Origin of the sequence: Roseofilum sp. SBFL (assembly GCF_017746885.1) — a bacterium.
In the GTDB taxonomy this organism is placed as follows: domain Bacteria; phylum Cyanobacteriota; class Cyanobacteriia; order Cyanobacteriales; family Desertifilaceae; genus Roseofilum.
Genome location: NZ_JAGHZH010000108.1, coordinates 1 through 57,671, shown reverse-complemented (window position 1 = coordinate 57,671; position 57,671 = coordinate 1). Strand labels below are relative to the sequence as shown.

General features: G+C 45.2%; 53 protein-coding genes. 25 read left to right on the top strand and 28 right to left on the bottom strand.

Going from position 1 to position 57,671, the window contains the following annotated elements:
• The first annotated feature begins 250 nt into the window (after positions 1 to 250).
• The 8 genes from J7545_RS12210 to J7545_RS12175 all read left to right on the top strand — a co-directional run bounded on the left by J7545_RS12210 (position 251) and on the right by J7545_RS12175 (position 5,999).
• Entirely contained in the window at positions 251 to 529 is a 279-nt protein-coding gene (locus J7545_RS12210; protein ID WP_271940846.1) for a helix-turn-helix domain-containing protein, read from the top strand.
• Positions 530 to 850, top strand: coding sequence for a hypothetical protein (locus tag J7545_RS12205; RefSeq protein WP_318698141.1), 321 nt, complete (start codon positions 530 to 532; stop codon positions 848 to 850).
• Positions 850 to 2,124: a histidine--tRNA ligase gene (hisS, locus tag J7545_RS12200; protein WP_318719610.1), complete on the top strand. Its 1,275-nt coding sequence runs from the start codon at positions 850 to 852 to the stop codon at positions 2,122 to 2,124. The genes J7545_RS12205 and hisS overlap by 1 nt, the downstream gene beginning before the upstream one ends.
• A gap of 129 nt (positions 2,125 to 2,253) precedes the next feature.
• Positions 2,254 to 2,445 carry a hypothetical protein gene (locus J7545_RS12195; protein ID WP_318719609.1) on the top strand — a complete coding sequence of 64 codons (192 nt, stop codon included), beginning with the start codon at positions 2,254 to 2,256 and terminating at the stop codon, positions 2,443 to 2,445.
• A gap of 104 nt (positions 2,446 to 2,549) precedes the next feature.
• Positions 2,550 to 2,765 carry a hypothetical protein gene (locus J7545_RS12190; protein WP_318719608.1) on the top strand — a complete coding sequence of 72 codons (216 nt, stop codon included), beginning with the start codon at positions 2,550 to 2,552 and terminating at the stop codon, positions 2,763 to 2,765.
• Positions 2,766 to 2,818: 53 nt separating this feature from the next.
• A complete protein-coding gene (locus tag J7545_RS12185; protein WP_318719607.1) occupies positions 2,819 to 4,228 on the top strand; it encodes a hypothetical protein in 1,410 nt (469 codons plus the stop codon).
• Positions 4,229 to 4,252: 24 nt separating this feature from the next.
• Positions 4,253 to 5,059 carry a hypothetical protein gene (locus J7545_RS12180; RefSeq protein WP_318698145.1) on the top strand — a complete coding sequence of 269 codons (807 nt, stop codon included), beginning with the start codon at positions 4,253 to 4,255 and terminating at the stop codon, positions 5,057 to 5,059.
• 151 nt (positions 5,060 to 5,210) lie between these two features.
• Positions 5,211 to 5,999, top strand: a complete 789-nt coding sequence (locus J7545_RS12175; protein ID WP_318719606.1) for a radical SAM protein — start codon at positions 5,211 to 5,213, stop codon at positions 5,997 to 5,999.
• A 9-nt stretch (positions 6,000 to 6,008) separates the two neighbouring features.
• On the opposite strand, the gene J7545_RS12170 is transcribed toward J7545_RS12175, so the two are convergent.
• From J7545_RS12170 to J7545_RS12150, 5 genes are all read right to left on the bottom strand, one after another.
• Positions 6,009 to 9,983: a helicase-related protein gene (locus tag J7545_RS12170; protein WP_318698147.1), complete on the bottom strand. Its 3,975-nt coding sequence runs from the start codon at positions 9,981 to 9,983 to the stop codon at positions 6,009 to 6,011.
• A gap of 10 nt (positions 9,984 to 9,993) precedes the next feature.
• Positions 9,994 to 13,164, bottom strand: a complete 3,171-nt coding sequence (locus J7545_RS12165) for a hypothetical protein (protein WP_318698148.1) — start codon at positions 13,162 to 13,164, stop codon at positions 9,994 to 9,996.
• 241 nt (positions 13,165 to 13,405) lie between these two features.
• Positions 13,406 to 13,861, bottom strand: coding sequence for a lasso peptide biosynthesis B2 protein (locus J7545_RS12160; protein ID WP_318719604.1), 456 nt, complete (start codon positions 13,859 to 13,861; stop codon positions 13,406 to 13,408).
• A 23-nt stretch (positions 13,862 to 13,884) separates the two neighbouring features.
• Positions 13,885 to 14,241: a DUF86 domain-containing protein gene (locus J7545_RS12155; RefSeq protein ID WP_318698150.1), complete on the bottom strand. Its 357-nt coding sequence runs from the start codon at positions 14,239 to 14,241 to the stop codon at positions 13,885 to 13,887.
• On the bottom strand, positions 14,231 to 14,524 hold the full coding sequence (locus J7545_RS12150; RefSeq protein WP_318698151.1) for a nucleotidyltransferase family protein: 294 nt from the start codon (positions 14,522 to 14,524) through the stop codon (positions 14,231 to 14,233). The genes J7545_RS12155 and J7545_RS12150 overlap by 11 nt, the downstream gene beginning before the upstream one ends.
• 150 nt (positions 14,525 to 14,674) lie before the next feature.
• Here J7545_RS12150 and J7545_RS12145 point away from each other — a divergent pair, with 150 nt between their 5' ends.
• Positions 14,675 to 17,884 (top strand): efflux RND transporter permease subunit, encoded by a 3,210-nt coding sequence (locus J7545_RS12145; protein WP_318698152.1) that lies wholly within the window; start codon positions 14,675 to 14,677, stop codon positions 17,882 to 17,884.
• A 71-nt stretch (positions 17,885 to 17,955) separates the two neighbouring features.
• Here J7545_RS12145 and ureE read toward each other — a convergent pair whose 3' ends face one another.
• The 3 genes from ureE to J7545_RS12130 all read right to left on the bottom strand — a co-directional run bounded on the left by ureE (position 17,956) and on the right by J7545_RS12130 (position 20,133).
• Positions 17,956 to 18,399, bottom strand: coding sequence for an urease accessory protein UreE (gene ureE / locus J7545_RS12140; RefSeq protein ID WP_318698153.1), 444 nt, complete (start codon positions 18,397 to 18,399; stop codon positions 17,956 to 17,958).
• Positions 18,400 to 18,429: 30 nt separating this feature from the next.
• The gene (locus tag J7545_RS12135) at positions 18,430 to 19,515 is read right to left on the bottom strand and encodes a glycosyl transferase (RefSeq protein WP_318698154.1); all 1,086 of its coding nucleotides are present in this window, start codon (positions 19,513 to 19,515) and stop codon (positions 18,430 to 18,432) included.
• A 129-nt stretch (positions 19,516 to 19,644) separates the two neighbouring features.
• Complete coding sequence (locus tag J7545_RS12130) at positions 19,645 to 20,133, bottom strand: universal stress protein (RefSeq protein WP_318698155.1); 489 nt, start codon at positions 20,131 to 20,133, stop codon at positions 19,645 to 19,647.
• A gap of 139 nt (positions 20,134 to 20,272) precedes the next feature.
• On the opposite strand from J7545_RS12130, the gene J7545_RS12125 reads away from it, so the two are divergent.
• A complete protein-coding gene (locus J7545_RS12125; RefSeq protein ID WP_318698156.1) occupies positions 20,273 to 21,271 on the top strand; it encodes a GUN4 domain-containing protein in 999 nt (332 codons plus the stop codon).
• Positions 21,272 to 21,281: 10 nt separating this feature from the next.
• Positions 21,282 to 21,935 (top strand): Uma2 family endonuclease, encoded by a 654-nt coding sequence (locus J7545_RS12120; RefSeq protein WP_318698157.1) that lies wholly within the window; start codon positions 21,282 to 21,284, stop codon positions 21,933 to 21,935.
• 106 nt (positions 21,936 to 22,041) lie between these two features.
• Here the strand turns inward: J7545_RS12120 and rsgA are convergent, their stop codons facing one another.
• From rsgA to grpE, 5 genes are all read right to left on the bottom strand, one after another.
• Entirely contained in the window at positions 22,042 to 23,067 is a 1,026-nt protein-coding gene (gene rsgA, locus J7545_RS12115; RefSeq protein ID WP_318698158.1) for a small ribosomal subunit biogenesis GTPase RsgA, read from the bottom strand.
• On the bottom strand, positions 23,064 to 23,351 hold the full coding sequence (locus J7545_RS12110) for a sulfurtransferase TusA family protein (protein WP_318698159.1): 288 nt from the start codon (positions 23,349 to 23,351) through the stop codon (positions 23,064 to 23,066). The genes rsgA and J7545_RS12110 overlap by 4 nt, the downstream gene beginning before the upstream one ends.
• Entirely contained in the window at positions 23,348 to 24,478 is a 1,131-nt protein-coding gene (gene dnaJ / locus J7545_RS12105; protein WP_318698160.1) for a molecular chaperone DnaJ, read from the bottom strand. The genes J7545_RS12110 and dnaJ overlap by 4 nt, the downstream gene beginning before the upstream one ends.
• 137 nt (positions 24,479 to 24,615) lie before the next feature.
• On the bottom strand, positions 24,616 to 26,577 hold the full coding sequence (gene dnaK, locus J7545_RS12100; protein ID WP_318698161.1) for a molecular chaperone DnaK: 1,962 nt from the start codon (positions 26,575 to 26,577) through the stop codon (positions 24,616 to 24,618).
• Between the two features lie 135 nt (positions 26,578 to 26,712).
• On the bottom strand, positions 26,713 to 27,522 hold the full coding sequence (gene grpE, locus J7545_RS12095) for a nucleotide exchange factor GrpE (RefSeq protein ID WP_318698162.1): 810 nt from the start codon (positions 27,520 to 27,522) through the stop codon (positions 26,713 to 26,715).
• 324 nt (positions 27,523 to 27,846) lie between these two features.
• Here grpE and J7545_RS12090 point away from each other — a divergent pair, with 324 nt between their 5' ends.
• From J7545_RS12090 to J7545_RS12075, 4 genes are all read left to right on the top strand, one after another.
• The gene (locus J7545_RS12090; RefSeq protein WP_318698163.1) at positions 27,847 to 29,874 is read left to right on the top strand and encodes a GspE/PulE family protein; all 2,028 of its coding nucleotides are present in this window, start codon (positions 27,847 to 27,849) and stop codon (positions 29,872 to 29,874) included.
• A 70-nt stretch (positions 29,875 to 29,944) separates the two neighbouring features.
• Complete coding sequence (locus J7545_RS12085; RefSeq protein WP_318698164.1) at positions 29,945 to 31,024, top strand: type IV pilus twitching motility protein PilT; 1,080 nt, start codon at positions 29,945 to 29,947, stop codon at positions 31,022 to 31,024.
• 53 nt (positions 31,025 to 31,077) lie between these two features.
• Entirely contained in the window at positions 31,078 to 32,322 is a 1,245-nt protein-coding gene (locus J7545_RS12080) for a type II secretion system F family protein (protein WP_318698165.1), read from the top strand.
• 82 nt (positions 32,323 to 32,404) lie between these two features.
• Complete coding sequence (locus J7545_RS12075) at positions 32,405 to 32,998, top strand: hypothetical protein (RefSeq protein ID WP_318698166.1); 594 nt, start codon at positions 32,405 to 32,407, stop codon at positions 32,996 to 32,998.
• Between the two features lie 21 nt (positions 32,999 to 33,019).
• Here J7545_RS12075 and J7545_RS12070 read toward each other — a convergent pair whose 3' ends face one another.
• Entirely contained in the window at positions 33,020 to 33,484 is a 465-nt protein-coding gene (locus J7545_RS12070; RefSeq protein ID WP_318719602.1) for a nucleoside 2-deoxyribosyltransferase, read from the bottom strand.
• A gap of 297 nt (positions 33,485 to 33,781) precedes the next feature.
• On the opposite strand from J7545_RS12070, the gene J7545_RS12065 reads away from it, so the two are divergent.
• Both J7545_RS12065 and J7545_RS12060 read left to right on the top strand, forming a co-directional pair.
• Positions 33,782 to 35,191: a reverse transcriptase domain-containing protein gene (locus J7545_RS12065; RefSeq protein WP_318698167.1), complete on the top strand. Its 1,410-nt coding sequence runs from the start codon at positions 33,782 to 33,784 to the stop codon at positions 35,189 to 35,191.
• A 75-nt stretch (positions 35,192 to 35,266) separates the two neighbouring features.
• Positions 35,267 to 35,434 (top strand): PCP reductase family protein, encoded by a 168-nt coding sequence (locus J7545_RS12060; protein ID WP_318698168.1) that lies wholly within the window; start codon positions 35,267 to 35,269, stop codon positions 35,432 to 35,434.
• On the opposite strand, the gene J7545_RS12055 is transcribed toward J7545_RS12060, so the two are convergent.
• Together J7545_RS12055 and J7545_RS12050 are read right to left on the bottom strand one after the other, a co-directional pair.
• Positions 35,428 to 36,345 carry a DMT family transporter gene (locus J7545_RS12055; RefSeq protein WP_318698169.1) on the bottom strand — a complete coding sequence of 306 codons (918 nt, stop codon included), beginning with the start codon at positions 36,343 to 36,345 and terminating at the stop codon, positions 35,428 to 35,430. The two genes, J7545_RS12060 and J7545_RS12055, sit on opposite strands and share 7 nt — an antisense overlap.
• Complete coding sequence (locus J7545_RS12050) at positions 36,342 to 37,538, bottom strand: response regulator (protein ID WP_318698170.1); 1,197 nt, start codon at positions 37,536 to 37,538, stop codon at positions 36,342 to 36,344. Before J7545_RS12050 ends, J7545_RS12055 begins: the two co-directional genes overlap by 4 nt.
• A gap of 167 nt (positions 37,539 to 37,705) precedes the next feature.
• On the opposite strand from J7545_RS12050, the gene J7545_RS12045 reads away from it, so the two are divergent.
• The gene (locus J7545_RS12045; protein ID WP_318698171.1) at positions 37,706 to 38,581 is read left to right on the top strand and encodes a tetratricopeptide repeat protein; all 876 of its coding nucleotides are present in this window, start codon (positions 37,706 to 37,708) and stop codon (positions 38,579 to 38,581) included.
• Positions 38,582 to 38,696: 115 nt separating this feature from the next.
• Here J7545_RS12045 and J7545_RS12040 read toward each other — a convergent pair whose 3' ends face one another.
• Both J7545_RS12040 and J7545_RS12035 read right to left on the bottom strand, forming a co-directional pair.
• The gene (locus tag J7545_RS12040; RefSeq protein WP_318698172.1) at positions 38,697 to 39,905 is read right to left on the bottom strand and encodes a glycoside hydrolase family 10 protein; all 1,209 of its coding nucleotides are present in this window, start codon (positions 39,903 to 39,905) and stop codon (positions 38,697 to 38,699) included.
• 35 nt (positions 39,906 to 39,940) lie between these two features.
• Entirely contained in the window at positions 39,941 to 40,339 is a 399-nt protein-coding gene (locus J7545_RS12035; RefSeq protein ID WP_271940715.1) for a response regulator, read from the bottom strand.
• Positions 40,340 to 40,773: 434 nt separating this feature from the next.
• Here J7545_RS12035 and J7545_RS12030 point away from each other — a divergent pair, with 434 nt between their 5' ends.
• Positions 40,774 to 43,329: a DNA topoisomerase (ATP-hydrolyzing) gene (locus J7545_RS12030; RefSeq protein WP_318698173.1), complete on the top strand. Its 2,556-nt coding sequence runs from the start codon at positions 40,774 to 40,776 to the stop codon at positions 43,327 to 43,329.
• 5 nt (positions 43,330 to 43,334) lie between these two features.
• Here the strand turns inward: J7545_RS12030 and J7545_RS12025 are convergent, their stop codons facing one another.
• Both J7545_RS12025 and J7545_RS12020 read right to left on the bottom strand, forming a co-directional pair.
• Complete coding sequence (locus J7545_RS12025) at positions 43,335 to 44,135, bottom strand: ATP-grasp domain-containing protein (RefSeq protein WP_318698174.1); 801 nt, start codon at positions 44,133 to 44,135, stop codon at positions 43,335 to 43,337.
• Positions 44,136 to 44,183: 48 nt separating this feature from the next.
• Positions 44,184 to 44,876, bottom strand: coding sequence for an ankyrin repeat domain-containing protein (locus J7545_RS12020; protein ID WP_318698175.1), 693 nt, complete (start codon positions 44,874 to 44,876; stop codon positions 44,184 to 44,186).
• Positions 44,877 to 45,476: 600 nt separating this feature from the next.
• Between J7545_RS12020 and J7545_RS12015 the strand changes: the two genes are divergently transcribed.
• Both J7545_RS12015 and J7545_RS12010 read left to right on the top strand, forming a co-directional pair.
• The gene (locus J7545_RS12015; protein WP_318698176.1) at positions 45,477 to 46,742 is read left to right on the top strand and encodes an ABC transporter ATP-binding protein; all 1,266 of its coding nucleotides are present in this window, start codon (positions 45,477 to 45,479) and stop codon (positions 46,740 to 46,742) included.
• Positions 46,743 to 46,830: 88 nt separating this feature from the next.
• Positions 46,831 to 46,992, top strand: coding sequence for a chlorophyll a/b-binding protein (locus tag J7545_RS12010; RefSeq protein WP_318698177.1), 162 nt, complete (start codon positions 46,831 to 46,833; stop codon positions 46,990 to 46,992).
• Positions 46,993 to 47,154: 162 nt separating this feature from the next.
• Here J7545_RS12010 and rpoD read toward each other — a convergent pair whose 3' ends face one another.
• The 3 genes from rpoD to hisH all read right to left on the bottom strand — a co-directional run bounded on the left by rpoD (position 47,155) and on the right by hisH (position 49,915).
• Positions 47,155 to 48,276, bottom strand: coding sequence for an RNA polymerase sigma factor RpoD (rpoD, locus tag J7545_RS12005; RefSeq protein WP_271940737.1), 1,122 nt, complete (start codon positions 48,274 to 48,276; stop codon positions 47,155 to 47,157).
• 578 nt (positions 48,277 to 48,854) lie between these two features.
• The gene (locus J7545_RS12000; protein ID WP_318698178.1) at positions 48,855 to 49,109 is read right to left on the bottom strand and encodes a hypothetical protein; all 255 of its coding nucleotides are present in this window, start codon (positions 49,107 to 49,109) and stop codon (positions 48,855 to 48,857) included.
• Positions 49,110 to 49,273: 164 nt separating this feature from the next.
• Positions 49,274 to 49,915 carry an imidazole glycerol phosphate synthase subunit HisH gene (gene hisH, locus J7545_RS11995; protein WP_318698179.1) on the bottom strand — a complete coding sequence of 214 codons (642 nt, stop codon included), beginning with the start codon at positions 49,913 to 49,915 and terminating at the stop codon, positions 49,274 to 49,276.
• Positions 49,916 to 50,107: 192 nt separating this feature from the next.
• Here hisH and J7545_RS11990 point away from each other — a divergent pair, with 192 nt between their 5' ends.
• Complete coding sequence (locus J7545_RS11990; RefSeq protein WP_318698180.1) at positions 50,108 to 50,509, top strand: gamma-glutamylcyclotransferase; 402 nt, start codon at positions 50,108 to 50,110, stop codon at positions 50,507 to 50,509.
• On the opposite strand, the gene J7545_RS11985 is transcribed toward J7545_RS11990, so the two are convergent.
• From J7545_RS11985 to J7545_RS11965, 5 genes are all read right to left on the bottom strand, one after another.
• Positions 50,506 to 51,087: a hypothetical protein gene (locus J7545_RS11985; RefSeq protein ID WP_318698181.1), complete on the bottom strand. Its 582-nt coding sequence runs from the start codon at positions 51,085 to 51,087 to the stop codon at positions 50,506 to 50,508. The two genes, J7545_RS11990 and J7545_RS11985, sit on opposite strands and share 4 nt — an antisense overlap.
• Positions 51,088 to 51,238: 151 nt before the next feature.
• Positions 51,239 to 51,895: a sigma-70 family RNA polymerase sigma factor gene (locus tag J7545_RS11980; protein WP_318698182.1), complete on the bottom strand. Its 657-nt coding sequence runs from the start codon at positions 51,893 to 51,895 to the stop codon at positions 51,239 to 51,241.
• A gap of 122 nt (positions 51,896 to 52,017) precedes the next feature.
• Positions 52,018 to 52,560, bottom strand: coding sequence for a late competence development ComFB family protein (locus J7545_RS11975; protein ID WP_318698183.1), 543 nt, complete (start codon positions 52,558 to 52,560; stop codon positions 52,018 to 52,020).
• Positions 52,561 to 52,703: 143 nt separating this feature from the next.
• Positions 52,704 to 53,561 carry a M23 family metallopeptidase gene (locus tag J7545_RS11970; RefSeq protein WP_318698184.1) on the bottom strand — a complete coding sequence of 286 codons (858 nt, stop codon included), beginning with the start codon at positions 53,559 to 53,561 and terminating at the stop codon, positions 52,704 to 52,706.
• Positions 53,562 to 53,605: 44 nt separating this feature from the next.
• Positions 53,606 to 53,818, bottom strand: coding sequence for an Hfq-related RNA-binding protein (locus tag J7545_RS11965; RefSeq protein ID WP_318698185.1), 213 nt, complete (start codon positions 53,816 to 53,818; stop codon positions 53,606 to 53,608).
• A 195-nt stretch (positions 53,819 to 54,013) separates the two neighbouring features.
• Between J7545_RS11965 and dapF the strand changes: the two genes are divergently transcribed.
• Genes dapF through J7545_RS11950 form a run of 3 tightly spaced genes read left to right on the top strand, consistent with a single transcriptional unit; the run spans position 54,014 to position 57,280 of the window.
• On the top strand, positions 54,014 to 54,850 hold the full coding sequence (gene dapF, locus J7545_RS11960; protein WP_318698186.1) for a diaminopimelate epimerase: 837 nt from the start codon (positions 54,014 to 54,016) through the stop codon (positions 54,848 to 54,850).
• 12 nt (positions 54,851 to 54,862) lie between these two features.
• The gene (locus J7545_RS11955) at positions 54,863 to 56,020 is read left to right on the top strand and encodes a hypothetical protein (protein WP_318698187.1); all 1,158 of its coding nucleotides are present in this window, start codon (positions 54,863 to 54,865) and stop codon (positions 56,018 to 56,020) included.
• Positions 56,021 to 56,077: 57 nt separating this feature from the next.
• On the top strand, positions 56,078 to 57,280 hold the full coding sequence (locus J7545_RS11950; RefSeq protein ID WP_318698188.1) for a pentapeptide repeat-containing protein: 1,203 nt from the start codon (positions 56,078 to 56,080) through the stop codon (positions 57,278 to 57,280).
• The last annotated feature ends 391 nt before the right edge of the window (positions 57,281 to 57,671 follow it).

The window sequence follows — 57,671 nt, the reverse complement described above, 5'->3', positions numbered from 1 at the left end:
CCTAGAACCCTCAGTGTACTACTATTCCCGGTTATTATCACCAGGAGGATTTTTGCTCTAGCGGGGATCGTAAGCTAGTTCTAGCGATCGGACTGATGGAGATTTTTCTGTTGCTAGGCAAACGATCGAAAATGGCTTGGCTTAATCACCAATCAAGACCACAATAAATGGCAAAGATAGAATTAAGTTATAGTTTAAGTAGATATACTAAAGCCAATATGCTTTCCCTTAGTAGAGATCCATAATCACTATGACTGTTAGCGAACCAATGAAGTCCATATCCCTCTCCGACCGTGAAATTCAGGTAGTAGAACTGGTGGCAATGGGATTAGCCAACCAGGATATTGCCGAAAAACTCGAAATCAGTAAGCGCACGGTAGATAATCATATTAGCAATATCCTCAAAAAGACCAAGACCGATAATCGGGTGGAATTAGTTCGATGGGCAATGAAATGGGGTAAAGTATGTATAGATGAGGTCAATTGTTGCATTTTACCCGCCGATCCGACACAATCCGAAGACGTATAAATGTCATCTTTACCTATGAAATCCCAATCTGCATCTATCCTGGATTCGGCTGTAAATCAGAAACGCAGAATCCTGAGTTGGCCTAAGTTGCCCCTAGCGGTATACCGTGAAATTGCAGCCCATTTACGTCAAATTGATCGTGTGAATACGGGGCTGTATTCCCAATCTAGCTCGGAGTTTAATTATTATTTAAGCCAGGTTGGGAGTATGTGGCTCGAATACCCGGAAGATATTGGGGCTGAGGATTTGGCCCGTATAGATCAAATTTTGGCGTACTATAGCGATCGCTATGGTGTCTGGAAATCAATTGACGAAAACTAATGGCACAACTGCAAGGTATACGAGGAACCCGCGATATTCTGCCGGATGAGGTAGCCAGATGGCAGTGGGTGGAAGCAATCGCCCGGAAAGTTCTGGCTCAGGCTAGATACCAGGAGATTCGCACGCCCATTTTTGAGCAAACGGAATTGTTTGCCAGGGGAATTGGGGAAGCGACGGACGTGGTGGGAAAGGAGATGTATACCTTTACGGATCGCGGCGATCGCTCAATTACCCTGAGACCCGAAAATACGGCGGGAGTCGTGAGATCCTATATTGAGCATAGTCTCAGCTCGAAAGGCCTTCAGCGTCTTTGGTATATCGGGCCCATGTTCCGGTATGAACGGCCACAGGCTGGACGACAAAGGCAGTTTCATCAATTGGGTTTGGAGGCTATTGGCAGTGCCGATCCGAGGGCAGATGCTGAGGTAATTGCCCTTGCCACCCAAATCCTTAAATCTTTGGGTCTAAAGTCCCTGAAATTAGACCTCAATTCTGTCGGCAACCGGGAAGACCGTGTTCAATATCGTCAAGCCCTTGTTGACTATCTTACTCCCTATAAAGAAGAGCTGGATGCCGATTCCCAAGATCGCTTAACCCGCAACCCTCTGCGGGTTTTAGATAGTAAGGACAAGCGCACCCAAGAAATTGTCCAAAATGCGCCCAGTTTATTGGAGTATTTAGGGGACTTTTCCCGCACCCATTTTGAACAGGTGCAAACCCTACTGGCTGATTTGGGCATTGACTATGAAATTAATCCTCGTCTCGTCCGAGGACTTGATTACTATACCCATACCGCCTTTGAGATTCAATCCGACGATTTAGGTGCCCAAGCCACCGTTTGTGGGGGCGGACGCTATGACGGATTAGTCGCAGAATTAGGCGGCAAAGAGACCCCAGCAGTCGGTTGGGCGATGGGATTAGAGCGATTAATGATCTTGGTGGAAAAACTGGCTCAGGTTCCAGACTCTACTCTAGATTTTTACCTGATTTCCAAGGGAGAATTAGCCCAGCGCCAATCCTTGAAGCTGGCTCAGGGGTTGCGCGAAGCTGGATTTTCTGTGGAACTAGACCTGAGTGGCGCAGCGTTGAAAAAACAAATGGCTCGTGGCGATAAAAGTGGCGCGATCGCCTGTCTGATTTTAGGCGATCGAGAAGCCGAACAACAAGAAGTGCAACTCAAGTGGATGTCCGCCAAAGAACAACAAACCCTGGAACAAAGCGATCTGTTAAGCAATACGCCTTATTTACGTCAACAACTCGATAAGCATTGTTAGGGGCGATCGGAACCCGATTAAACCCGTTGTCGTCGTTTTTTTTGAGGATCTCAGGATTAAACTCACTAATCCTGAGAATACTTTTATATACTGTAAGCATCGCCTGTTCAGTCAACTGAAAGAGGTACAATGGAGAATCTAAATTCAATAGCAAAAGAAGAACAGCACATCAGCAATGTAAGCTCAGGTTCTGAATGGAATCGAGAAGAGAAAATAATCAAAAATCAAAAAGCGATGGAGATCCTCAAAACTATGATAGCTTGGAATCGTCGCAAGGAAACAACTGAGAAAGATTTAGAATTTTGGCGATTTGTTTATTAAACCATCAATAATCATCGTCCTGTTGGACAAAAGCTATTTTCTGAGAATAATGGAAATTAGATGATAGTTTTTATAAATAGTTCTATCTTAGGTATGCTTTAGATGTGTTATACAGAGCAGTAAAAATTGGGTCAGAGGCTCAGTCTCAAAGAGGGCCGACAGCGCCTCGTGAAGCCCTAGATATCGATCGAATTATTGCCGCTCACTACAAAATATTAAAAGAAGAATATCCTAGGCATTATATGGTAATTGCCACTAAAAATATCAAATATTTGAGTCGTTTTTCTGAAGCAAGAGATTGGAGAGCAATAAAATCATAATACATGGTTTGATTGCCATTTGAAACAACTATATTTTTGAATTATTGATTACTATGTCTGTGATTCCTCCGTACCTGATCGTCTTTACCATTGCCTTAGTGATCCTTCCTTCTCTGGGTGCAATTCTCTTAAGGATGGCACTCCATCTCCATCTTACCGTTCTTTCCCAAAAAGTTCGGCGACTGATTCACTGGCAACCTCTCAACCGTAAACCGGAAATTATTGAATATGTAGAACAACGGTATGCAGAATCGATTACTCGGTTAGAACAAGTCAACACTGGAGCGCTGATTGACCAAGTCTATAGTCAAGAGCAAGTTCTGTTTTTATCCTGCGATCAAATTGAATATTTAGGGCGAATTTTACCCAACTTGTTATTATCTGTTGGGTTACTAGGAACATTTATTGGTATTACCTTAAATCTGACCGCTTTAAGTGAAACCATCAGTAATACCACAGCCATTGATATTAACAGCTTACTGGAAGCTCTGCAACAACCCTTACAAGGCATGGGAATTGCCTTTTTTACTAGCCTAGTCTCCATTTTGTTTAGCGCCGTCTTAACCGTCGTCAATGGACTGTTTAATACCGCGATCGCCAAAACCAAATTTGTTGATTCCCTTGAAGACTATCTCGATAATGTTTATCTGCAAACCTTAGAAAATAATACCCGATTTGACCGCATTATTCAAGGAATGAATCACTCTTTTGAAGGATTTCTCAACCGATTTGGTCAAATGGTGAGTGCTTCTGTAGAATTAGCCCTCAAAGAAAAAATGGAAGAGTTAGCGATTGAAAATCATCGTGCCACAGAACTGGCAGAAAAAGTTTATAGTCGCTTAACGGAATCCACGTTAACCATTAGTCAAAGTACCGAAGAATTTAAGCAATCGGCCGATCGCTTCTTAATCGTCGCTCAACGATTAGAAAACAGTCCGTTTCCTCAAAGTCTCACCGCAGCTACGAACACGTTAGGAGCGCTTCAGCACAGTTTTGATCAATCCATTAACAGTTTAACGACTTCTGTACAAACCATTGAAATTGCTGCTTTAGAATTACAAAGTTATAGCAAACGATTAGCAAAATTTGGCGATCAAATGAGCCAAAGCTATTCTACGTCCCTAAAAGTACTGGAAAGCCAACAACAGAGTCAGCAATCTATTCAGAATATGATGGCTCGATTGCAAACCGGAACTCAGGGATTTGAAATGGCGGTAAAAGCAGTGGATCAACTGCAACGACGCACAATTGCGAAAGCGGAAGATTTAGATGAGTTGCAAGCGGAACTTAAACAAGTGGTCATCGCTTTAAATCAAGTGACTCGCGTTATTCAACAAGGATTGGAAAGTTTTGGCACTCAGGTGACGACTTCAGCACAAATTCAAGATAATATTCAACAAATGAAAGAAACGCAGACCGAGCTGCTGAGACTGCGCCGCGCTTTAGAAAGTAAATCGAATTAAAATTACCCATTACCCATTACTAGCATGAGTCGTCGTAAATCTCGTTCTCTAACCAATCAAGAAGATCTGAAAATTTGGACAGCGTTTACAGATTTAATGTCCAATGCGTTTATGATTTTAACGTTATTTTTGCTCTTGGCGTTAATTAAATCCTTCTTTCTGAAGTCAGTTTCTGATGCCAATGTTACCCGTTCCCAAGAATTAGAGTCCCAATTAGCCAATTTGCAATTAGAGTTAGATAGCCGAACCAGTGCGGTACAAGGGTTAGAAGGTCAAGTTGCGAACCTGCAAGATCAATTGCAACGACGGGAAAATGTGGTGCAGAAATTGCAAGGGGAAATTGAACGGTTAAAATCGCCTCCGGTGATTGTTTTACGAGAGTCGCAATCGAGAAGTTTTCCGTCGGGTAGTGCAGAACTTGCACCAGATTTCCAACAGTACATTTTAGAGGATTTGGTGACACAAATTGAAAGTTTTGCCCAAAATTATCAGGGCTATGTGGTGGAGGTGATTGGTCATACGGATGGTCAAGAAAATAGTGGCAGTGCGAGTAATTTAGACCGAGTTTTAGAGGATGTGGTGGAAGGAAGTGCGTCGGTTTCTCGGTTGAATCCGGGATCGAATGCTGATTTAGGGTTGATGCGTGCGCTTGCGGTGGTGAAGGTGTTGGAAAGTAATCCCCGTTTGCAGTCGATGGGGTTACAGTTTAAGGCGTATTCTGCGGCTCAATTATATGGAGTTTCGGGCAATTTTTCGCCGACGAATGGTGGGGATAATCCCAGTCGCAGACGGATTGAGATTCGGTTTACTCCTCCTGCGGTGGAGCGATGATGGGGGGATAGGGATGCTCCCTTCTCCCTTCGACTCCGCTCAGGGAGCGGGAAGGAGCGAGGAAGTTTTCATCCTCCACTGGGCTTTTTTCAGGTTTCCGTCACAATAGAGGGGGAAGCATGTTTGTTGAGAACAGATGGAGATCAAGGAAATGGTAATGACAACGACGGAATTTAAGAGTGTGTATGGACCGGTGGTTTCTTGGCGTTATGGGCGATCGCTAGGCATAGACCCGATTGGTCAAACTTCGGTTTGTTCATTTAATTGCGTCTATTGTCAGTTGGGAGAGATTGAGGTGGTGACGCAAAAGCGAGATATTTATGTGCCTACAGAAATGATTTTGGGGGATTTACAGGGGTTTGCACCTTGGGATGTGGATGTTGTGACGCTCAGTGGCAGTGGTGAACCGACATTAGCGTTAAATTTAGGGGAAATTTTGCAAGGGATTCAGGAAATGACCCAAAGACCGACGCTGGTGTTAACTAATGGTACGCTGTTGGACGATCGCCAGGTACAAGCAGATTTACGATATTGCGATCGCCTTTCCCTTAAACTAGATGCTGTTACTGCTAAACCCCTCAACCGCGTCAATCGTCCCGTAGACAGCTTGAATTTAGAGCAAATGTGGCAAGGAATGCTCGACTTTCGCCAACACTATGCCGGAGAAATTGGTGTACAAACCATGATTTTGACTCCTTGGGATGCAGAAACTCGCCATCAGTATATCGAGATGATGAAAGCCTTATCCCCAGTAGAAATTCAACTCAATACTCCGTCTCGTCCAAAACCCGTCAAACGGCAATTAGATGGCCGTGGGAATCATTATGATGAGAGGTCTTATGAGGTGAAACGGTTCAAATGTGTGGAGCCGGAAGTCTTGCAAGCGTTTGCGAACGAAATCGAGCAAGAGACGAACATTCCCGTCCGCTATCGAGGGTAATCTCAAGGGTCAATGTTCCTGAGTGTTGCCGTATTCGGGGTTTAAGTCATCTTCGAGTAACAAAATGTTCAGAAGATTTAACTCACTCGATGCCATGAAATAGCGATCGCTAAACACCATTTCTAAAGGCTCAAAAACTTTCTCTCCTGCTACGGCAACCCAAGGAAACTCTTGATACTTAGCGATAACCGGTATTACCAAGCCTTGAGGAGTTAAGGATCGACCCAAGGCTTTCCTCCAACTTTCTGGATCTTGTAGCTCCTGTTTTCTATAGTCTTCTTCTAAGTGTTCATGCCAAAAATGAGGATAGTCTAGAGGCAACCCAATTCTAAAACTTTGTGTTTTCAAATCTTGAAAAACTGAATATTCACAATCTGCTGTTTCCCGACTTAAAAACTGATACAATTCTTTAGCGGGATGTTTGAGCTTGGGAGGAATTTTATTTCGATAATCGAAGAGGTATTTCAATCGTTTTAACAACTGTTGTCTCTGTTCTTCTAACTCAGGATTCCAAATCTGAAAATTAAACCGTTCCATAGCTTGGCGATCTCTCCACTCTTCTATCCAGAATGGGCCAATTGCAGTCAAGTTTTCTGAAATTATCCATTTGTCATGGTTGAAATTCAGTAATAATTGATTCTCTGGAGCAGAAATAACTTTGATAAAATTGTCAAGGTTCTGATAGTGAGTATAGGATGTTTTTTCAAGGCCTTTTGAAAATCCTTTTAACTTGAAATCAGAAAATATTTTATTCGTTATCTCCAGAGCTTTTTTTGCCACGCCTTTACCTTGAATATTTTTGACACGAGAATCATAAATGAATACAGGAGCTTCATCAACAAAATTCCACAGTTCTTCAGCCATTAAACTCAGCAATTCTTCATCCCCGATTGCTCCAACAGGTACAAATGCAATTCTCTGTTTCCTCAGCCCTGCATCTCCTTTAATGCGAGTGTGAAGTGTTGAACGGAGCATCATTAATAATGTTAATAAATCACTGGTTTGACGTAACCAGACTCTCTTGGAGTCAACCTCTTCATCAATGACGATATAGTCATTAATAAGCATCACCAATTGTCGTGCAGTATTATCTCCTGAAACTTGCTCTTGAGTCTCTGGATCGGTGTACATTCCACGACCCCGATAAATCAGTTGGGCAATCTCCATTAAACTGGCCTCAATATTAAAGCGGGGAATTGCAGCAATAATCCAATCGGTTCTTGGAAAAGAGACCCCTCGCGCTCCAGAAGAAGTCATCAAAAAGATGCGAATGCGATCGCGATTTTCTTCTTGGATTAACTTTAAACGCCGATCAGGTGGCACACTTTGATCTAAGACGGCAACTTCTTTCTCTTGAAGGAGTGCAGATTCACCAACTGTTAGCTGCTCCTCTAATTTACGGAGAAACACTTTATCTTGAGCAAAGAAAATGATTTGCTGTGCTTGTGCTTTCAAAGCTCGATTGATTTCATCGGTTACCTGGTTTAAAAAATGTTCCTTATGTTGCTCTCGAATGGCTTGTCTGATAGTTTGCTTATTCCCATCCGGTTTTGTTTGGAGAATAACCTTAGAAAGATGAATCCGATAGTCTATCTTCAGCTCAGTGGCTGGATAACTATTGGTCATCACATGCAGCATCGGATATGTCTTTAATCCGATTTTAGTCTGGGTAGCGGTGACTCGAAATGCAGATTCATTGTGACTTTCGCTGATTAAAACCTTATCCGGAGCATACAGTTTTGATAAGGATGTATTGCGCTTATCTATATCTGGATTGAGAAAGCGATTGAGAACAACTTCATTAGAGAGGGAAGCATCAGCAACAATCAAAATAACTTTAAAAGGGGATTGCTTCCCCTCAAAAGGACGGATAAATTGCTGTTCTAACCATTGTCCTAACTCGCGAACAAAAGGCGCTCCTGCACCATCTCCCGCTAACTCATCAACCATAACGACGATAGTTGGAATCTGTTGAGAAAATTTCAGACGTTCGTTTTGTCCCGGCTTGGTATCGGCTTTTTTAGCAAATAAGTTACTCAGAGCATGGACTGTGGTTTTGCTATTCTGTTTTCGATAACCTTGAGTGGCAGCAGTGAGGACGAAACGATTAAATTTAGGATTGACTTCTTGCAGCTTTCGTGCTGACTGAGCTAAAGTTTTCAACACACCAGGACGGGAGCGCAGTTTGTTTTGATCTTCCCGTTCGGAAAGACTGGCTTTATAGTATTTAGAATGCACGAAATTACTATCAATTTCGTGTTCTTGTTCGGGGTTAATAAAGAGGATATTGCACTGGGGTTGGTTGAAGTGTTCTAGACCATCAATAACTACGGCACTATCAATAGCTTGTTTTTTACCTTCTTCAGGTTGGACTTTATTGGCATACCATTTGGGAGCTAAAGAAATCAAATGAGAATTGGTAGTCAAGGTAGCAATTCCGGTGAGTTTACCTTCTTTTTTCGCCAGTTTAGTTGTGACCTCCCGATTAATAACGACTCGCGGACTAATATATAAAAAGAGAAATCCTTCAGATTGTTGGTTGAGAAAATCAATGACGGCCGTGGTTTTACCAATTCCAGGATTGCCTTCTAAGGCGATCGCATTAATCCGACCTCTTTGGGCACATTTGAGACCCGCAACAACTGCCGCAGCATGGACGTGACGTAAGGGAACCTGTGGACTTGATGAGCTATATCGATCAAGAATTTGACTAAATTGGGCTTTTGGATTCTCCCCTAAACAAGAACAGAGCGCTGGGGTTTCTTCAATAGCAGCGATCGCCTCTTCCCGTGAAAGAGGTTGCATCGGATGATAAAATCTCTCCACCTGTTCCTGAAAGGTGAAACTGATATCCTCTCCCACCTCTGGCTGATTTTTCAAGGCTTTCACTTGATCCTTGAATTCCTTTGGCAAAGACTTGAGTAATTTATTGAACACCAACTGAATTTCGGTATCAAGTTTTTCATTCGGTTGAGTGGGCTGGTTTCGATAAGCCTCCCCTAGGGATTTCATCAGAGTTACCCTAGGATCGATCGCTCCATTCTGTGTATCTGCCCTAAAAAGAGCTGCCAAACTTTCAAATCCATTCGGCGTAATGGCGATCGCCCGTCCCAAACAAGAGCCTCCATCCAACCGCTTGTGAGTGTAGAGTAAACGAATTAGGCGATCGATATAAGATGAAGCCTGACAGAGTTTATACAACGGCTTATCCTGACTACTAAACGCGAATAAATGATTCGCCAACCTAGGAGAAAATGACAATCCCTCTCCCTCTACCTCTGCTCGTACCCTGGAAAACACACCACGAGACTCCATCAAGCGAGCATACCGACTAATCTCGTCTAAATGAGCTGGTTCTTGCCTAAAATCCGCTAATTTTCCTGGGGTATTATACGAGAATTCCAAACAAACGATCGTATTTCCAACCTTCTGTTTTTCAGCTTCCTCTTTTTGACTCGGTTGCTCACTTTTCCATCTTCTTGGTATTTCCGTCTTCTCCCTAGATAACCATAAGAAAAAATCAGCCCTAGCAGGCTGTCCCTTATTCACTAAAGCTAAATCTGGTTGCCCGGGTAACCCAAAAGCCTTTTGAAAAGTCTGAGCAGTCTCTGTTCTTTCTTCATCAGGTAGTGAGGGTTGTCCAGGAAGCACCAGAGGACACCAAATCGCATCTAGTTTAGGGCGATCGACCGAAGAATATTTCAGACACTCTCGCATCGCCGTCCAGCCCAAACCATATCCCAACAGCCACAAATGTCGCATCATCGTACCCACCCATTCTTTCGCTTCTGGGTCAGTCAGAGACAATTTTTTTTCTAATTGCTGACTAACTTGACCCACTCTGATTGTTTTCCAAGGAGTCAAACTTTGATGTTCTCGATCGAGTAGCTTTTGCTCAATCAGGTAAAGTAATACGCCCCGTTTAACCGCAATTTCAAAACCTTGACCCCATAAAGAAGCTTGTTCTAAAAAAGAAACTGCCATTTATGTCCTCCTATGCAAAATGCGGACTATGCAAAACACTAGAAACTCGACTCAGTAAAGCCCGATAACTCAGAAAAACCTTTCCCTTGCGACGGCTATGTAAAATTTCCACCTCTCCTGCGGTTTCTGTTGTCGTCGGCGAGATCCAACTAAAGGGATCTAACACAGGCATTAATTGCCCCTTTTGTACTCCTCGTTCTGCTTCTATAAAGTGCAATCCTCGCAGCATACTCATTAAACCAGGATGAATCGGCGATCGCCCTTCCGGATTAATCAAATGTTGACGAGCGCGTTCTGTCCAGTCAATATTACTTACTCGTTGGTCAGACACTAGAAAATAGACACAAAACCCTGATTGCGGACGCTTTTCCGGTTGAATCGCATAGAGTGTCGCAAAAGTATAAACAGGAATAATTTCCCGCCCGCGAACTTCCTCACCCAGTCTAGAAAAAGTTCCATGATGTCCCGCTCGTAAAATTTCAAAGGCAGCTTCATTTGGCTCTCTCTTATGTAATCGAGTTGCAGGGAAAATATCTCGCACCATTGGGTAAATCGTCAGATTGGGAAAGGACTCAAACAGAGACTCCAGAAATCTTACAGGATTTAATGAAAGATTATAATCAGCCGCTCGATTAATCCGTCGACCTCGATAGGCATGGGATAACAAAATAATATGTTTACATCCTTTATCCTTGAGGTTATTAATCTCTTCTTGAACCAGTCGCTGAGTGTAAGATACTCCTCCAGAGTTCAGATCGATAATATCTGACTTCATTCTAGCGTGCTGCAACTTATAACCTTCAAACGGTTGATTGATTTTTGTGGCATAATAGCTTTGACTGAGTAATAGCTCACTTTTGTCAAAATTTCCCACGTCATCACAGGGGCGAGTAGCATAGGAAATTAAACCAATGTTGGGAACATTATCTACTGTAGGGGTAGAAATCGCCACCGGAAACGCACTAATCAATGCCTGAAACGATCCCATTTTTTTAGAATTCTTTTGATCCTGATTCGCATTTTTGAGTACCATGCCCTGCATCCGAATTGGAATATCTTCTGCTAAAGCCGATTCAATCGCTTGAGCAGCTCCATAAACATAGTATTCTCCATTTTGAGAGCGTTTATTTTCATCATTTCTCTGTCTTCCAGACTCTTGCAGTCGTAACATTAAGACTGTAAATTCTGATGGATCTATTTCCTTAATTCTCCGAATAATGCGCCATAAATAAGTGTAAATCAGAACAGAAAATCCAGCGATCGCCCCTGCATGATACTGTTTACTCTTTTCAAGAGGTTGTTGGGATTGATCTTGTTGGGTTTGTTTCTTAGGAGTTCGAGTTAGGTATTTGATATCATATTCCACTTGTATCAAAGCAGGCATAGATAACTCTTGAGCATTCCTAGTCGAATCAGACTGCCTGTAAACCCAGTTTCCATTTTCTTTCTTACCATCATAAGGAACCCAGCGCACTTGCAGGATTTTGGGTGTGAATAATCGTTGGGCTTGGATTGAATTTGACTCCCCTTGAGCGACTAAATTATACTCGGATAATTGAGTATTTACTTTTACCGAAAATAGGAGATTGGGCGTTTCTGGGCGATCGCAAATTTCTATCTGCTTAAACCAGTCTTTCTCGTTAGCGAAGAGATTAGCAGCTCCAGATTCGGCGACCTCTAAGCGATCCCAATTAATAATATCTTGCTTAACACAAATAAATTGTTGATCTAAATTCCGTTTAACTTGATGAATAATCTGAGAGCGTTTTTGACGTAAAATCCCAATGAGAATTTCAGCAAGTTCACTTATGGACTTATCCTGACTCAATAATTTTTTTAAAAGTTCTTGAATAAACTCTTTACCTTGAGATTTCAACTTATTGAGAATTTGAGCCATGGATTCATTGACTGAGGTCTTATTCTCTCCAGGAAGCACTACAGCTAGAAAGATCAGTTCAGCTAAACGAAAGCGAATAATATGAGCTGGAGTAGGTGAGTTCTTATCCTCATTCAACAAAGCATCTTTGATTTTATCCAAACGAGCAGCAAAAGCCGATTTACCCGCGTCAGGATTTTGTCCATTAACTCGAAACCGATAGCTGACCTCCCGCACTATATTCTTGTCCACTTTTTGTTCAAAAATTTGAGCCTTCGCTTCTGGCCAAACGGGTAAACAGGAGTAAAAAATCGCCTTCCTGAGTTCTTCTTCTAAGTTGAATTCTGCATCACTGCCAAAATGGACAGTTAAATCGACACTATACCCTCTGTTTTGAGCTGATTCAAACAGCTCTAAAACTCGATGTATATATTCGCTCAAATTTCTCTTGTTAGAATTAGTAGAGTTACTGATCGTGGATGCGATCGCCTCCATAATCCTGAACGTAATCTTCAGACGCACTCGTGCTAATGCCTTATCTTCCAAAAAATCTAAAAATCCCTGGACTTGACTATTCTCTCCCTGCTTTTCGGCCTGTAAACTCTGCAATGCTACATTAATATCGTCTTCATCCGTATCCTGTTGTTCTAAATACTCACCAACCGCTTGCAGCATTCGTTCCCAGCACGCTCCTGTCTGCACTCGTTCAATAGCAGAAATCACCCTAGCATGGGGAACCGAGTTAGGTCGATCTTCTATCGATTCAAACCCTAACGGAATCAGAGTTGCTGTGTGAGGTCGATCATTTTTGAAAGAAGTGCCAATATTCTTGGATAGTGTTCTCAGTTTTTCCTCTGGTTGATCCAGAAGCAGTGAAGATAAATTTCTATCTTCGGGTAAAGCTGCATCAATCGAGCGATCGATCTCCTCTATAAGTTTGACCAAAACATCACGTAACCTAGAATTATTCCCTTCAGTTAAATGTCCCCCAAGATAAGCACGAGTTCCATACCGTACATCGGTTAAATCTTTGATAAATCCTCCACCATGTTGCGGATTAAAAGATTTTTTGAATTGAGGATGATTAAACAACCTAAGAAGAATCGCTGAAGTGCAGAGTCTCAGGCGCTGGTTTTGGGCATCAAAAATTAATGCAGCTCTATCATTGAAATGGTCACTTGATGGGTTTTCTCGATCATTGCTGGGTGAAATTACTCGCGTCAGTAGCTCCACTAAAGTCACCAAGTCAATAGAAGGTCTGGGTGAAGTGGCTTGAACTTCAGCCCCTCTTTCTCTTGAGTTCATATTTATACTCTCCTCTTATACCAGTCTTACGACTGCTTCACCAGTTTAAGTGAGATCGCTTAAACCCGTGGATTCCCCATAGCACCAACTTAAATATACCTGATGCAATCGACAAAACTCAAATAATAATCAATTTCTTCATAGTTATCCTTTGTTTTCCCATGATCAATAGTGGCGATCAATAGTGGTAAATTCCAAGAGACATGGCATAACTTGCCAAAGCCAGATCTCCAGGTCTACCCTAGGGAAGAACTATGACTCCATAGCGATCGCGCACATCTTGAGTATCATTGATTGCCCAACCTTGCCATTCCACCCAAGCATGGGCGGCGAATTCTCCCTGTTGCTGCTGTACTCCAATGCGTAATTGGCTCTCAATTCCCTGGTGACGTAATAAACTCCAGAGGACGAGGGACTGTTGTAAGCATTTTGCCCAAGGTTGGTAATACTTAGCGGCTAATCGTATAGCCTGATTCACTTGTCGCACGCGATAGACTAGATTATCCTCAATTTCCACATTCTCTGTTAATGGGAAGAATTGGGATAAACGAGCTTGAGTAGACTTAAACCCCCACCATTTCAGGGAAAGGGTAACCACAGGTAACCAAAACAGAGCCTGCAATAAGAGCGATTTTACCACGCCATCTAGACTCCAGAAACTGGACAATTTACGCATCCCTAGCTTCAATCGGTTCATCTTTCTAGCACCTAACCTCAAATCTATTCTTCTCCTATCTCTTGCTGCAATAGCGTCTCTAGCATGGCAACTACAGCAGGTAAATCTTCATAGATAGTTCTCCACATCCGGTCAAGATTAACTTGAAAGTATTCGTGAACCATCACATTTCTCATATCACGCATCGAACGCCAAGGGATTTGCAGATAGCGAGATTGAATGGAGTCTGGCACATTAACAGCAGCCTCGCCAACAATCATAAAGTTATAAAGAATCCCGTGTAAAACCAAATCCTCCATCTGTTCAAACTGCTCATAACTTATCCCCGCAGTTGCTTGTTGAATGCGAGCGATCGCATCTAGAATATCTTGTATCCTTAATCGCCATGGTCTAGAAGGCACGAATCATCCCCTTCAGAACCGGTTCTCGTAAATGTTCTCGCAAGGAATCTGCTGTTCCCAAGTCTATATCACAACCAAATAGATCTTCTAGATAGTGTTGTACTTCAAATAATTGAAATAATCCCCCTGGCTTCGTAAACTCTACGAGAAAATCAATATCGCTATCAGGTCGTGCTTCGTCTCTAGCGACTGAGCCAAATAAATCCAGAGACTTGACTCCCAATGCCTCTAGTTCTTGCCGATGACTGGTTAAGGTTGTCAGTACCTGTTCTTTTGATGTCATAGTGCTGTAACGCTCTCAGCTAAATATGTATACTTTTTTATAATCTATCACCGAGCAACGGCGATCGCCTCTAAATCTCTGACGATTCCCCCATTATAAGCAAAACCGATACAATCAAGAGAAACTCATTACTCCATCACTCGCCTTGTTATGAGCCAAACTCCCAGCAGTTTAAGCGCGATCGCCATTCGTCGGCATATCGGAACCCTGATGTTAACCATTGCGGTTATCGTCGTCGGTTTTTTTGCCCTCAGTCAGCTCCCCGTTGACCTCCTCCCCGCCATTACCTATCCCCGCATTGGGGTACGCGTTGATACTCCTGGTCTGGCTCCTCAAGTGGCAGTAGACGAAGTAACCCGCCCCCTAGAAGAAGGATTAGCTGCCACTGAAGGGGTGGTGCAAGTGTTTTCAGAAACCCGTGAAGGTCGGGTTTCCCTCAATCTCTATTTTAATCCTGGTAGTGATATTGACCAAGCTCTCAATGATGCTACGGCGACTCTGAATCGCACGATTAACCAACTGCCAGACGACTTGGAGCCACCGCGAATTTTTAAGTTTGACCCGTCCCAACTACCGGTGTATGAATTTGCGCTGACTTCTGATCGATTACAAGGGGTGGATTTACGGGTATTTGGCGATCGGGAATTGGCGCGGGAACTGACCGTAGTCCCTGGAGTTGCTGGGGTAGATGTCTCTGGAGGACTGCAAGAGGAAGTGCAGGTGAATCTGGACTTGAAACGGATGACGAGTTTGGGCATAACCATTAATGATGTGTTGGATAATTTGCGCGATCGTAACTTAGACAGTTCTGGAGGACGACTACGAAATATCCCCACCGAGAGCCTCACCCGTACCATCGGTCGTTTTGCAAACGCCCAAGATATCCTCAATCTCTCCTTTGAACTGAACGATTCTCCCTCATCTCGCCAAGTCTATTTACGGGACTTTGCCCAAGTCATCGATGGCACAGAACGACAGCAAGTATTGGTTTCCCTGAATGGGATTCCAGCCGTTAAAGTGAGCGTACAAAAACAGCCAGAAGCCAATACGGTACAAGTCGTTGACGCAGTGAAAGCCAGGATTGAGGAACTGCGCTCTGGGGGCATTATTCCTGATGATATGATTTTGACCTCGACGTTGGATGAATCCCGATTTATTCGCCAATCGATTCGCAATGTCGTTATCGCCGGATTAACCGGATCGGGTCTAGCGGCGATCGCCGTTCTCCTATTCCTAGGTTCCCTACGGCAAACCCTGATCGTCATCCTTGCCATTCCCTTGGCAACCCTCACTGCCATTATCCTCATGTTCGCCTTTGGTCTCTCCCTCAACGTCTTCAGTTTGGGAGGACTCGCTTTAGGGGTGGGTATTGTCGTGGATAACTCCATCGTGATGCTAGAAAACATGGTCAGCCAACATCAGGCTCTTCGACTGCGCTCAGAGCGTCCCCTGAGCGCAGTCGAAGGAGACACCTTAGAGATCCCCCCCTCTCCCTATCTGGAAGCGCAAAAAGCTGCCTCACAACTCGAATCTGCGCTCTTAGCCTCCACTTCAACTAACCTGGTTGCCGTCTTACCCTTTGTACTCATTGGGGGATTCTTCTCATTGCTCTTCAATGAACTGATCCTCACCATTAGCTTTTCCGTTGCCGCGTCCCTGATTGTGTCCTTAACTGTTGTTCCCATGCTCACATCCCGGTTATTGCGCGTGCGACGCTCCAGTGGCTTAGACAAAAGGGGCCCCTTACGCTGGTTTAACCAGCAGTTCCTGTTGATTACAGGGGGCTATGGACGGATATTAAGAGGGGTGATTCGAGTGCGAATTCTGGCGATCGCGTTAGCGGTATTGATTCTCGGTTATGGTAGCGTTCGCCTCGCTGCCGACATTCCCCAAGAAATTCTGCCCAGAATCAACACCGGACAAGCGCGTTTATTTGCCCAATTTCCCCCTGGAAGCAACCTAGAAACCAACCAGAAAGTGATGGAAGCAGTCGATCGCATTCTAGTCGAACAACCGGAAACCGAATATGCCTTTACCACCACTGGCGGATTTCTGTTTGCCAATCTCACCATTGAAAATTTACTGCGATCGAGTAGTACCATTACCCTCAAACCGGGCAGTAATGTCCAGGCGTTTGTCGAAAACGTTCAACGCGAACTCAATCAACTGAATCTCGTCAATATTCGCCTGCGCTTATTTCCAGATGCAGTGCGGGGGTTAATTTTAAATAATTCCCCCGTTCGCGGCGATATTGATGTGGCGATCGCGACATCTCTTGGTCCTGATGGGATTGAAGACCCAGATATTCTCGCTCAAGCCGGTCGCCAAGTCCTGAAAGCCTTAGACGAAAACGTGACCTTAGCCCGATTTCGACCCGATGCTGATCCCTCGCAACTAGAAGTCCAAATTCGTCCCGACTGGGAAAGAATGGCCGATTTTGGGGTCACTGCACAAGAGTTAGGGACAACGTTGGAAACGGCTATCTCAGGAACTGTTCCCACCCGGCTACAACGGGGTAATCGTTTGGTGGATATCCGCGTACAGCTCAACCGAGATGCATTACAGAGAATTGATGAACTCCGGCAAATGCCCCTGTTTTCACAAAACAATAGTCCCATTCGTCTACAAGATATAGCGAGTCTGGATAAGGGAACAGCACCGGCAGAAATTCAGCGCGTGAATGGGCGATCTGTCTTTTTTCTAGTAGGAAACTTGAATCAGGGTGCGAGTTTAAGTGACGCTCTAGGGGAAGTTGACGCAGCTTTAGAGAATCTAGAACTCCCTCCAGGAGCGCGAGTGTTGCCGTCGGTTGCCGCCGAATCGAATCAACAACTGCAAGAGGCGATCGCTATTTTGGGCAGTTTAGCGGCGTTCCTGGTGTTTGTGGTGATGGCAGTTCAGTATAATTCTTTGATCGATCCATTGGTGATTATGCTCGCGGTTCCCCTGGCTCTCGCGGGAGGAATTTTAGGATTGTACCTGACGGAAACGGCGATCGGGGCTACCGTATTAGTCGGTGGCGTTTTATTGGTTGGAATTGTGGTCAATAATGCCATTATTATGGTGGAACTGGCCAATCAAATTCGCGCCGAATCCGGATTAGATTATCGCAGCGCCATTTTAAGAGCCGCTCCCCAACGATTACGGCCGATTTTAATGACGACCATTACCACAGTTTTAGGTTTATTTCCCTTGGCTGTAGGTTCAGGAGAAGGAGGCGAATTTTTACAGCCATTAGGCGTAGTCGTCTTTTCCGGCTTATCTTTGGCAACCCTGTTAACCTTATTTATGATTCCCTGTTTCTATGTGCTGTTGCACGAAGATATTGGCGAGAAATTGCTCAGATTGCCGAAAAAATAGATTATAAGGAGGTAAGTATCAAGATCCGATCTGAATGATTCCCTACTGTCAAGAATTACATTAACTATTCCCTAATGCGCAGCACTGTATGCTCCGGGTTCGGGTTGAAAAGGAGCAATTTTTTCCCTTACATTTACTCCTAATTGCTCTAACATCGTTCGGAGTACCGGATCAACTTCTAAATGTAAGTAGTCTGGAGTAATTTCTACAGGAATATGACGATTTCCGAGATGATAGGCTGCTCGCAGGAGATCGATCGCCGTTTCCGAGGTCACTTCTAATACGGGTTCCGGTTTAGCAATCACTTGCACCAGGGTATCAGCGATCGCCGTTTGCAAAAGGTCACCATCTTGGAGAACTGTTCCCCTCGGTAATCGTAACTCAACCGTCACCCCGTCAGGAGTTTCTGTCTGATAGCGACTGCGCGTACGCTCCCAAGCAGTTAAGGGAAGGATCGAGGTGATTTGGGAATTGTCCAATTGCAAACAGCGCTGGGTCAGGGTAATTGAGGTCATGGAATGGGGGAAGTGGGGGACGCGGGAATGTTAATGATTGATTCCAAAATAGTCGATCGCGGCTTCGGCGATCGCCTCGCTGCCGGTTTTATCCAAAACTACATCCGTTCTGGGAGGCGTAGGCACTTGGTGTAAAAAGCTCCAATCTCCGCTAAAGAAAGCTTCTGGATCGATAATCTGATGTCTGCCGTAATCTTGCAATCCTGCCATTAAAACCGGGGTTTCGGCAAAGCCTTCTCGGGTTAAAGAAGCAATGGGAGTTCCTAAGCGCAAGGCCTCCGCAAATGTACTATATCCCGGTTTAGAGATCAGGCGATCGCAAAGGGGCATAAAATCGACTGGCCGATATTCATATCCCCTCGCTTTAATCAAATTGGGTAGATCGGGAGCTTGGGCATCGAAGGTGATAAACTGCCAGTCAGGAAACTCCTTGAGGGTATCATAGGGAATCGCTTGCAGGCTTAACCCGCCAAACGTTAATAATACGGTGCGTTCTTTGGGAGCAGAAATTTGGAACTGTTGGCGCAATTGCTCCACAGTCGATCGAGGAATCCCCCCGGTTAACCCTACATCGACCACTTCCGGAAATGCACTCATAGGTTCATGAATCGGTAGCCGAAACAGGCGATCGCACTGGCGATAACTATTGCTAATCCAATCGGCGATCTCAAGAAATTCACCTCCCCAAGGGCGATAAATAAAATCCCAACCAAAATTACCCATCATCCAACAAGGAATTCCGGCACTATGGGCAATATCTACGGCTAAATGGGGCAAATCAGCTAATACTAAATCAACCCGATTTTGGCGAATAAAATTCACTTCTCCGGCAATAATTGAGCGTTCATTTTGGCGAATCTGTTTCAGTTTTTCTAGAGTTGGTTCTTTATCCATGGTCAGGCTATCGGACTGAATTACCCCCACATCAAATCCCCTGGGACGGTGAATAAAGTCAACCGAAATATAGGATTCGAGCAACCATCGGGGAACGGTAGTCACTAAAATGAGGAGAATTTCAGGATTGCGTTGGGCGATCGCGGCGGCAACTGAGGCCATCCTCACGGCATGACCAAAACCATGATTGGTGATTGCCAGATATAAAGTAGGTCGAGACATAGAATCAATGAACAATGAACAATGAAATAATTAACAATGATTGCTTGTTTTATCCTAAGATTCTCAGGGCAAGTTTAGAGGGTTTTGAGTTAACTTACCCTGAGCGAGTGTGACTCAAGAATAGGGGTTTCAGGTTGGCTCGGATAGCAGGGGTTTGTCTTGGACAATCAACACGGAACAGGAAGCACGATGAACGACATAATTACTGACACTACCGAGTAGTACCTCAGCAACTTCATGTCTTCCCCTACGTCCCACGACAATTAAATCTGCACCCCAGCTTTTGGCTAGATCGCAGATCCAACGTCCGGTATCACCCATTTTCCATTCCCATTCACAGGAAACACCAGCTTCTTGAGCGCGATCGCAATAGCAACTGAGCCATTGACGAGTCTGTTCCGTTTCCTCTGCCATCTGTTCTTGCACCGCTTGGGAAAAGTTAGTTAAGGTATGGCCATAGGGACCAACATAGGTAAACAGACTACTTTCTTCCAAGCCTAGACGGTGAAAGAGCATCATTTGAGAAGAAAACTGTTGCGCTAGAGCTAACCCTTTCTCAAAAACGGTTTCTGCTTGAAGGGAGCGATCGAGGGCAACTAAAATCTTTTGATAAACCATTTTTCAATAAGCAGTTTAAAACCTTCATTTAGATCATGGCACTGTTTCAGGTACAATACCAAACGTAAGCTACAAGAATTAACAGCTCACCTCTAGAAGCAGTGGAAAGGAAGCAAGCAAAGAATTGAAGGAATTACCCATGGCTAACTCGCAACTCCGTCTGATGATCCTGGCCTTTCCCCTGACGAGTTATCTTCTGATAGGACGGATCTTATTAACGCTGATCGATCTGAGTTCTCACCTGGGTGCGAAATTGTGGAATTGGGCGATCGCCGATCGGCAACAGTACCCCTACTCTCTCAAAGATGACCGAGGATTGATTTTAGGGTTTCCCCTGGTATTTCCCTTACTCTCTCTTCTAGCGCTCAGTTCCCTGTTATGGTGTACAGTTTTGATGCTGTTGAAGGTGGGTAAGCGTGATCGTCTCTTGGAGCAGGTGCAAAAGTTGCTTGGGGATGAATCTCTGTTTGTAATTGCACTTCCGGCTGAGTGTTATTACTGGCTTGAAGGATTGGTGACGGGAGTGTTTGAGGCGATCGAGGAGTTTAGGACTCCGGGAATATCAGCCAAGTTCTCGGAAGTGATGCCTGTGGAAAGTGTTGCCTCTGAACCTGCTGCTGTGGAAGCCGTTGAAGAGCAAACACCAGAACCCCAAGCTCCTGTCTTATCTCCTGCTGCTCCCGTTTATCCAACTAACCCGAATGTTCCCTTACGTTCAGAAAGTGGTATAGATTATACTCGACTTCAAGATTTACTCTCGGATCGTAAATGGAAAGAAAGTAATCAAGAAACCCTGGATCTGATTTTGCGGGCAACTCGACGAGAAAGTGATGGTTGGTTAGATGCCCTGAATTTAGATGAGCTGCCTTGTACAGAATTAGACACGATAAATGAACTTTGGATTGCCTATAGTAAAGGCAAATTTGGCTTAAGTGTGCAATCTCGGCTCTATGAACAGGTAGGAGGAGATTATGGTCAGTTTTGCGATCGCATTGGGTGGCGTAAAGAGAGTCAATGGACAAAGCCGACTGAGTTAAACTATACGGATAATGCGCCTCCAGGTCATTTACCTTATCTGGGATCGGCGATCGGTTATTCCCTACTCAGTCATAAACTCAAAACCTGTGGTATTCAATAAAGTCAGCGCTATGGTTATTGCAGCACCAGAACCTCAAGCAACCGTACAACCCAAGGGCGAACAACGGGTCGTTTTTCGTGGTATCACCTGGGAGAACTATGTACACATCCTCGATCAACTGCCTCAATCCAGAGGTTCTCGTCTAATCTATGATGATGGAGTTCTAGAGATCACTATGCCCTTAGAAGACCATGAATTTGCCCGGTGTTTAATTGAATATTTTATCCGTGGTTTAGCTGAACTTATGGATATTCCTATTAAGAGCATGGGATCGACAACTATGAATTATCCCCTGTTAAGAAAAGGAGCAGAACCGGATAGTGCCTATTATTTTCAAAATCAGCCGTTGGTGAAAGGACGCAATGTGAATTTTGCCCAAGATCCGCCCCCAGATTTGGTGGTTGAGGTAGATATTACCCACACGGATATTGCTAAGAATGAATTTTATGCTCGTTTGGGTGTGCCGGAGTTTTGGCGTTTTGATGGGCAGGTGTGGCGGATTTATACTCTGAAGTCTGGGGTATATGTGGAAGTGGAGCAAAGTCCCACGTTTCCCGAAGTACCGCAGGAGTGGTTATATCAGTTTTTAGCCACAGCAAAAGAAGATGAGATCGGGGCAATGCGAGAGTTGAGGGGACGCTGGCAGGAAGCAACCAACTCCTAGAGAACACGATATAGCAGAGAAAGGGAGAGTTTAGGCTATTTTCTATTCCCCATTCCCCATTCCCTATTCCCCATTCCCTATTCCCCATTCCCCATTCCCCATTCCCTTATATTTCAGCATCCCTGTACCATTCTTCCAATTGTTGTTGTTGGGTACGACGGGAGGGACGGCGATATTTTTTGGTATTCAGTTTAGGCTCGTAAGTATTTTGACCTTTGCGCTTCAAGGTAGATTCAGGATCGGCTTGGCGATCTCGGTGTTCTTGACAGGCGATCGCCTCTTGCAAAAACATGAGATAATGTTCGTAGCGCTCCCAGTCTCCTCGAATTGCACAATCCGGTTCTTCCCGATGCAAACAGTCACTAAATTGGCAATGATCGACCTTCATGAGCGCCCGCACTTCTGGAAAATAATCTCCTAATGCTTCTGGAGGATAGTCTACATCCGGTTGATTAAATCCGGGGGTATCCGCCAAAAGTCCGCCACTAGGTAACTTAAATAACTCCACATGACGAGTAGTGTGTCGTCCCTTTTGCAGCTTTCCAGACACTTTCCCTACCCGCAAATGGGCATCGGGAATCAAAGTATTAATTAAACTCGATTTTCCCACTCCAGAAGGGCCTGCAACAATCGTGACTCGTTGCGCTAGCTGTTGCTCGAGTTCGGCTAATCCATGCCCACTCACCACACTAATGAACAGAGGCACATAACCCCATTGTTCTAAGCGGTGACACCACTTTTCTTTCCACTCAGTAGAAACTAAGTCACTTTTGTTTAAACAGAGACATAAACTCAAGGGCGTTGATTCGCCTTTGACGAGAAACCGGCTGAGTTGATAGGGGTCGAGATTGGGTTGATCGACGGAAAAAACCAATAATAGTTGATCCGCATTGGCTACAGGAGGCCGGGATAATTCGGTAGTTCGAGGATAGACTTGGGCGATCGCCCCCCGCAAACCCAACCAATCTGGATCTTCCACCCCCACGCGATCGCCCACCATCACCCGTTGACCAATCTTTTTCAGGCGCGATCGGCGAGTACACAACAAAGGAGTCTCTTCTTGCTCATCAAGCTGAACTTGATAAAAATTGGCTTGAACCGCCAACACCGTACCCACCCAAACCTGATTCATTGTGGAGGCAGATTTTCCGGATCTGAGCGCCGAACTTGCAGCCGAAAAAACGATTCCTCTTCATCCTGGTTAGACTCTTGTAGACCTTCAATCGGATAACCCGCCATTTTCAGGCTATCCGGAACCTGCTCAATGGGTTCACCTGCATCTAACCACACTTCCAATAGGGAACCGGGAGCCATTTTTTCCAGTTGTAGCTTCGTGCGGACAAAATTGAGGGGACAAGGTGTCCCCCGCAAATCCAGTTGGACATCCGGAGTACCTAAATTAGTCTGGAGACTCATTTATTAAAAATCCCTCCGAACAACCCACCTCCCTTATCTTGGCGATCGCCTCTTAAGCGTTCCAACTCCTTCAAATGCTCCTTCTCATCTGCACTTAACTGTTTAGGATTAGGAATATCCACCACCACCGTAATCAAATGATCTCCACGGCTTACTGGATTTCCCAACCGAGGAACTCCTCGATTTTCCAGCGTCAACACCGTATTCGGTTGTGTTCCTGCCGGAATAGTCAATTCTTCCGTACCATCAACCGTTGTCACCTGCACGCGAGAACCCAGAATCGCCTGTAAATAACTCACCTTCATTTCCGAAAGCACATTAATACCATCCCGTCGGAAATCCGCATCCTCATTCACAAACAAATAAACATACAAATCACCAGGAGGACCCCCCTGTTGTCCCGAATCTCCCTCATTAGACACCCGCAGTCGAGTCCCATTATCCACCCCAGCAGGAACATTAATCTTCAACTTCTTCGTAACCTGCTTATTCCCGCTACCACCACAGTCATTACACTTATCCTGAATCACCTGTCCTTGACCATTACAAGCCGGACAAACGGATACCTGAGTAAAGCTACCGAAAGGCGTGCGAGTTGCTCGGCGGATTTGACCCGAACCTCCGCAGGTTTGGCAAGTTACCGGTTTAGTCCCCGGTTTAGCTCCGGAACCATTACAGGTTTTACAGGTTTCTAAATGATTAATCCGAATCTCTTTCTCACCACCAAAAATGGCTTCTTTGAAGTCTAACTTCAAATCCAATCGTAAATCATCACCTCGGACTGGGCCTCGTCGTCTTGCCCCTTGGGTTCCCACTCCACCACCAGCAAAGCCACTGAAGAAGCTCTCAAAGATATCTGCAAAACCACCCATATCACCAAAGTCCCCAAAACCAGGGCCTCCGGCTCCACCACTCACTCCTGCTTCACCAAAGCGGTCATATCGAGCTTTCATCTCTGGCTCAGAGAGGACTTCATACGCTCGGTTAATTTCTTTGAACTTGTCTTCAGCTCCGGCTTCTTTGTTAACATCCGGGTGATATTTTCGCGCCAACCTGCGGTAGGCTCGCTTGATCTCTTCTTTGTCTGCTTCGCGGGAAACACCGAGAATTTCATAATAGTCGGCCATAGGGCGCTCTGTCTTTCGGGGATCTCTCAACAAGTGGGCATACTGCACACTATTATAGCGGTCTCTTGGGGTGGAGACCGCTTAGTTGTCTCCGAATTTTTCTGAATTTTAAGGAGGAGGTAGAAAAATTGGAGGCTTTACTCAATTTCTTCATAATCGGCCGAAACGGTTTCGTCTTCCTCATCAAAGCTAAAATCGTCTTCTTCTTGCTCCGATTCTACCGGACTTTGCATGGTTTCTGCTGCCGAATCAATCACTGTTTCCCCTTGGGTGAAGTCCTCAACAGCACCTGAACCTGCATATACGGATGAGCCAATAGTAAATAGGATTTGTTGTAGGGCATTCATTTGCTCTTTAACTGCTTCCACTGAGCTATCTGGAGCTTCTAAACTCGCCCGCAGTTGCTCAATCCGGCCTTGAGCTTCGACTTGCAGATCTTCAGGAATTACGTCTCTATTTTGTTCTAAGGTGGAATAGTAACTCTGGAATAAACCCTCAGCTTGGTTTTTGAGTTCGGCTAATTGGCGGCGCACCCGGTCAGATTCGGAATAGACTTCCGCTTCCATGCGCATTTTTTCTATTTCGGTCTGACTTAAACCACCCGTATTAGTAATTTCGATACTTTGTTCCCGTCCAGTTCCTTTGTCTCTTGCTGATACTTTGAGGATACCGTTGGCATCAATTTCAAAGGAGACTTCAATTTGAGGTACACCTCGCGGTGCGGGAGGAATACCTGTCAGTTGGAATTTCCCCAGGCTTTTATTATCAGCTACCATGGCTCGTTCTCCTTGTAGCACATGGATTTCTACTGAGGTTTGGCCATCGGTGGCGGTAGAGAAAATTTGGGTTTTACTGGTGGGAATGGTGGTATTGCGCTCAATAATTTTGGTGAATACTTCACCCAGGGTCTCAATGCCTAGAGATAGGGGCGTAACATCTAGGAGCAGGAGGTCTTTAATTTCTCCTCCCATAACTCCGCCTTGGATGGCAGCACCCAGAGCTACGGCTTCATCGGGGTTAACGGAGCGGTCTGGTTTTTTGCCACCAAAGTATTGACAAAGGGCTTCTTGAACGGCAGGGATGCGAGTGGAACCGCCGACTAAGATGATGCGATCGATATCTTCTTTAGTTTTATCGCCATCTTTAAGGGCTTGCTCTACTGGTTCTAAGGTTCCCCGAATCATGTCTTGGGCTAACTCTTCAAATTTAGAGCGGGTTAACTCCATTTCTAGATGTTTGGGGCCAGTTTCATCAGCAGTGATAAAAGGCAAGTTGATGGAGGTTGCCGTCATATTTGAGAGTTCGATTTTGGCTTTTTCAGCGGCTTCTCGCAACCGTTGGAGGGCCATTTTATCTACCGATAGATCGATCCCTTCTTGGTCTTTGAATTCTTCGATCATCCAGGTGACGATGCAGTTATCGAAGTCGTCGCCGCCTAAATGGTTATTTCCAGAGGTGGCGACGACTTCAAAGATTCCATCACCGAGTTGGAGAATGGAGACATCGAAGGTTCCGCCACCGAGATCAAAGACAAGGATAAGTTGTTCTTGGTCTTGTTTTTCAAGACCGTAGGAGAGGGCAGCAGCGGTGGGTTCATTGATAATGCGTTGGACTTCTAAACCAGCGATGTTCCCTGCGTCTTTGGTGGCTTGCCGTTGCGCATCGGTAAAGTAGGCCGGAACGGTAATTACGGCTTCGGTAACGGGTTCTCCCAGGTAGTTTTCCGCGTCCTGTTTGAGTTTTTGTAGGATCATGGCGGAAATTTCTTGGGGGGTGTAGTTACGCCCTCGCACTTGCACATCGACCGTGCTATCCCGACCTTGGATACATTTGTAGGGGACACGGGAGCGTTCCATTTCGGTGTCGTCCCAGCGCCTACCGATAAACCGTTTGATGCTATAGATACTGTTTTCGGCGTTGGTGACAGCTTGGCGTTTGGCCAGTTGACCGATCAGGCGGTCGCCAGCTTTGCCAAAGCCGACCATACTGGGGGTAGTTCTGCCCCCTTCTGCATTGGAGATCACAACAGGTTGACCTCCCTCTAATACCGATACACAACTATTGGTTGTGCCTAAATCAATCCCAATAACTTTTCCCATGTTCAGCTGCCTTGAAGTTAAGAATGGAAATAATTGGTGATTGGTTAGGGATCGCGCAATCAAGTTTGATTTTGACTTGAAGTCGATCGGATTTCCCCTTCCTTTACCAATTACCGTTAATTTTAGATTGCCCTTTTAGCTCTCACTCTCTTCAACTTCCGGTTCGTTCGTTTGTTCGGTTGCGTCCTCGACTGGGAGTGCCGGTTCATCTTCTGGTGCAGCCGCTACCTTAACCATGGCATGGCGTAATACTCGGTCATTGAGGAGATAGCCTCGCATCAATTCTTCAGTCACTGTGCCTTCAGCATATTCTGAGGTTGCCTCTCTCATCACTGCTTCATGGAGATTGGGGTCAAATTCTTTCCCTTCTGCTCGCATGGGAGAAACGCCGATGCGTTTGAGACAGTCTACTAATTGTTTGTAGACACTTTGATAACTTTTGTGGATCGTCATTTCCCCATCATTTTGGGGTTTAATTTGCGATCGCGCCCGCTCAAAGTTGTCCACTACTGGTAGCAATTCTTGTAGGGTCTTACACTTGGTCTGATCTTCTAATTCCCCCTTTTCTTTTTGTGTCCGTTTGCGGAAGTTATCAAAGTCAGCTCCTAAACGTTGGTATTGAGCTTTAACTTCCTCGTAACTCTGTTTTATACTGTCTAATTCCAATTCCTTACTGGCTAGGACTTCGGCTAGCAATGCTGCTTGTGCAACATCCGCTTGATGGGCTGCTGGATCGGTTGTCTCTGAGGAGGGTTCTGAAGATGGATCTATTCCTTCAGAAGCACTATCTTCCTGAACTTGGGCCGGTTCTGCTCCATTGTCCACGTCCGGACTAGGGGTTTCTGGCTCTTGTGCAGAAACACTAGCTGGATTTTCTGCCTGATTCAAGAGGTCTTCGGGGTTGGGATTCTGAGAAGTTTCTACTGGCTTGGACTCATCGATCATTGGGGTTAACCTAATCTGACTCGCTACATCATGCAATCATCACTCCGGGAAAGATGCTGAATCTTCATCCATCACGGAGCTTAGTTTTTTAGCTTATCCTGTCTTTTGACGGTTTGACGGGACGATGGAAGAAATATTTGGCTTAAGTTTTGTTCCAGAAGCGGATCTCAAGCTGGTCGTTTCCTTTCACCATTGGGTAACATGCATAATAGTAGCATGGAAGGATTAGCTGCAAGCACCCTCTATGCTATTCCTCAGAAATCCGTAGTTTCTTGATGAGGCTATCTTAAATTAATTCATATTTAGAGGAGATCTCCACCCCCCATGACCAAATCCCCCATCTCGTCACGCCGACAGCAATCTAAAGCCTTAATGGCTGTTGCGAATAATCTCTCTCCCTTTGGCAATAAACTGGTACAGTCTGGCTTTATTGAGAAGCAGGACATGGAAAAGGCTCTGGTGGAAAGCCGGAAAAGTAAGCGATCGCTGACCGATCTAGTAGAACAACTCACGGGTAAGCAACTTTCCCCAGATCTAATTCGTCAGTACAAAAAGCAACAGCTTTTTGAACTTAAAATTCTATACGGTGTTGATTCCCTCGATCCGGAAATTAATGAAATTGATACGAATCAGGTCAATGAACTCATTGATACCTTAATTCCATTAGATCTGTGTCGCCGTTATCAATTAGTTCCCCTCTCTAAAAATAATGCTAATCCGCCTGCCGTATTGGTGGCTTTAGTCGATCCAGATAACTTAGCCGCTCAGGATGACCTGAATCGAGTGTTGCGTCCCCAAGGACTCACCATGAATCGCATGGTGATTACCCCAGAAGATTTTCAAGCGATTATCTCCAAATATCTAGACGAACAAGTTAAAAAAGCACCCGATCCCAAAAAAGTAGATTCTAAACAGTTAGAAATTGATATTAGTCAATTTGGGGATGGCGATCTCGAAGAAGGAGAGGATGATGAAGTCTCTGATGCTGACCTAAATAAAGCACTCGGAGATGCCGAAAGTGCCCCCGTGATTAAGGCGGTTAACCAGATTCTGGCAAAAGCTCTATCGGATGGAGTCTCCGATATTCATGTGGAACCCCAAGAAAATGACCTCCGGGTTCGCTTTCGTAAAGATGGGGTCTTGCAACAGCCCTTTCCTCCCTTTCCGAAAAAGATTGTCCCAGCTATTACATCCCGATTCAAAATTATTGCCGATCTCGATATTGCTGAACGACGTAAACCCCAAGATGGTCGGATTCGGCGGATCTTCCAAGGTCGTAAGGTAGACTTTCGGGTGAATACCCTGCCAGCCCGTTATGGTGAAAAAATTGTACTGCGGATCTTGGATAACTCCTCGACGCAGTTGGGTTTGGATAAATTAATTACCAGTCCAGAAACCTTGGAAATGGTGCGTGATATGGCTTCTCGCCCCTTTGGACTTATTTTGGTGACTGGGCCGACAGGGTCAGGTAAATCAACAACGTTGTATTCGATTTTAGCTGAACGCAACGATCCCGGAATTAATATTTCCACGGCTGAAGACCCGATTGAATATGCCCTGCCAGGAATTAACCAGGTACAGGTGATTCGAGAAAAGAACATGGACTTTTCCGCCATTCTGCGAGCGTTCTTGCGGCAAGATCCGGATGTGATTCTGGTGGGGGAAACGCGGGATAAGGAAACGGCAAAAACAGCAATTGAAGCCGCTCTGACCGGACACTTGGTATTGACGACCTTGCATACCAATGATGCATCCGGTGCGATAGCCCGTTTAGATGAAATGGGTGTAGAACCGTTTATGGTCTCTGGGGCACTCCTAGGAGTCGTTGCCCAACGCCTGATGCGACGAGTCTGTAGTGAATGTCGTATTCCCTATACCCCAAGTCCAGAGGAACTCTCTCGCTTTGGTTTATCAGCAGCTAAAGAAGGAAATTTAACCCTCTATAAAGCCAACACCATCGCTCCCGATGAACGGGCGGCCTTGAAAGAGCAAGGAGAACTTTGTCCTAAATGTAACGGTGTGGGCTATAAAGGACGCTGTGGGGTCTATGAACTCCTGCGGGTAACCGAAAATCTACAACTGTTGATTAACCAAGGCGCACCCACGGAACGCATTAAAGAAGCAGCCGTTGAAGAAGGTATGGTCACCCTGTTAGCCTACAGCTTAAACCTGGTACGTGAAGGATCGACTACTCTGGAAGAAGTAGAGCGGGTAACCTTTACCGATAGTGGTTTAGAGGCAGAACTCAAGGCCAAACGAAAAGCCGGGCTAACCTGTCGAGTCTGTGGAGCTGGACTTCAACAAGAATGGATCGACTGCCCCTATTGTATGACCCCGCGTTTTAGTGATTAATCTTACCCTTTTCTAGCCAGAGAATTCTGGCTTGATGTTAACTATTACCAAAAATTGAGGAGAAAAACTGATGAGTTATATGATTGAAGATGTGATGGAATCCTTGGTTGAACAAGGAGGATCGGATATGCACATTCAAGCGGGTGCGCCGATCTATTTTCGCATTAGTGGTAAATTAACTCCCCAGCCTCAGTTTGGGGAAATGCTTGATGGGCCAGACTGTCAGCGGTTGATCTTTTCGATGCTCAACAATAACCAGCGTAAAGATTTAGAACAAACCTGGGAGTTAGACTGTGCCTATGGGGTCAAAGGACTCTCTCGGTTCCGGGTGAATGTGTATCGCGAACGGGGCTGTTATGCGGCTTGCTTGCGGGCGTTAGCGTCCAAAATTCCTAATTTTGAGAAGTTGGGTGTTCCGGAAATCATGCGGGAAATGTCAGAACGACCTCGGGGTATGGTTTTGGTGACGGGACAAACTGGATCGGGTAAAACAACAACCATGGCGGCGATTTTGGACTTGATTAATCGCACCCGTGCTGAACATATTCTGACGGTAGAAGATCCGATTGAGTATGTCTTTCCTAACATTAAAAGCTTGTTTCACCAACGGCAACGGGGAGAAGATACGAAGAGTTTCTCCAACGCACTCAAAGCTGCTTTGCGGGAAGATCCAGATATCATTCTGGTGGGAGAAATGCGGGACTTAGAAACCATTGGTCTAGCGGTATCGGCAGCAGAAACGGGTCACTTGGTCTTTGGAACTATGCACACGAATAATGCGGCAGGTACGATTGACCGGCTATTAGATGTGTTCCCTCCGATTCAACAGCCCCAAATTCGGGCCCAAATGTCAGGATCTATGGTGGGAGTTTGTTCCCAAAATTTAGTGCAGAAAGTTGGTGGTGGACGCTGTGCTGCTCAGGAGATTATGGTGAATACCCCGGCTATTGCTAACTTGATTCGGGAAGGAAAAACGACTCAGATTTACTCAGCGATTCAAACCGGTGGGAAAATGGGGATGCAAACCATGGAAATGGCTTTGGCAAAACTAGTTAATGATGGAAAAGTGTCCTACGAAGATGCGATCGGTAAATGTAATAAAGTCGATGAATTGATGCGTTTGGTTCAACCTGCCAAACAAAAACTCTAATCCTGCTTCTAACCTCAATGTGCCCACCCCAATGATTTCAAGAATAATGAACCATGCCTGAATTTGTTGCTGATGTTCGAGACTCGATGGGAAATGCCAAGCGAGAAACTGTTAAAGCAGCCTCACTTGGTGCAGCTCGTGCTGAATTACTCAGTCGAGGTTTAGAGGTCGGCGAAGTCAAAAAAGCCCCACTGTTTGGAATTGACTTTGCTAACCTTGACATGGATGAGTTAAACGAAAACTTTGCTGCGGCGACGGCTAGTGTCACCGTAAAAGATAAAGCCATCTTTTCCAGGCAGTTTTCCGCGATGGTCAATGCTGGCGTGGGAATGGTGCGCTGTCTAGGTGTTTTAACCGAACAATGTGAAAACCCTAAACTCAAAAGGGCATTGAAACAAATTTCAGCGGAAGTGCAAGAGGGGTCAAGTTTATCTGAGTCTATGGGTAAACACCCTGATTGCTATGATGACCTCTATGTAGCGATGGTCTCTGCTGGAGAAGTTGGGGGGGTACTTGATGATGTACTCAACCGCCTAGCAAAGTTACTGGAAGATTCGGCTCGGCTGCAAAACCAAATTAAATCAGCCATGTCTTATCCAACAACTGTAGGAACTCTGGCTGTGATTATTTTCGTTGCCTTAACAGTTTTTTTGATTCCTACATTTGCCAATATCTTTGCCGATATTGGGGTAGAGTTACCGGCATTTACACAGATGATGCTCCACATTAGTGCATTTCTAACTTCCCCGGCAAAGTCAGTGACCCTATTAGTAATCTTAATTGTCCTCAAGGTTGTTTACGATAACTGGTACAAAACCCCTCAAGGCAAAAAAATCATGGATAAGCAGTTCCTGAAAGTACCTTTATTTGGGGATTTGATTAAGAAAACGGCAACAGCTCGGTTTTGCCGGACTTTCGGAACTCTATCCCGTGCAGGGGTTCCCATCTTAACCTCTTTAGAAATTGTTCGCGATACTTCTGGAAATCAGACCATTGCTGATGCGGTGGAAGCGTCCCGCCAAGAAATCCAAGGTGGGGGGATGATTAGCACGGCTCTTGATCGGTATAAAGTATTTCCTGCTCTAGCAATTCAAATGATTAGTATTGGAGAAGAAACGGGACAAATTGACCAAATGCTGATGAAAGTCGCTGACTTCTATGAGGACGAAGTTGAGCAAGCGGTCAAAGGGTTAACCAGTATGCTTGAACCCGTTATGATTGTAGTGATTGGGGGGATGGTAGGTTCGATTTTGCTGGCGATGTACCTACCCATGTTTAAGGTGTTTGAAACCTTGTAATGTCTGGAATGATAACGGGGAAGGCGATCTACATGATGGGTTAATTCCCTGTTGTTTGTTATACTCAATATGATTGAAGACGATGCCAATTAAAAAATCCCATTATGAAGCCCTATTAGCAGAATACAGTAATCTCAACTCGGCGATCGCCTTGTTGCGTCAGTATCGCCCCTATGTGGAATTTCTGCCGAGTCTCCGACGACCAGAAGAGAGCTTAATTTCTATTCCCTTTCCTATTGTGGATTTAAAACCGAGAGAAATTATCTCTCAAGGGATTTATCAGCCTCCAATTGGATTAACACGGCTGCCCTGCGATCTGGGTTTCTTAATGTGCGATCCAGAGTGGAAAATTAAGACTGGCGTGGAAATTTTTGTCTTTATTCATCGGCCAGGTGAAGATTTTTCCGATCTCTTGGGAAGATGGCGACAAACTCAAGTTTGGTTAGATGGAGATTATCAGTGGGTTATGCCTCTGAATTCTTCTCATATTATTAGTGAAGGTGCGGACAAGATTTTGCCTATTTTTCTCCTATTTCTAGAAACACCTGAACGAATTAAACGGGGGTTGAAAGGTGCTGGACTCCCGTTTTTAGTCCAAGATCCTTCCCTCTTACTTGAAGAAGATTCAATCGAGCTTCAACTTGAAAATTTAGATGCACAATCTTATGATATTTAAGCTTGGATTTGTTCAGCCGAATTATTCGAGAATTTTGAGTAAAATAGGAACATAATCTTCTCCTGGAGAAATTAGAGTAATGTTAGGGGGGATTTGAGTGGGTAGATTCCGTTGAGCTAGGAGTACATGATTGCAACTTTGAAGTAACATTAAATTAAGTCCCCAGTCATCTCCAGTTCCTCTGAAATCTGTTCGTAAACCTACAATGGGTAATTTCTTAGCATAGGCGAATCCAACTTCAAAGCAAGTCCCAGAATCTGCGTCTGCACCATCTAAAACTACTAATACTAGATGGGAATGATTCAGTCCATATAAACACCGTTTAAATATCTCTTCAGTTTGAGTCAAGCCTTTGGTTTCTTCTTGGGGTAAGAAGACAGTATGTCCTGCTGATTTTAATCGTCGGGCTAATTTAGCGTTAAATTCTTGCTCTGCTTCTGTAAATAATGGGGCAGCAATGTAAATCCAAGAGGGTCGATCAAGCATGAAATGTGAAAAAATATTCAGTTAGGGTAGTTTATCATTGATTCAGGGAATTGGATATCAGTCTCTGCCACTTTTCAAAGTCCTATCAAGTAGGAAGTTTAACCCGATTTCAAAGAAGAGTCGAGATTGCAAAACTTCATGTTCATGAGTAGACAATGACTTGAGGATGGGTTTGACTCGGGATGAAAAGGAGGCTAGCATTGAATTGATTTTTTTATATCTTTGAGAATAGATTACAACATTTTATCTTCTTTTTTTCGAGATTAAGCTAACGTTCAACACTTCTGGCTCATCACCATGTCCGATCAACCTCGTACCCGCCAAGAACTCTACGATCGCATTCGCAAAATGGGTCGTGAAGCCTTCATCCTCGAAGAAATGATTCGCTATGGATTTTGGCCCGAACAGGGAGAACTTCCTCAAGATCCAGCCGATGAAATTCGCCGTCGTTCAGAACTGTATCGGCAACTGACTGAGCTACGACAGAAAAACCGTCAACTGCAAGATGAACAAGCCATCCGTCGGCAATTGCGAAAACAACGGTTAGCAGAATCTCGCCGGAAACGGGAAGAAACGAAACAAAGACGGGAAGAGGAAAGACAAGCAAGGGCACAAGCTTGGCAAGAGCGTCAACAACAGGAGATTGTTTATTTAGGGGAAGAGGTTTCTGGGGGTTTAGGAGAGCAGCAAAGCAACCTCTCAGAACTCGATCGGCATGGACTGCCTCAACTGGCAACAGCCGCCGATATTGCCCAAGAAATGGGGATTACGTTGGGCGAGCTAAGATTTTTGGCCTTTGACCGGAAAACAGCGACTGTATCCCATTATATCCGCTTCAAAATGCCTAAAAAGACGGGGGGTGAACGCTTAATTTCTGTGCCCATGCCCCGGTTAAAACGGGCCCAATACTGGATTTTGAGTCAGATTTTAGAGAAGATTCCGGTTCATGAGGCGGCCCATGGCTTTTGCCGCGATCGCTCCATCATTACGAATGCAACCCCCCATGTGGGAGCAGAAGTGGTGATTAATTTAGACCTTAAAGACTTTTTCCCCTCTATTTCCTATCGCCGGGTGAAAGGTTTATTTCGCTCCTTGGGCTATTCGGAAGCGGTGGCAACCATTTTGGCTCTAATCTGTACTGCTCCAGATGTGGAAGAAGTGAGCTTAGATGGCCAAACTTATTATATTGCCCTCAATCAACGACATCTCCCCCAAGGATCTCCAGCGAGTCCTGCTATTTCTAATCTCATTTGTCGTCGTTTAGATCAGCGCTTAACCCAGATGGTGGATGAATTGGGCTTTACCTATACCCGCTATGCCGACGATCTCACCTTTTCGGCTTCTGGTGATGTCCTCAGAAATATCTGTAGGATTTTGCGCCGTACAGAATCAATTATTGATTACGAAAGTTTTACCCTCCATCCGGAGAAAACACGGATTTTGCGCCGTAAATCTTGCCAACTGGATGTTACGGGAATTGTGGTCAACGAAGGGTTAAATATAGACCGCAAAACCCTGAGAAAATTTCGCGCTACCCTACACCAAATTGAAACTCAGGGGTTAGAAGGCAAACATTGGGGACATTCTGGAAATGTGTTGGCTTCAATTCAAGGATTTGCCAATTTTGTGACCATGGTGAATCCAGAGAAGGGCGCTCAATTTCAAGAGCAAGTGAGTCGCATTCGTCAAAAGTATGGACGAAAGTAGGGGCTTGCATATTTTTGCTCCTACAGGGGTGAAACAGCTTAAAATAGAGGAGACTGATGGCAGAGGTAGAGCAAAATGTATGAATTAGAGTGGACGGCTGAGGCTGAGGTTAAACTGAAAAATATTCCTTATTTTGTGCGATCGCAAGCCAGAGGCCGCATTGAACAACTCGCCCGCGAGTCCGACTCGGAGATCATTACCGCTGATTTAGTCGAACAAGCTCGTCTTGAGTTTGGTCAATAATTGTGGCTCCTTTTCCCTTCTCCCCAAATGGCTAAGGCAACACCGAATAGCAAAATCACGGCTCCCCCAAACACCAATGGGGTGGGCACTTCGGCAAAGATGAAATAACCGAGCGAAGTTGCCCCTATGGGTTCACAGAGAATAGCCAGAGCAACGGTTGTCGGTGAAATCCAACGAACAGACCAATTCAAGGAGGTATGACCCATGAGTTGGGGAAGGGTCGCCATCAGAGCAATATAGAGATACACATCAATAGGATAACCGGCATAAGGAGCGCCCAAGAGTAAGGGAATCGGGAGTAGACATAGGGCGGCGAGGGTATAAACAGTCGCGATATAATGACCTAAACCTAATCCTTCCTGTTGGGCTTGTTGTCCGAGAATTAGATAAAAACTGGCGGACCAAGCTCCCATTAAGGCTAAAGCATTACCCAGCAGAGACAGGGAGCCAGTTGGGGTAGTGCTTTCTCCTCCAAACGCAATCAGCATTCCCCCAGTTAAGGCAATGATGATGCCCACAATCGTGAGTTGAGTGGGTCGTTTGCCTTGCCAAACCCAGAGAATTAAGGCAACCCAAATGGGGTTGGTGGTGACTAAGGTGGTAGAAGCTGCAATTGAGGTATAGGATAAAGACGCGATCCATAGGGAAAAGTGGATGGCCAAACAAAATCCAGCGGCGATCGCCCATTGCCAAGCTTGTCGTGAAGCTTTATTATGCTGAACACCTTTCCACAGGGGAAGACAAAGAACTGAAGCTATTGCCAAGCGTAAAGCAGCCAGCACCAAACTAAATCCAGCTCCTGCCATTCCCGCAGACTCAAGACACAAGCGGATAAAGACGGCCGAAGTGGCGATCGTTAAAATGCCAAACCCCAAAACTAATCCCACCCACCACTTCGCCGGTTTATTCATGATTCAGTTACGGGGGAAATGGGGTTAATATGTTTTTCGATTAACTTGAGCAGTTGCTCCGGTTTAGCGGGTTTTGTCAAAAAATCCGTTGCCCCTGCCAACTTCGCCTTAGTGCGATCGATGATATGATCCCGACTGGTCAGAATAATAATGGGAGTATCACTAAACAAGGACGTTTGCCGCAAAAAACTGCACAAATTATAGCCGGTTACCGTCGGCATCACTACATCCAATAAAATCAGATCCGGTTTGTGTTTGGCCAATTGGGCAATGCCAGAAATGGGGTCATGGATTTTGAGTAATTGATACCCGGCAGGAATCAAAATATGGCCTAAAGCATGGCCAACTAAGGGACTATCATCAATACAAGCAACTAGGGGGCCAGAAATTGGGGTATCGGATTCCCCATTGAGGGTTTGATCCATCCTAGGGGTTGTCCAAGAAACTGGTGGATTCAGATCGGGTAAGGATTGAAACTCAATAATCCCTTGTTTCCAAAAATGACGGATACTGCGAGATAAGGTATAGAGGGATTGCTTCATTTCCAAGGCAATATCCCAAATGGGATTTTCCCCATTGAATAGCTCAATTAACTTGGTTGAGGTTTCAGCGTTGACTCGTTTAGGAAGTTCCCGTTTTAACATGGGAGCTAAATCGGGAGACAGAGACGTTAATTCCATATTCTGCCATTGCTTCGATAAGCTTTGAGTTCTTTGAATTAAGGGCGGAATTTTTAAAGCTAGGGACGATCGCGGAGTCGCTGTATTGCCCGATAACCGTTGGCTGGGTTTCCAACGACTGGAAACGTCATTAGAGGGTTGGTTGAGCAGGGTAAATAAAATTTCAATGGCACTATAGGCAATCACAGATTGAGCTTGATTGAGGTTGATTTGGTGTTGCTGTAGAGCATAGCGGAGGAGATAATATTCCCACATTCCTGTAGGCTTTTTGAGTTCGATCTCACTCCAATCAACGGAAAACAGCTTAATATAGCGATACCATCGGCGGCTGCGATGCATTCCCCCGGTAGCATAGAGTAGATGACCTAGATAAAAAAATAAGTGCCAAGTTTGATCTTGAGCGGTAACAATTAACTCACCAGTGGCTTGTTGGTGGTAGATTTGCCGGAGATAACGCTCCATGAGAAGGCACCCATTGCGATCGGAACTGAGCAGATTGGATGAGATAGACATCCAAGAGCAACTCAATCCTAGAAGAAATAAATTTGTTTTTATTCTAGATGGGTTCACAAATGCTCGTAAAGAGCAATAGAGATCTCAACTGGAAGTTGGGCAAACCCTCAATCTTAGTTAAAATTGTAAAGAGTGGTCTGTGAGTTATGTTGTCTGAGGCTTGTGTTGTGCCAAAACCTATTTATTATGCTTTGTTGGTGTGCTTGTGGAGTGGGTGGGGTGGTCTCCAACCAGCCTGGGGTCAGGCGATCGTTCCCCATACTTTACAGTTAGAGCGGGAAGAGTTGGAGGAAGAGGGGATTAAGTTGGCTCGACAAGCGGAACAACTGGCCAAATTCCAACAATATGAACCTGCCCTTCCTCGCGCTCAGTTGGCAGTTCAGCTTTTACCGGATGATATCCGGGCTTGGTTTTTGCTCGGTCGTTTGTATGTGCAAACGGATGATGTGGAGCGGGGAATTGAGACTTTGGAGAAGGCCCGATCGCTCGAACCGAAGAATGAGTTAGTTTTGTTTACGTTAGGTTCGGCCCATTTCCAAAATGAGGACTACCAAAGGGCGGCCGATTATCTGCAGGAAGGGTTAAGGATTAAGCCAGATCAACTGGCTGCCCTCTTTGATTTGGGGAATGCTTACTATAAGCTCAATCGCTGGAGTGATGCGATCGCCCAATATGAAAAGGCGGTTCGCCAAGATGAGGAGTTTTGGGAAGGGATTAACAATATTGGCTTGATTGAGTATGAACAGGGTGAGGTCGATGGGGCGATCGCCTCTTGGCGTAAAGCAGTGAGCATTGAACCGAATGCGGCTGAACCCCAGTTGGCTTTGGCCGTTGCTTTGTATATGAAAGGCGATCGCGAACAAGGTCTGAGAATGGGAGCAGCAGCCCTTGAACTTGACCCAGCCTATGCGGATCTGGAGTTTCTGGAAGCTCATCTTTGGGGCGATCGTCTCTTAGCCGATACGAAAACCTTTTTGGAAACTCCGAGAATACAGGAAACCCTTGCACAACTATCTGAGGCAGAATTTCAGCATCAACATTAACAGAGCAAGGAACTCGTTCACTTAGGACAGCTTAATTGTGGTTTTAGGGAACGGGGAAGGGGGAACAGAAAACAGAACATGTTTTAACTTTCCCTTTCCTTGCTATAACAAGTATTCATGATTGCCAGCAGTGCAAAATGCTGGGACGCGCAGCCGGCTGGGGAAAGATGCTTTTCCAGTCGGTTTGTCGATTTTGGGGAGACTCCTGACTCAAATTCCAGAGCGTTTCATAGAAAAAGAAAGAGACCCCAGCAAATTTTCCGTTTCTGACTTCAGCTACCTGTTCTTGAACTTGGCTCATGGGAACTGAGCGATTTTTCAGCCCCGTTAACACCCCAATTCCTACGGGAATATGAGCTAAGGCAACTTGTACTTCTGGTCGCTTCAGCTCGGCTTGAAATCGTTCTAGGTCATCTCGATAGATTTGAATCAATAATTCTTCGACAAACCCTTGTCTCTCCCAGCTAAACCAATCTTGAAGATAGCGACTATAGGCAAAATGCTGGGGATTGGGAGATAGGGAAACAATGGCATCGGGGCGTTTACTTTTGAGAGCCGCAAAAATCCGTTCCATTACTGTGGTGATGCGATCGGCCCTCCAGCGTATCCAGGCTTCATCTTCTGGATTCTCTGGCGGCAGTTGGCCGTTATGCTCCGATTGATAAACTTGCCGAGTATAGGCATCATAGCCCAACTCTACGGGCAAACCAAAATGATCGTCTAACTGAATCCCATCAATATCGTAGTGGGTCACCAATTCAGTCACTAAATCTACCATCAACTGCTGGACTTGGGGATGAACGGGATTTAACCATACCCGTGGATGAATTCCTTGCATCACCACTTGGGAACCATCTGCACGGTTGGTAATCCAATCCGGGTGACGCTTGACTAACTCAGATTCGGCTGGAGCCATAAAGCCAAATTCCAACCACGGTAGCACACTCATGCCCCGTTGATGGCTCTGCTCGATAACTTCCGCCAGCATATCCCTCTTCTGTAAGCCGGGGATCTTGAGGACCGAACGGCCGGTTACCTCCTTTCCTACTACACTCGGATAGAGGGTATACCCATCATTCCAAACCGTCGGATAAATCGTATTAAAATGGAGCCGATCGAGTTGTTCTAGAGCATCCGTGAGGCGATCGCTCGAAAACAGAACCTCACTATCGACATTAGTTAACCACACCCCACGCAATTCTGTTGCGGGTACAGGGGGGGTCTGCCCAGTCACTGGAAACACGCCCCAAAAGCAGACTAAAGTCCAACCGACTAGCCAACTCAGGATGATTTTAGTCTTTCTTTGATCGAGCCAAGAGAACACTTAAACTCCCTCCCAAAGCCATGAATACCAGGGTCTCAATCCTCGGGCAGTAAGGATTTAATTTTATCCACAAACTCCTGATGATCGATCACGGGTTTGGAGATATAGGCATCTGCTCCACTTTGCTGGAGGAAGTTCTCGCGATCGCCCTGCATCGCATGGGCTGTCACGAGAATAATCGGAATTGCTGATGTATTCGTGTCTGCTTTAATCATTTGGGTAATCTTAATACCATCCACTGATTTACCCTGATACACACTATTGGATAAGGACACATCCATCAGAATAATATCTGCTGCTTTTTGGCTGACAATCTCCATCACCTCATCGACATTTTCGGTATGCTTAACATTTAGTCCACCACGTTTGGTGAGGATTTTAGAGAAAACCCGTGCATTAATGGGATCGTCTTCTACGATTAGAACAGTTTTCATAATAGGTTCTCTTAGTTTTCAACTCCAGGATAGATAAAGGCTCAGATTCCCAGTTGCCATATGCTTGGCTAAATACTACTGTCTAGATACACCTATATGAGTGTATGAGACAAGCCCTACTCTTGCATAGATAGAGAGGAATGAGGAATAGATTGAGCGACCCATCTCCCCCTAATTGCTGTGTTCTACTTTTACCGAGCTGATGCCAATGATGCTCACCTGCACTATCTCATGTAGATTCATTCTGCCTCACATCCGTTACTTTTGGTATTTAGGTTTTCTCTCTTATTTTACAAGAGAAAGACGACAAACCCGAATTGATGGGGCGATCGCTTGCCATTTTTTGCCCATCTACCCTCCGTCAGGTGTACCCTAGAAACCTACAGTTATAGAGCATTCTTACCCCTGAGTTCACCCTTACCTTCATTCAACCCATGGCTAAACAACTGCGACTTTTCCAGAGCGAACAAATTATTCCGACTGCCTTACATACTGAGATGGAGAGGTCTTATCTTGAATATGCCATGAGTGTCATTGTTGGCCGTGCCCTCCCAGATGTCCGAGATGGCTTAAAACCAGTTCATCGGCGTATTTTATACGCCATGCATGAATTGGGATTAACCCCGGATCGCCCCTATCGTAAATGCGCGCGGGTGGTGGGAGATGTATTGGGTAAATATCATCCCCATGGAGATCAGGCGGTCTATGATGCTCTGGTGCGGATGGTACAAGATTTTTCCTGTCGCTATCCGTTATTGGCAGGTCATGGGAATTTTGGCTCGGTGGATAACGATCCGCCCGCAGCTATGCGCTATACGGAAACGCGCCTCTCTCCGATTAGTCATGAGAGTCTATTAGCGGAAATTAGCGAGTCTACGGTAGATTTTATTCCTAATTTCGATAACTCTCAAGCGGAACCGGTAGTGCTACCGGCGCAATTGCCGATTTTACTGCTCAATGGCTGTTCGGGGATTGCGGTAGGGATGGCGACGAATATTCCTCCCCATAATTTGGGGGAAATAGTTGATGGGTTAATTGCTTTAATTGATAATCCAGAACTGTCGGATGAGAAGTTAATGCAGAAAATCCCTGCACCGGATTTTCCCACGGGTGGGGTAATTGTGGATCGAGAGGGAATTGAGAGTGCTTATCGGATGGGAAAAGGTAGTATTCCCATGCGGGGGGTGGCAACGATTGAGAAAATTCAACCGGGGAAACGCAAGCGTATCCGCGATTGTATTATCGTGACGGAGTTGCCTTATCAGGTGAATAAGGCGGGATGGATTGAGAAAGTGGCCGATCTGGTCAATCATGGGAAGTTAGAGGGCATTTCGGATATTCGCGATGAGAGCGATCGCACCGGAATGCGAGTAGTATTGGAGTTGAAAACGGATGCTCAACCCAGTAAAGTCTTAGCTCATCTCTATCATCAAACCCCTTTACAAACTAATTTTGGGGCGATTTTCTTGGCTCTGGTGGATGGAACTCCCCAGCAGTTGAGTTTGCGTGAAGTGCTGCAAGAATTCCTGAGTTTTCGGGAACAAACTTTAACTCGGCAATATACCCATGAGTTGGAACAAACGCGCAAACGCTGCCATATTCTGGAAGGATTGTTATTAGCTTTAACGAATTTAGATCGGGCGATCGCTATTCTCAGAAATGCAGCCGATGGTACAACGGCTAAAGCTCAACTTCAAGAACAGTTAGACCTACAACCGGCTCAAGCCGATGCTTTGTTAGCGATGCCGATGCGTCGGTTGACGGGGTTAGAGCAGCAAAACTTACAAACTCAGTTCGACCAACTGACTCAACGAATTCAAGAATTGGAGCAGTTGCTCAATCAGCGATCAGAATTGCTGAAGTCGTTGAAAAAAGAACTAAGGAGCCTTAAGCGTCGCTATGATAATCCCCGACGCACGCGCATTCAAATCGCTAAGGAAACTGCCTCTGAACCTAAGCAGCGGGGGAGTTCGAGAAGTCAGTCCGAGGAATCTGGAGGATCGTCTAGGCGATCGAAAAGTGCCCAGAAGGCTAAATCTTCTGCTATCGAGCAACAGGCGATCGAGGAGTTATCGTTATCTCTGGAAACCAGTTATCTAGAGATTAGCTATGGGGGATATATTCGTCGAGTCCCTGAGCTGAGTCCAGATGGGGGTGAGGGGATGAGTTCGATGTTAAGTTCCTATCAAGCAAGAGCGGATGCCGATTTATTGCTGTTAACGGTTGACGGCAAAGGCTATGGGGTGAAGGTGGGTCAGGTTCCGACTAGTAGTAAGTCTCAAGGTATTCCCCTCAATAGTTTAGTGCCCCATAGTGGCACGGGACAACCACCGGATGTGGTGGCTCAGTTTGTGTTAACGGAGTATGGGGACGATCTCGATTTAGTATTAGTAACGGAGGAGGGACGGATTAAACGTTTGCCTTTGGCGGAGTTTGCCAATCTACGAGCTAGTGGGTTAACGGCGCTGAAGTTGAAGGAGGGCGATCGCCTCAACTATGCATATTTATCAGATCCGGGGTCACAATTATTGTTGGCAACATCGGGGGGGCGGATCTTGCGCCTAGATATGAATTCGGAACAAGTCCCTGTTTTAGGGCGCACGGCTCAGGGTTACCAAGCCCTAAGATTGCGAAAACAGGAGAAATTGGTGGGTTGTGTGGTAGCGCATCCCCAGGATCAAATCCTGTTGGTTTCCGAGATGGGATTCGGGAAACGGGTTCGAGTGGAGGTCATTCGCCAAGGAAATCGTGGGGATATTGGCACTCAGGCTCTACAATTTAGTCAGCGTAGCGACCGCATGGTAGGCATGGTATTAGCACCTTCGGGTGGAAAAGTACAAGTTGTCAGTAGCAGTCAACGGTTTTGGCGCTTAGAGGTAGATAAGGTGCAAGAGATGGGTAAGGATGGAACCGGCGATCGGCTGTTGAAACTTCAGTCCCAGGAAAGGCTCAAGACAATTGACCTCTTACAATACGTTTTACAAGACTAACAAAGTCAGTAACTGGGAGGGAAGATTGCCGCGATAATAGCCGCTAATCTCTGAGGTGTCCATCCGACGAAATCGGAGACTTGCCCATCACCTATTTGTACCACGCGATCGCGTCCATCTCTGTGTTGAACGACATCAATAGTGAAGAAGAGACTATTAATGCGATCGGCAACTTGATGAACAATTTTGGGGATACGATGTTCGGGTTCATGAGCATAAGGTATGCCTTGAACCACAAAATATCGAGTTTCTGAATCAGGTACAAACTCTTCAACTTCTCGCACGCAGAATCCGCCTTCGATCCCTTGTCTAAACTTAATCATATTCGCAATAAGCTGCGGTACATCATCGGTAGACTCGAGTAAAGACCCTGATGCTATCTTGAGCGATTTCACATAATCTTTAATAAAGTAAGATAGCCAATTTAAGGTATTGAGTTCAGTTTTCAAATCAACATCAGCAGGAAAAACAACAGTTTTTGGGGTGAATTCTGAAATCAGAGGATACCAATTCGGCAGATGGTGACACTGAAGATAGGTTTTAGGATCGGTTAACATTATTGCTCTATGAGTAGAGATCCCATGATACAGAGTGGTATACTCATCATTAGTCATCATCCATCCATGATAAAGAATAGTTTCGTTTTCAGAGATTGCAGGAAAGACGTTATACTTTCCTTGATGAAGGGATTCTAGAGGAACGAAGGAAATTTGGTATCCCATCTCCTTGAATACTGCTATGCTATCGATAAAAGCACGGTCAGGTTTCTTGGGGTTAATCGCATCACTGGGAAATAAAAATCGCATGATATAAGGATTTGTCAGTAGCAGTTAACGGTTTGCAATTATGTTATATCAAGTCTGCCAAATCTTGATATTATTGAATTTTTCGGCTTTCATTAGAGCAGTTTCATTAGAATAATCTCTAATAGTTGGATCTGCACCAGCTTCTAACAATAGATCAAGGATTTCCAAGTATCCATTTTTTGCCGCATACATTAAAGGAGTTCCACCTGTATCTTCTTCAGCTAAATTAGGATTTGCACCGGCCTTTAGTAGACTTTTTACTATATCAACACGACCTTCTTGAACTGTTAAAATCAAAGCGGTACAACCATTCTTACTCCATACCCCCTTCTGCCGATATGCATCTACACTAACTTTTTTGTCTATCAGAGCTTGAAGAACTTTTAATTCTCCATGTACTGTAGACATAAATAAAGATGACTCTTTTAAGCCTTGATTGGTCAAGTTAAATAAATATTCAAAAATCTCCCAATATTCTTCTTGAGCCGAATAAAGTAATGCACAAAACCCCATTATATCAATTTGATTAGGATCAGCTCCTGCATCGACTAAAAGCTTAACCAGTTCAAAGTTTCCCTGTCCTGATGCTTCCATAAGAAGTGTTGTGCCATTTTCATCTTGTATGTGAATCATGCTATTATTGAGAGATACCAGCCTGTATATTTCTTGGATACTTTCATCTCTAGCTAGATTGATAATCTCATACAGAGAGTATTCACTTTGATGCCTTTCCTTATTCATTTAGCTATAAAATTCATATTCTCTACATTCATTTATCTTGACGATCTTGATAGATTTCCTGTTTAATATTCTGAAAAAGTTGAATGATTCTCTCTCTTAATTCGTAAGCATATTCTGTAAATTATTACTTCAATTCTTGTTCTAATTTTTGGGATAAAATTAGTGATATTGATGGATATTCACCAATTTTATTCATGTTTCATTGAGTTCTTCTTCCGTTTCTTCAAAAATAATAATGACTCGCACTTGTTTCGGTAAAGTTTCTTGAATTGGGGCATCTAAGGATAATTGACCCGATCGATTGTTCCCGTAGTTGTAATTGCTTTCATTTTAAACTTTTAAACGCTTTAGGAGTTTTATTCTTCCTTATTTTATCATCATCTATGTAAAGGGGTAATCAAATGTCACCTAAACGCCTTGACATATAGCCCTTCGCGCGGTATTTGGTAATAGGTGATCGGTAATCGGAAAACGATTTTTCAGGCTATGACCATGTTTAAATCTTTTCATGGACATGCCCTCAAAAGAACAATTTAGGTTATCGTACCTCATAGCAGCGTGAAGCGCTGTATCAAGGAAATTATCGAAGTTTGAAGTTCTGTGGCAAAGGTAGTTTTAGAGAGTCTTTATAAGAGTTTTGTGGCTTCTGCTGGCGAAGTTCAGCAGCAGTTAGTGGCTGAACTTGACGGGAGTGAAAGCTCTCGTAAACCGAAAGCGCCGGTTTTGCGGAATATTAATTTGACGGTTGAGGATGGGGAGTTTTTGGTTTTAGTGGGGCCATCTGGATGTGGTAAGAGTACCCTATTGCGGATTATTTCGGGTTTGGAGAGTTTGACGGGGGGACAGGTTTGGATTGGCGATCGCCAAGTCAATACCTTACCCCCGAAAGCTCGTAATACCGCCATGGTGTTTCAAAATTATGCCCTTTATCCCCACATGACCGTTTATGAGAACATCGCCTTTGGCTTGAGGCGGGGGAATTCAGGACAATCAATGGAACAATGGATGAAACGAGGGGGAGTCGCCCTAACGCGATCGCTTCCTCCCGGTTTGCGCTATATGTCCCTAGAGGAGCGTCAGATTAAAGCGCAGGTGCAACAAGTCGCCCGGTTATTGGAAATTGAGACTCTATTGGAGCGCCTACCTAAACAGTTATCTGGGGGACAGAAGCAAAGAGTAGCTCTGGGACGGGCGATCGCCAGAAATCCCCAAGTTTTCCTCATGGATGAACCCTTATCTAATTTAGATGCTCAGTTACGGACACAAACGCGATCGCAGATTGTGGAATTACAGCGACAGGTGGGAGTAACAACGATTTATGTAACTCACGATCAAGTAGAAGCAATGACGATGGGCGATCGCATCGCAGTCATGAATCAAGGAGAACTGCAACAGGTCGCTCAACCCTTAGAACTCTATCATCGTCCCGCCAATCAGTTTGTCGCCCAATTTATTGGTTCTCCACCCATGAATTTTATACCCGTCAAGCTGTCTGCACCCCTTCTATTACAGCATCCTCAATTTCGCTTTACCTTACCAGAAAGGTGGCAATACCCCTTACAGAAATTAGGGGAGTCTTCCCTAATTTTAGGCATTCGCCCAGAACACCTTCAGGAAAGCGCTCCTGCACCTAAAAATTTACCGATTCAGGTGAAAGCAGTGGAGCAACTCGGTCATGAAACCTTACTTTCGGGAAGTCTCGCAGAAGAAACTAAAATTCTTAATCTGAGATTATCTCAACCGCGCTCCATCAAGATCGGGGAAACCCTCTGGTTTTCTATGATTCCTGAACAAATTCACCTATTTTCTGTCCAGACGGGATTAGCCATTTTCCCCATTGAGGATCAAAACCATAAGAAGTTCTGAATCCTCATCAAAAGTACAGCCAACTCTTTCTCATTTTGTTAATATTTATTTACACCAACAATTTGAGCGTCAATGAGGACTTCAATCTATGGAAAATCGCGAAACTTTACCCAACCGTAATGCTTGGAAGGTCGGCTTCACCCCCCAAGCAGAAATCTGGAATGGCCGTTTAGCCATGCTTGGCTTTGTAGTTGCCCTAGGAATTCAATTGGTTTCTAGTGATGGAGTGCTGGGGATTTTGGGGTTATAGCTCTACACGCTAAGGAATAGGGAATAAGCAATAGATTTATAGATTATAGATGCTAGGTTCGATCGCTTGAGGTTCACCCTAACCCCCTTAGCAGTCGCTATATAACAAAAAGACGGCAGGTTAAGACTTGCCGTCTTTCAGAGTGAATAGCGAGGCTAGGAGCTAGCCGATATATTCCCGTAAAATACTATTGCGGTTGGGATGACGCAATTTACGCAAGGCTTTCGCCTCAATTTGCCGTATCCGCTCCCGTGTCACATTAAAGATTTGTCCAATTTCCTCAAGGGTTTTCATGCGTCCATCATCTAAGCCATAGCGCAGACGCAAGACATCCCGTTCGCGAGGACTAAGGGTTCCAAGGACTCCTTCTAAGTCTTCACGCAGTAAACTCTTAGAAACTTCGTCTTCTGGAGTTTCCCCATCCGATTCAATAAAGTCCCCTAAACGAGAATCTTCTTCTTTACCAATAGGAGTTTCTAGAGAGATGGGCAGTTGTGCAGATTTGGCAATGAACCGCAGTTTTTCGATGGTCATTTCCATCCGTTCTGCGATTTCTTCCTCGGTGGGTTTGCGCCCCATTTCTTGGGAGAGGAGTTTAGTCGTCTTTTTAATCCGAGAAATGGTTTCGTAGAGGTGAACCGGAAGACGAATTGTACGAGATTGATCGGCGATCGCCCGCGTAATTGCTTGACGAATCCACCAAGTGGCATAAGTCGAGAACTTATATCCTTTCTCATGGTCGAATTTTTCGGCAGCCCGGATTAAGCCTAAGCTCCCTTCCTGAATCAAATCTTGGAAGGATAAGCCCCGATTCATATATTTTTTGGCGATCGAAACCACCAGACGCAAGTTGGACTGTACCATCTTGTCTTTAGCTCGTCTTCCCAGATGCAAACGATAGCGAAACTGGGGCAAAGGCATTCCCACCGATTCCGCCCATTCTGCATCGCTGGGTTCTCGTTCTAGCCCATCTTCTAAATCGTCTCTCAGACGCTCTAATTCTAATAAATCAGCAATTTTACGGGCTAGTTCAATTTCTTCATCAGCCCTTAACAATCGAATCCGACCAATTTCTTGTAAATACAGACGAATAGAGTCTTCTGTATAATGCTTTTTCTTGACTTGGGTCTTTCGACGTATCGAGCGAACTTTGCCAGACTTACCGTCTTCCTCATCCGGAGTAGTATCTAGATAATCTTCTAGTTCATCCTCCTCTATTGCATACAGTTCCTCTTCTAGTTCGGGGGGTTCGAGGGTTGGGAGTAGGTTTTTAGCCTGGGTCATGCCGCGTTCCTCATGCTCCTTATAAATATCTTAAGAAATGAAATTGAGAAATTGTGTTGGTGAGTTTTTGTTCACCCTTATCTACCAACAAACCTTTCAAGTTTAACAATACTTGAGGGATCTGTGGGTCAGATTAGGGAAAATTAGATCGTTTTCTCTAGTTAAATGAGTATGGGGGGGTAGCACCCCATATTCACTTAGAGGAGGTTCCTTAGTCCTCCTCTAGAGAGGTTCCCCTGATGATCCGACACCAGCGAACTGGGAGAGTAAGACCCTTCCAACTAGAGGTTGGATCGGCGATCTTAGGACTGGATTTTAACCAGAGCGTGACATCAAGGGGAGGAAAAATTAGGGTTGGCTTTGCCATACTACAAAAACACGAAAATGTAGTGGTTTTTGTAAGTGAACTCTACTAGAGTAGAAGATCAGACTCAACTACCAATTGGATTGCCCTAAGGGTCTCAATTGCAGTCTATTTTCTGTTAAGTTAACTCACTTTGCCTGAAATGGGAGGGGCAATTAGGTTAAGTTAATTGACAAAATTAACGTTTTAGCGGCAAGCTTTATTCTCTTGGGTTCTAGGATGGGGGTAGGGTATTGGGGAAGTCATCTTTTTTCAGGGGACTGGGTAAATCCAAAGAGAGTCCATCAATGAGAACAGCTTTCACAATGGGGTCTCGTAAGCTTACCCACAAACTGCAATGCTTTTCTGTAATACTAATCACTACACGAGTTTCATTGTAAGTGAGTTTACAGCCAAACTGATAGAGTTGGGCCCGGAATTGAGGGCTGAGGGTATATAACCGACAAAACATTTCCTGTTTGTAGTTCATTCCCTCTTGAATCTGGTCATTTAACCAGAATTTAAAGGTAAAAAGTGTATTTTCCTTAACGACCAGAGGTAACACAATAGTTTGGCTGTAAAATCAACAGACTAGATGTGATACTTCAAGACTAAAATACATGAGTGTACTCTTAATCTTGAAGATTGGTGAGATTAAACGCAAATTGGGCTTTGAGACCGGACATGTTCGACAAAGTTAGAGAGAATTTGTAGTCCAGCGCGGTCGGATTTTTCAGGGTGAAATTGAACAGCCATGAGGTTGTTTTTGGCGATCGCCGCTGTTACACATTGAGTTCCATGGGTCACCGTTGCTCCGCAGACCGCTTTATCTTGGGGATCGACATAGTAGGAGTGGACAAAATACATCCAAGAAGTGGTTGATAAATGCGTCCATAAGGGAATATCCGGTTGGGTAAAGTGCAAGTGATTCCATCCCATGTGGGGAATGGTTATTCCCGGCTCCCAGTGAAAACGACGGACTGCTCCAGGGAGAATACCTAGACCGGGTTGCTGTCCTTCTTCGCTGTAGTCAAACAGGATTTGTAATCCTAAGCAAATACCAAGAAAAGGTTTCCCACTGGAGATCGCCTCTTTAATCGGATCTTCTAAGTACCGCGATCGAATATGCTCCACGGCTGGATCAAAGGCCCCTACCCCCGGTAACACCACAGCGTCTGCTTGGTGTATTTCTGTAGCTCGGTCGGTTACTTTGGGGGTTGCACCGGCTTTCTCCAGTCCCTTACAAACCGAGTGCAAATTACCCATATCGTAATCGATGACGGCGATAACTGACATGGTATTTTATCCTTACTGAATGGGCAAATATGCCCTTATTGTAGGTTATTCTTGATGTAAATTAATGTAACAATTTCCGAGCATTTGCATAAGAATGGCTGATTTCAACTGAGAACCCAATAGAGAACCTCGTTCACCTGTGGTTAAATATGCTGTATTAGAAAGGGGTTTATTAATACTTAGCTCAAGCCAATGTTCAAAGTTTTTGTTTATGGGACGCTCAAGCCCGGTGAAGTGAATTACCAGCGCTATTGCGAAGGGCGTATCGTCAAAGAAGAAGAGGCGATCGCCTGGGGGCGTTTATTTTTGCTACCCATGGGTTATCCAGGCCTGACTGTAGGAACGAAGCGGATTGAGGGATATGTACTCCATTTTCAGGATTCACACCTGCTCGATCAGCTCGATCAATTAGAGGGCTATCACCCCGACTCACCCTTAGAGGACAACCAATATCTACGCCAGTTGATGCCTGTCTTTCGACCAACTGGTGAACCTCTGGGTGATGCTTTGGTCTATGTGATGAGTGTAGAGAAGATTGAGGGATACGGGGGCACTGAGTTACTCAACGGCTCTTGGTCTCCCGTATCTGATTAGCGGTCATTCTGGAGCATTTGATGAAGATCGCCCGTTGCATTAGGCATTCCCAAAGGATTGTTATCCGATTTAGGGATATTAATCAGGGGCTGATCCAGGGCGATACGCATCAGAGCTGGCGAGGTCGGGGTTTCCGCTATTTGGGGGAACAGTTGGTCAGAATTCGCAAAGGTTGTAGATAGGACTGCCACTGCAGCAGCGGCGATCGCCCCTGTTCCCCATAAGAGGGCGGTGCGTTTGGGTCGTCGATCTAAGCGGCCCATCACTTGAGTAACCATATCCTCCACGGGTTGCTCTTGGGGAGGAGTGGGCAACATTTCAAAGCCTTGACGAAGTTTAAGCAGGCGTTGATAGAGACATTGAACCGTAGGGTCATTGTCTAGCCATTCTTCCACCTGTTTGCTTTCCGAAGCACTGACTTCGCCATCAAGATAGGCACTGAGCAGTTCAAAGCGATCGCGTTTTAACATATCAGGTACACCCATATGTGAATTGGGGTTGGTGTCATTCCAGGAAGTCAGATGGGATAAATATCCCTCCTTCTGGGAATGGGGTTGACAATCAAAGTGAGGAGTCATAGGGGGTCACCTACCAAGTTGATAAACTCAAGATCACACTTAGTTACTAACCCAAGATAGTGTACACCTAATGATCCTAAAAGGGGTATTTAAGTTTCCAATTAATCTTAAGATTTCTCAACACGAAGTCTGAACAGGTCAGTTTTTCTTCTTAGCTATTGAGATACTTCTGAAGTTGGACTTGTAAGCGTTGACGCGCCCTAGCAATCCGAGATTTTACCGTTCCTAGAGACACACCCGTAATGTCGGCAATTTCTTCATAGGCCATCCCTTCGATTTCCCGCAGGATAATCGTTGTGCGGAACGTTTCTGGCAAATCGGCGATCGCCTGTTGCAATTGTTCGTAAAACTCGGTTGTGGTTAGACTCTCTTCTGGGCCTGGATCGCCAGCCGGAAGTTCCCAACTGATCTCCTCATCATCAAACCGGCGTGGGGCATCTAAAGAAATTGGAGGTCTTACCCGTTTACGCTTGCGGAGTTCATCATAAAACAAATTTGTCGTAATCCGACTTAACCATCCGCGAAACTTAGCCGGATCGTTCAGACGCTTCACATTACGATAGACCCGAATCCAGACTTCCTGACCTAGATCTGCCCGGTCTTGCCAATCTGGAGCCAAGTGATAGAGCATCCGATTGACATGGGATTGATATCGCCTAACCAATTCAGCAAATGCCAATTTATCAGGGCGAAGACCGGCCTGACAGCGCACAATAAGATCGGTGTTTGAGAGTTTTTCGGGCTGCACAGGTGCTTGAGGAACTCCTGCCCCAACCGTTGACCAGGATAAAGAAACAGATTGACTCATGGACAGAATTAGTGCTTAAACACTCCAGTCTAGACATGACGTGGGGTTTTGCTCTAAGTTCCCGTTCAATCTCTCCCTAGTGTACCTGAAACAGGGCATTATCCCTAGGATTAAAGCACAGATCATTCCAGAGGTTGAGGCTTTTTCTCGTAAGTCTGTGCATAATTTTGTAACAAATGGCTAACCTGAGAAAGAACGTTATCCGTTTTACCCAGGGCTTGCCGTTCGGGTTCTTGAGGTTTTTCTTGGTTCTTAGAAATGGCCGCACCAACCTGTTGCTTAATTAAAGCCATCAGCTCTTGTTTGGCTCGATCTCGTTGATAGCGGGCCCCTTCTTCGGTCGTGGCATATAGGGGAGGTAGGCGGTTGAGAGCATAGGCCGCCACATCTCCCAAATCTAGTTTAATTCCGTCTTTTTCTTCGATCGCCGCTACACAACTCATGGACTCGGTTAGCACTAATTCTTCCATCACATTAATGAATTGCTTCCGGGGAACCGCCACGACTTCACCGGTCAATAAACACCCCATTAACCGGTCTAAAGCCATGTATTCCTCAATAGATAGCTCTGAGGCATTATCACAAATATTCCCCACCTCAGCTTCCATGGCTGGGGTTAAATAGCCATCCTTGAGGGCCTGTTCCACAATCTCTTGGATACTCATAAGGCTGAATCTACTCCACAGTTTCCTTGCTCACCATTAACGATACACTTTTCATCCATCTTCCCCCAGTTTGCCCCAAGAATTTCTACGATCCGGATCACTTTGATCTTGTGAAATATTCTAACCTCTGAAGATTAATAGATTTATTCAATGCCTTCATAGCGCCAAGGCACAGGATCGACAGCCACACCATTTACATAGAGTCCCCAGTGTAGGTGAGGACCAGTTGAAGCGCCGGTAGACCCTACTGTACCAATGACTTGACCCGCTTCCACCCTTTGTCCTTCCTGCACATTAATAGTGTGGAGATGGATAAAAATGCTCAAGATTCCCTGGCCATGATCGAGTCCAATGGTGTTTCCATGGATTTCAAACCCATCGACTTCTCTACCCACGAGGGAAATGATTCCCGCAGCAGGGGCAATGACCGGAGAACCGGTAGCTGCGGCATAATCAACACCCCGATGGTAGTAATTGTCAGCAAATTCACCGTTATAGTAGCGTTGAACGCCAAAGACGGTGGAAACATACCCTGAACTGGGGCGCAAAAAGGGGCCGTTCCAGAATTTTTGGGGAGTAACCAGGCTCTTGAATGCATCTACGCTGTCAAATTCGTGGTCAGTTCCTTCAAGAGCCGCATCGCTTTCGGATAACCAAATGCTTTGGGTGGGAAAGGTGCGATTGCCCATTCCTACTCTAACGGTTTCGGTTTTTCCATCTCCTTGAACCTGAATCGACCAGGTCCCGGGATTATCTAAGGGACTCGATGGAATCAAGGCCCGAAATCGATTGGGACTTAAGGGAAATACGGGGTAAGTTGTATTTCCCATCTGTACGGTGGGGGAGTCTGGAGTGGTGACCTGAATTTGTACAGAGATGGTATCTCCAAGCTGGGCAGATTGGGGATTAACCCGAACTTGTAAAGCTTGGAGGGGCTGGCTTAGGGCGGCCCAAGAGATTAGGGTAAGCAGGGTGGATTGATATCGGGTGAAGATGTTCATCGAGCGATCGGGGGTTTAGAGAACTCAAGTGTAAGGATAAGGACTTAGGGTTTAGGTTTTATAAAAACAATCGCTTGTCGCCAGACGATAGTGGATTGTTCATAGTGATCCATCAAGCAGATACAGTTGACATCTTGCCAAACAATCTTGCCTACAATTAGATCGTCGGTGACTAATTTGAGTTCAACTTCATTTTTTTCTTGGATGAAGTTCTGGATGTTGCGAACACTGGGTAAACTCGTATCAAACTCGGACATAGTTAGAGGGCCAATGATGGTTTAATGTGGGAATTAGAGACTCCCGAACAAAGTTTAACAAGGGATGTCTGAAAATGGGAGTGGGGCGGGACTGGGGAGATGGGGAAACCCGGAGAGGGATTGACTCATTGCGTATTGCCTATTGTCTGTTCTCTATTACCAATTACCATGATGAAAATTGAGTAGGGTAAGGTTATGGAACTCGAATTTACGAAGTATCAGGGATTGGGGAATGATTTTATTTTGCTGGATAATCGGGGAACTCAGGAGCCTTTGATTACGCCGGAGCAGGCGGTTGAATTGTGCGATCGCCATTTTGGCATTGGAGCTGATGGGGTGATTTTTGCGCTTCCTGGACAGGAGGGGACGGATTACACCATGCGGATTTTTAATTCCGATGGTTCGGAACCCCAGATGTGTGGCAATGGTATTCGCTGTTTTGCCCAGTTTGTCGCCCAGCTAGATGGGTCTGGAAAGGAAGAATATCAGATTTCGACTTTAGCCGGGGTAATGGTTCCTAAACTGGGGTCACAGGGTCAGATAACGGTGGATATGGGCATTCCTCGCTTAGGAGGGGCAGAGATTCCGACCACCTTGGGATCGGAAAGCGATCCGGTTGTAGATCGGGCATTGGAAGTGGCGGGACAATCCTGGTTAGTGACTTGTGTGAGTATGGGAAATCCCCATTGCGTGATGTTTGTAGAGGATGTGGAGAAAATTGCCTTAGAGAAAATTGGCCCCCAATTTGAACATCATCCAGTTTTCCCAGAACGGATTAATACGGAATTTGTACAGGTTCTAGCGCCCAACCGGGTGAAAATGCGGGTTTGGGAGCGAGGTGCTGGGATCACCTTAGCTTGTGGAACAGGGGCTTGTGCAACGGTGGTTGCTGGAGTACTCTCTAAGAAGTGCGATCGCCGCACGACCGTAGAATTGCCAGGTGGCGATCTGGACATTGAGTGGGCTGTAAACGATAGACTATACATGACCGGGCCGGCTCAATCGGTGTTTACTGGCCAAGTTGTAATCTAAAGAGGACAATTCATGGGTGGGGGAATTTATCTGATTCAGGATGAGGATCATTTAGTAGAGATGATGGAACAATCCTATGATTCAGAAGAGCGCCTGCAAGAGTTAATTGAAAAATATCCTAATCTTTTAGCAGGCGATCAGATCGATCGAGCAACCCCTAGATGGTGGTTAGGCATTACTCGTGAAATAACCTCCACCCTAGACGAGGAAGATGATAATAGCTGGTCTTTAGATCACCTATTTGTGGATCAAGATGGTATTCCTACTTTGGTTGCCATTCAGAAAGAGGATAGCAAGCGATCGCGCCGGGAAATGATGGGCAAAATGTTAGAGTATGCTGCCCAACTGCCTTTACACTGGCCCGTAGAATCGGTCATTGCCCAATTTGAACTCAATTGTCGCGAGCAAGGGCGAGATCCAGAACAGGTGTTTGAATCCTTCTTAGGAACTGATGTGGATGAAGAAAAATTCTGGCAGAAAGTCAAAACCCATCTACAAGCGGGCAAAGTCAGATTGATTTTTGTCTCGGACGAGGTTTCTCCAGAGTTTCGGGTGATGATTGAGTTTCTTAATCCCCAAATGGACCCCTTGGAAATTTTAGCCTTAGAAGTTAAGCAATATGTGAGTGAAACGGGGTTAAAAACCTTGGTTCCCCGCGTGATTGGCAAAACAGCGGAATCCCAGCAGAAAAAGGCCAGTACGGTGCTAGAGCGCAGGCGTTGGGATCAAACGTCATTTTTCTATGAATATGGGGCCCGACAGAGCCAGGAAGAGGCGCAAATTGTACGCCGGTTGTATGATTGGGTAATCCAAGATAAGCCCCTGCGAATTAAATGGGGCATGGGAGATACCTATGGTGGATTTTCGGTTTGGGTGGCTCCATCCAATGCCCCCAATGCTCAGATGAGTGAGTTTTTTAGTATTAGTATTGATGGGGTGCTTCAGGTTTCGTCTAGAAGCTATGCTATCCTACCTCCTTTTGATAAAAAGAAGGAATGGAACTATTTAAGAAATCAGTTTAGTTCAATTGGGTTATCCCTCCCGGTCGATCCTGTAGAACCCAGGTTAACCAGTTTTGTCTTATCTAGTTTACAAGATGAGTCTGCCTTAAATCGGGTGATCGATGTATTGGAGGCAGTGCTGAGTAAGGTGATGGGGAATAGGGAATAGCAAATTGAGGAGCAAAGCGTGAGACAATGACAGGTTGAATGAGTAAGAGCAAGCTTTATGTCCCAACCCTTGACTGAGAATCGATATCCAGAAGTTCTATCTATAGAGTGGTCTGTTGTGTCCCTTTCTGAGTCTACGGGAGAGGGACAAGAGTATGATTTGTATTTGAGTATAGCCTGCGGCGATCGATGGGAACCTCTGGGAAATGGCCAACTGCAATTTGGCTTGAAGGGGGGTGAATTAGCGCTGAGGTTGAAAGAAGGGATTTGGTGTTCAGAAGCGGAGCAGGAACCAGATTTGAGCGGTATTGGAGCGCAGGCGATCGCCTCTGGAACCCCGGAAAATCCCACCTGGACGTTAACTCCAGTCAAATCAGGGCAGATATTGGCAGGTTCGATCTCTCGATGTAAGTGGGGGCGCATTCAAGCCACGTCTAGTCAAGGAGCGTTGGAAGCAAGGTTTTCTCTGAAGGCTACGGAGATTCAAATTATGGGGGCAGAAGGGTTATGGCTCCATCAAGTAACTCCGAATCAAGTGGCGATCGCCGAGCAAAAACTAGCCCTCATGCTGCTACAATCACAACTGCAACCCTACATCAGTCGTACCCTCTGGCAATCTCAAGGGAAAGTGGAGATGCCATCGAGCCATCAACCTAAACCTAGCTTTGACGGAGCAACTGCCTTAGCTCTCATTACCCAAATTACCACCGCCAACACCGACCACTTCCAAGAACTTGCGGAAATTGCTGGCTTAAACCTCGCTCAAGACTTAGCTGGAGCCAAACTCTTAGGTACAAACTTAAACGGTTTAGACTTGAGCGAAGCCAACCTTTGCCGCGTCTATCTGCGCGGAGCAGAACTCTGTGATGTCGATTTGAGTAGCGCCAATCTTCAACATGCCAACTTTGGTGGAGCCGACTTAAGCGGCGCTTATCTTAGTGATGCTTATTTAGAAAGGGCAAACTTCCACCGCGCTAGTTTAGCTCTTGCCAACCTCAGTGGAGCTAACTTAAGCGGCGCTGACTTTACTGAAGCGAATCTCAGTAATGCTAACCTCAGCGATACCCAGTTAACAGGTGCCAACTTTACTGGAGCTGACTTAACCGGTGCAGGTATTGTGCTATCCGATCTGACTAATATTATCCTCGATCGAGCCAAGGTTCACGATACCCGATTCAAGGATAATCCAGGATTAACACAAGCGATGCATGATTCCCTGTTGCAAAGAGGAGCTATTTTTGAACACGACGAGACAGAATAGGGAAAAGAGCAAATTTCAAGGGTAAAAAACGTTGACCCATTACCAGAGTAAAGCGCTATAAGTATTAATTGCTAAATGCGAGAAGCTCTTTTAACTGGTTGTTTAAATCTGGGGATGCGATTAAGGAATTATAGACTTCACCCTCATAGGCTTGCCAAACATAATGAGGGCTAAATGGTCGAAAAAGAGGAAATGTTCCTAGATCCGGATTAAGTTCTTTGGCTACAACTAATCCGGGAATAGATAAGTTATACCAAATCCGGATAGTATGGGAAAGAGAAAGTCACACTGGCCACCAATGAAATTGAGTCAGATGACGAACTGGCTCGTGCATAGAATTAGCCAAGGTCAAACACCGCTCAACTAAGAGGTCTTCCATCACCTCAATGGT

Excerpts from the sequence above, each read along its gene's own strand:
- J7545_RS12010 (WP_318698177.1), top strand. The coding sequence starts at position 46,831 with ATGGAAAATCGCGAAACTTTACCCAACCGTAATGCTTGGAAGGTCGGC.
- J7545_RS12050 (WP_318698170.1), bottom strand. The coding sequence starts at position 37,538 with ATGTCTATCTCATCCAATCTGCTCAGTTCCGATCGCAATGGGTGCCTT.
- J7545_RS12070 (WP_318719602.1), bottom strand. The coding sequence starts at position 33,484 with ATGCTTGATCGACCCTCTTGGATTTACATTGCTGCCCCATTATTTACA.
- J7545_RS12055 (WP_318698169.1), bottom strand. The coding sequence starts at position 36,345 with ATGAATAAACCGGCGAAGTGGTGGGTGGGATTAGTTTTGGGGTTTGGC.
- dnaJ (WP_318698160.1), bottom strand. The coding sequence starts at position 24,478 with ATGGCCGACTATTATGAAATTCTCGGTGTTTCCCGCGAAGCAGACAAA.
- J7545_RS12080 (WP_318698165.1), top strand. The coding sequence starts at position 31,078 with ATGCCTGAATTTGTTGCTGATGTTCGAGACTCGATGGGAAATGCCAAG.
- J7545_RS12065 (WP_318698167.1), top strand. The coding sequence starts at position 33,782 with ATGTCCGATCAACCTCGTACCCGCCAAGAACTCTACGATCGCATTCGC.
- J7545_RS12130 (WP_318698155.1), bottom strand. The coding sequence starts at position 20,133 with ATGGTTTATCAAAAGATTTTAGTTGCCCTCGATCGCTCCCTTCAAGCA.
- hisH (WP_318698179.1), bottom strand. The coding sequence starts at position 49,915 with ATGTCAGTTATCGCCGTCATCGATTACGATATGGGTAATTTGCACTCG.
- J7545_RS12180 (WP_318698145.1), top strand. The coding sequence starts at position 4,253 with ATGAGTCGTCGTAAATCTCGTTCTCTAACCAATCAAGAAGATCTGAAA.
- J7545_RS12195 (WP_318719609.1), top strand. The coding sequence starts at position 2,254 with ATGGAGAATCTAAATTCAATAGCAAAAGAAGAACAGCACATCAGCAAT.
- J7545_RS12030 (WP_318698173.1), top strand. The coding sequence starts at position 40,774 with ATGGCTAAACAACTGCGACTTTTCCAGAGCGAACAAATTATTCCGACT.
- J7545_RS11970 (WP_318698184.1), bottom strand. The coding sequence starts at position 53,561 with ATGAACATCTTCACCCGATATCAATCCACCCTGCTTACCCTAATCTCT.
- J7545_RS12075 (WP_318698166.1), top strand. The coding sequence starts at position 32,405 with ATGCCAATTAAAAAATCCCATTATGAAGCCCTATTAGCAGAATACAGT.
- J7545_RS12145 (WP_318698152.1), top strand. The coding sequence starts at position 14,675 with ATGAGCCAAACTCCCAGCAGTTTAAGCGCGATCGCCATTCGTCGGCAT.
- J7545_RS11990 (WP_318698180.1), top strand. The coding sequence starts at position 50,108 with ATGTTCAAAGTTTTTGTTTATGGGACGCTCAAGCCCGGTGAAGTGAAT.
- J7545_RS12185 (WP_318719607.1), top strand. The coding sequence starts at position 2,819 with ATGTCTGTGATTCCTCCGTACCTGATCGTCTTTACCATTGCCTTAGTG.
- dnaK (WP_318698161.1), bottom strand. The coding sequence starts at position 26,577 with ATGGGAAAAGTTATTGGGATTGATTTAGGCACAACCAATAGTTGTGTA.
- J7545_RS12205 (WP_318698141.1), top strand. The coding sequence starts at position 530 with ATGTCATCTTTACCTATGAAATCCCAATCTGCATCTATCCTGGATTCG.
- J7545_RS12085 (WP_318698164.1), top strand. The coding sequence starts at position 29,945 with ATGAGTTATATGATTGAAGATGTGATGGAATCCTTGGTTGAACAAGGA.
- J7545_RS11985 (WP_318698181.1), bottom strand. The coding sequence starts at position 51,087 with ATGACTCCTCACTTTGATTGTCAACCCCATTCCCAGAAGGAGGGATAT.
- rpoD (WP_271940737.1), bottom strand. The coding sequence starts at position 48,276 with ATGACCCAGGCTAAAAACCTACTCCCAACCCTCGAACCCCCCGAACTA.
- J7545_RS12110 (WP_318698159.1), bottom strand. The coding sequence starts at position 23,351 with ATGAGTCTCCAGACTAATTTAGGTACTCCGGATGTCCAACTGGATTTG.
- J7545_RS12175 (WP_318719606.1), top strand. The coding sequence starts at position 5,211 with ATGGTAATGACAACGACGGAATTTAAGAGTGTGTATGGACCGGTGGTT.
- J7545_RS12000 (WP_318698178.1), bottom strand. The coding sequence starts at position 49,109 with ATGAACTACAAACAGGAAATGTTTTGTCGGTTATATACCCTCAGCCCT.
- J7545_RS11950 (WP_318698188.1), top strand. The coding sequence starts at position 56,078 with ATGTCCCAACCCTTGACTGAGAATCGATATCCAGAAGTTCTATCTATA.
- J7545_RS12135 (WP_318698154.1), bottom strand. The coding sequence starts at position 19,515 with ATGTCTCGACCTACTTTATATCTGGCAATCACCAATCATGGTTTTGGT.
- J7545_RS12025 (WP_318698174.1), bottom strand. The coding sequence starts at position 44,135 with ATGCGATTTTTATTTCCCAGTGATGCGATTAACCCCAAGAAACCTGAC.
- rsgA (WP_318698158.1), bottom strand. The coding sequence starts at position 23,067 with ATGAATCAGGTTTGGGTGGGTACGGTGTTGGCGGTTCAAGCCAATTTT.
- J7545_RS11975 (WP_318698183.1), bottom strand. The coding sequence starts at position 52,560 with ATGAGTATCCAAGAGATTGTGGAACAGGCCCTCAAGGATGGCTATTTA.
- J7545_RS12060 (WP_318698168.1), top strand. The coding sequence starts at position 35,267 with ATGTATGAATTAGAGTGGACGGCTGAGGCTGAGGTTAAACTGAAAAAT.
- J7545_RS12150 (WP_318698151.1), bottom strand. The coding sequence starts at position 14,524 with ATGACATCAAAAGAACAGGTACTGACAACCTTAACCAGTCATCGGCAA.
- J7545_RS11965 (WP_318698185.1), bottom strand. The coding sequence starts at position 53,818 with ATGTCCGAGTTTGATACGAGTTTACCCAGTGTTCGCAACATCCAGAAC.
- J7545_RS11980 (WP_318698182.1), bottom strand. The coding sequence starts at position 51,895 with ATGAGTCAATCTGTTTCTTTATCCTGGTCAACGGTTGGGGCAGGAGTT.
- grpE (WP_318698162.1), bottom strand. The coding sequence starts at position 27,522 with ATGATCGATGAGTCCAAGCCAGTAGAAACTTCTCAGAATCCCAACCCC.
- J7545_RS12170 (WP_318698147.1), bottom strand. The coding sequence starts at position 9,983 with ATGGCAGTTTCTTTTTTAGAACAAGCTTCTTTATGGGGTCAAGGTTTT.
- dapF (WP_318698186.1), top strand. The coding sequence starts at position 54,014 with ATGGAACTCGAATTTACGAAGTATCAGGGATTGGGGAATGATTTTATT.
- J7545_RS12120 (WP_318698157.1), top strand. The coding sequence starts at position 21,282 with ATGGTTATTGCAGCACCAGAACCTCAAGCAACCGTACAACCCAAGGGC.
- J7545_RS12160 (WP_318719604.1), bottom strand. The coding sequence starts at position 13,861 with ATGAACCGATTGAAGCTAGGGATGCGTAAATTGTCCAGTTTCTGGAGT.
- J7545_RS12165 (WP_318698148.1), bottom strand. The coding sequence starts at position 13,164 with ATGAACTCAAGAGAAAGAGGGGCTGAAGTTCAAGCCACTTCACCCAGA.
- ureE (WP_318698153.1), bottom strand. The coding sequence starts at position 18,399 with ATGACCTCAATTACCCTGACCCAGCGCTGTTTGCAATTGGACAATTCC.
- J7545_RS11955 (WP_318698187.1), top strand. The coding sequence starts at position 54,863 with ATGGGTGGGGGAATTTATCTGATTCAGGATGAGGATCATTTAGTAGAG.
- J7545_RS12020 (WP_318698175.1), bottom strand. The coding sequence starts at position 44,876 with ATGAATAAGGAAAGGCATCAAAGTGAATACTCTCTGTATGAGATTATC.
- hisS (WP_318719610.1), top strand. The coding sequence starts at position 850 with ATGGCACAACTGCAAGGTATACGAGGAACCCGCGATATTCTGCCGGAT.
- J7545_RS12090 (WP_318698163.1), top strand. The coding sequence starts at position 27,847 with ATGACCAAATCCCCCATCTCGTCACGCCGACAGCAATCTAAAGCCTTA.
- J7545_RS12125 (WP_318698156.1), top strand. The coding sequence starts at position 20,273 with ATGGCTAACTCGCAACTCCGTCTGATGATCCTGGCCTTTCCCCTGACG.
- J7545_RS12210 (WP_271940846.1), top strand. The coding sequence starts at position 251 with ATGACTGTTAGCGAACCAATGAAGTCCATATCCCTCTCCGACCGTGAA.
- J7545_RS12035 (WP_271940715.1), bottom strand. The coding sequence starts at position 40,339 with ATGAAAACTGTTCTAATCGTAGAAGACGATCCCATTAATGCACGGGTT.